The organism is Mesorhizobium sp. WSM4312, from assembly GCF_002294875.1.
Taxonomy (GTDB): Bacteria; Pseudomonadota; Alphaproteobacteria; order Rhizobiales; family Rhizobiaceae; genus Mesorhizobium.
This window is the reverse complement of record NZ_NSFU01000016.1, coordinates 1-57671: the sequence shown is the minus strand read 5'-3', so window position 1 is coordinate 57671 and position 57671 is coordinate 1. Positions and strand designations below refer to the sequence as shown.

Here is a 57671-nt window from a genome sequence, read left to right as displayed (position 1 = left end):
GAGAACTCGCCGATGCTTCCTATGAAGCCCAGCGGGAGCAAGCCGGCCGCGCGGGCGGCAAACAGAACAGAAAGGTTCGGCGTCAAAAGAAGGTCGAATCCTGGGGCGCCGCCAACAGCGGCGCTGAAGTCTTCAGGGCCAAGCGCCATTGCGACCATCCTTGGATGCGCCGACGCAATGGCCGCAAGCCTTTGCAAGGCGCCCGGGGTCTCAATCTGGGCAAGGAACCGGATGCCTCCCTGCGGAAGATTTCTTTCACGTTCTAGTTCCGAAACCGCATTCGCGATCTCTATAACCCACTCTGCCGAATCCGTCTTCGGAAGAACCAGTGCGTCAACACCCGCCATCACGGCTGCATCGAGATCGGCCGCCAAGGCGCGCAGACCATGATTCACGCGGACCAAAACAGATGCGCCTTTCCGGCCCACCTCTGCCACGCATTCAGGAAGCTGCTGCCGTGACTCTCCTTTCCGATCCTGGGGCACGGAATCCTCCAGGTCGAGAATGACGCCATCTGCGCCCCGCTCATGGGCCGTCTCTACAAAGCGCGGAACGTGAACAGGAACGAAGAGCAGGGATCTCCAGCGCGGTACAGACATCGCGCCTTCAACGGCCGCAAAGGTGTCCTTGATCATGGAGACGCCTTTGCGGCCGATTTTAGCGCGGGCGCTGCCAGTGAGCTTTCTAGGCGGCCGGTGCGCTGAAATGATCCGAGGTACACAGGCATTTTGTAAACCGCGAGCAGTCTCACCTTACTGAAACGCGCGCTCACGCTGACGCGGCTCTTTCGCGCAAAAGCGCCCGCACCTCCTCGCGGACAGCCTCGGTATGAGAGCCAAGAGCCGGGACTGGGCGAAGCGAGGGGAGCTCCGAGTTGAAAATCGCCGCCGGCGCTATCGTCTCGACGGCTCCATCGGGTGTTCCAACCTGCACCCTGCGAATGTGTGGATGCTTTGAAACATCCACCACTTCGTTCAGTCGGCCATATGCCAGGCCGGCCGCCTCGAGCTCCTGCATCGCATCGTGGCAGGATAGTTCAAAAAACCGCTGTTCAATGATCTCATCAAGTTGCGCACGATGAGCGAGGCGCTCCATATTGTCAGCAAAACCAGGTGCGCGTGTGAGCCCGGACTGCTTCAGGAATTTCTCGCAGAAATTCACCCATTCGCGGTCATTCTGAACCGAAAAGATGACCTCTTTGCCGTCGGCACAGCGATAGGCACCATACGGCGCGAGCGACGGGTGTTTCACGCCTGCGCGTACCGTCTGGTAGCCGCTGTAATCATTTTGCAAAACCGGCACGTTCATCCAGTCGGCGACGGCATCAAACAGTGACACCTGGATGCTGGTCCCTTCGCCGGTGACCTCGCGGTGGTACAGTGCCTGAAGAATGGCGCTGTGCGCTGTCATGCCCGCCGAGATATCGCAAACCGAGACCCCTACACGCGCAGGCCCCTGTTGGTTGCCGGTGATAGCGCATAGACCTGTTTCGGCCTGGACGATCAGATCGTAGGCCTTCAAATGGGAATACGGCCCTGACTCCCCGAAACCAGAAATGTCGCAGGTGATCAGCCGCGGATATCGTCGACGCAGATCAGCGGACGCGAACCCCAGTTTTTCTATGCTGCCCGGCTTTAGATTCTGGATGAAGACATCAGCACTGGCAATGAGCGTGTCGAGGACGGCGCGATCCGCCTCCAACCTCAGGTCTAGACAGACCGACTCCTTACCCCGGTTGAGCCAGACGAAGTACGCGCTCTGCCCCCGCACCAGCTTGTCGTAGTTTCGGGCAAAGTCCCCTTCGGGCCTTTCGACCTTGATCACCCGGGCGCCTGCGTCAGCAAGGCGAGACGATGCGTAGGGAGCTGCAACGGCCTGTTCGACCGCCACAACCGTGATGTCCTTGAGACTGTTTAGCATCAGGGCGCTTCCTACGCGGCTTTCAGGTTTTGTGCCCGACGCCGATCAAGCATGGCGAGCAACCGATTTTGTTCGTTGCCTACAATGGAAAGACCTTCGTCGATGCCCATGCCAGGCTTCGCGAGCATCATGTCCGCCTGTGTTGCCACCGAAATGTGAACCGTCGCTCGCGCGGAGAGATCCGTCTCGCTGCAGCTGCCTCCCACATAGGCGTCCACGTTGTTCTCTTTGCACAGAAGCACCGCACGGGCGCTGTCGGCGATCGAGCCCACGTCCGGCGTCTTGATCTGCACGAGATGGGTCGCCTTAGCCTCCGCAAACAGACGCACATCCTCTAAGGTGTTGCAGCGTTCATCGACAACGATGCGCGCACGTGACGCGCGCGCATTCAGAATGCCGACGATCTGCCCGTAATTTTCGACCTGCGCCGGCGTAGACCCGAAGTCGGCTGGCGATTCGATATTCACCGTGAACTCCGGAACCGCGTCAGCAACCTTACTGATGAAGTCGGCGATGCGCTGGACGTCGAGCCCGATCTCCATACCGATCCAGCCGTACACATCGAAATGCAGCACCGGAGAATAGTCTGGTTGGCCGATTTGCTTGACGCGGTGCGCCACCCATTTGACGAAATCCAGAAAGGTTTCTCCCCCAACGCCGAATTTGCTACGCGAGTTGATGAGGCCATGCGGGATCACATCCACCCCCTTCAGGATCATTTTATCGACATTGATTTCGCGCGCATCACCGCTCTGGCAATAAATTGGGACACGACGATGCGGCATGGATAGGCAAAATTCCGAACAAACCACCTCCGCCATGGTACGACGCGCAGCATGGGCAGCAGCGCTTAAAAGGGCTTGGCTGACCCCATATTCGATGCATAGTGGGAGTCGTTTCCCAGTATGGAGATCGAAGACACTGGAGCAGGCTGTCAAAAAGCTGGACGCATCAATGTTTAAGAGCCGCGGGACAACAACACGTGACGTGAGATCCATGATGGCTCCGACGTCAAACAGGGGGTCACGCCCGCCAGCCCCTGAGTATTGCACTCCCATCATATCGCCCCAGGCGACCATATCGTCTTCCAGGACAAGCCCGACGCTTAAGCAAGCTGCCGGAACACGGATATCACGGAAGCCGGGCGTCAATGGCTCGCCGACGTAAACAAAACCGTCCTGGCCAACCCCTGCCCTAATGGCAGCTTGATCGTCATAAAAGAAGGCGCCGTTGCCGGGCGTGAGAATGACGTCTTTGATCTGCACTGAATTATACTCGAGTTTGGCCAAGCTATGAGCTGCGGCCGGATTTGCGCGCTCTGTCCTAAGTTATGCCCCGTTCGGAATCGGTTTTGCCAATATAAAGCCCCGAACGTGCCCATCTCGTTTTAAGATACGATAAAGTTGTTTTACGGGCGTCAGCGGGGACGGCACCGTCCGCCTCCCCTCTTGGTCGCGGTGCGCCGGATCGTCGCCCCTGCTTCCATAACAGAAGCTAGGCGATCAATCCGTCCGGCCAGCTCCCATCTCGGACCGCCACTTTCAACCATGGTTAGTATAAACCAAGCGATCAAGGATCAAGCAATCTTTTTGGCATGATTTTGGAAGACAGGATCAGCCGCTGATCGATCCGAGGAGCTGGCCTATAAGCTCCAGTCGAGGCCAGTGCCTTCATACCGGAGTTACTACAGCTGGCCAAGGCGCGGCTAATCTGTACCTCTAGTTATGCAGCGGCCGCGCAAGGATGGCTACCCCTTCATTGCGGTCGACATGCGCGCCCGATCCTATGGCTAGGACGATTGATGGCCCAGGCGCTCGGATGTCAATGGACGGAGCGGAAACAGAATCCATAGAGTGTAGGATACCTATAAGATCTCCCGACCTCACTTCATCCAACACAGAGCAGCGAGGTTCGAAGATACCCTGCGCGGGCGATTTCAACTCGTCTGATATCAGCGTCTCAAGGGTCTGACTGGACCTTTTGTTACGGAAAGACACGTCCTCGACTTTTCCTTCGACGAGTCCAAGCATAACGAGCGCGTTGCGAACTCCAGCTTCATAAATCGCTAGAGCTTCTGCGCTAACCGTACCACCGCCGAATTCCGCGCAAACGAATACCTTCCCTAGGCTATGTGCCCAACTGTCGAACATCCCAGCCGTGTCGTCATGTTGCCAGAGCAATGTTACGGGCAGCTTAAATGCCGCTGCCATTGCGAGCGTCTTAGCCATGAGATCCGCATCAGCAATTGGATGCGTGATGACCGCCGGGGGAAAATCCCACGTTGGGCCGAAGCTGTGCAGATCGAAAACGATGTCGGCATTTGGCAACAATACGCGTGAAACCGCATCCGCGATTCGTTCCGTAACAGACCCGTCGGCACGGCCCGGAAACACGCGGTTCAGATTCAAACCATCAAGCGGAGTATTGCGGCTCCATGCTTGAACTGCCAATGGATTAAGCACTGGCAGCACGATGATCCTACCACTGGTTTGCGCTTGTGGCAGCCACTCGATAAGCCGCCGCGCGACTAATGGCCCCTCCATTTCATTGCCATGATTCCCACCGGTGATAAGAAGGCGCGGTCCATCGCCCTTATTAAGACTAAAAACCGGAAGCGAGAACTCTTCATGGTCGGCGCCTCCCGGCACAACGAGGTGTCCTCTGCTCACGCCATGCGCATCGAGATCAAACGTAAGATGTGGTGCTTCGTTCATTGCTTAACCTATTGCGGGTGATCTGGCGACTTTGACCGGGCATATGGTCTTGTACACGGCTATTTTTTTCGCCTGGAACTATGCACACGCGGTCACCACTTCGCCAATATAATGTCCGAGACGGCACCATCGCGTTTTCAGATGACCAGGGCTCGCTCTGCTGACCTGTCCCTTGGTTCGTCACCTTGATCCCGGTGCACTAAGGGAGGAGGAAGGTCAAAGTCGCGGTGGGTAGCCGATTTCAGAAATCGCGCGATCAGCCGGTTGACGTTGGCTAGCTGTTCGTTGTTCAGACGGGCGAAGGATCTGTGCGATCCGGTCAGCGCCGTTGACCTCGAATTCCATCCTGGCGCGCAGCAAGAGGATCGGCAGGTCTGAGCTTGCTGGCGAGCAAGGCCGGCCGATCCCAGACATAGTCCGAATCCTTGATCCGCATGTGCCAGATGATAATTGCAAGAGCTTTACTGGTTTCCGTTTTGGACCAGGTGGCCATTTTATCCGCCCGTTGAAGCCCCGAACAGATGCTTGTCGCCAGTCCGTAGGAATAGGTCGGACGCATCATCAGGAAGTGGATCTGCCACGCCAGTTAGGCAGCGGCTTCCTGTAATGTTCGCTGCATGCTCGGTCGAGAACGCCACCAGACGGCATAGAGGACAAGCATCCAGATTAAAGGCAGAAGCATCAAAAGAGAAGCGACTGCAGCAATCGTCGGGTCGATTTGGTGGCGGATATTCTCCAGCATCTTCAAGGGCAACGTCCGCACCGACAGACCGCCGACCAAAGACGTTATGACCGCTTCATCGAATGACTGGAGGAATGCGAACATGGCGCCGCCGATCACTCCCGGCCTGATTAACGGCAGTGTTACGCGAAAAAACGTTTGCAGTGGTCCGGCACGCATACTCTTGGCCGCCTGCTCTAACGTCCGATCGAAGTTGGCCAACGTCGCAGAAACGATCACCACCACAATTCCAACAGCGCCGATACTGTGAGCGAGGGCGATACCACCCTTTGTGCCGATTAGACCAATCTGGATGAGACCCAGATAAGTCGCGATACCGACCACGATAACTGGAAAGGTGATAGGCGTGATTATGATCATTGTCAGCACGCCGCGAAGTCTTGCGCTTATTCGGCTCAATCCGAAAGCAGCAAGTGTTCCCAATAGAGTAGAAATAACAGCTACCTCGACACCAATCTCGACGCTGGTCCAAGCTGCTCCGCTCCAAGATGCATCGCCGAAAAACGAGCGATACCATTGAAGCGACAGGCCCGAAGGCGGAAATTGCAAAAATGCCCCGGAACTGAACGACATGATGACAACGATTATCCCTGGGAATAAAAGAAAGGCCATCACCAAAACGATAAAAACGATCGCGACGACTTTAGGCCATCGCCTTTCCGCCCCAGGCACGTAGCGCCGTCCCGTCCACCGTTTGACACGATAGGGACGCAGAATTTCGCTGAAGTTTCGTTTGATAACAAGAACAATGGGTAGTCGGGACATCGAGCCCTTCGGAGCTCGAGTTTGGCTTTGCTCTTGTTTGCCGGAGAGGTCAAGCCCGACCATGGAAAGCACCACAATGGCAAACCCGAGAAGGATGAAGGACGCAGCGGCAATGCGCGGAATATCGAACGAGCTATTCACCTCGGCCGCAATGAAGGTTGAAAGCATGGCATCGCGCAATCCCCCAAGTGCCGCCGGCGTGATATAGAATCCTAGGCAGAACACAAAAACTAGGAGCGAGCCACTCCGTGCGCCTGGAATGCTAAGGGGGAGAAATACACGCCTGAAAGCGGTGAAAGGTCCCGCTCCCATACTGCGTGCAGCAGCCATCAAGGACCGATCGATCCCCATCATCGCACTAACCAAGGGAAGTATCATCATCGGCAGCATGATGTGGACCATGCCAATATAGACCGCGGTTCGGTTATAGATGAGTTGCAGAGGTCGATCGATCAATCCGACGTCCAGCAAGATGTTGTTGATGACCCCGCGATCCCCAAGAATAACAATCCATGCGTAGGTACGCGCCAGCCCACTGGTCAAATAGGGGATGATCACGAGAGCGATGAGCGTCATGCGCAGAGTCTTGGATGCCGTGACGATCAGATACGCGGTTGGATAGCCTACGATTAAGCAGATGGCAGTTGCGACCAGACTTATTTCTATCGTTTGAAAGAGCACCCGCACATTAGCTGGCTGGGCGAAAAACGCTCCGTAGTATTGGAACGAGAAATCGGGGGCATTGACACTGCTTAGGAAAAGCAAGGTTATAGGGGCACCGAAAACCACAAGCAAAAGCGCGAACGCGGGCGCGGTTAACCCAAGTGGCACCTTGGCCATTCTGCGCAAAAGCTTCATGGATATCCCTTATCAATCGCTTATGGCGAAACGAAGCGAATGTCTGACCGCAGCCACGTGAGGCAAACCTCCTCGCCTGGCTGGAAAACAGGTTGGTCTGCCGCGACATGTTCCCGGACGATGAGAACATTGTTGCCAACGCGAACATGGTATTTTCGCAGAGGGCCGGCAAAAATCATATCGTCGACCGCACCGGCAACATATTGCCGCTGGTCCGTTTGAGCCCACTCCGCAGTCTTCGGAAGTACACTGATGCGCTCTGGCCTTATCATCGCAACGGTGCCGATTTGCGGCGCGTTGCCCCCTCTGGCCAGCAACAAGGCATCCTCGAGAATGTTCGCCTCACCCAGAAATTTAGCGACAAAGCACGATGATGGCCGATCATAGAGGGCCTCTGGTGTATCGATTTGCTCGACACGTCCTGCGCGCATTACAACAATCCGGTCTGACAGAGTAAGCGCCTCCTCCTGGTCATGCGTAACGCACACCGTCGTGATACCGAACTCCTTGTGCAAGCTCTTCATCTCGATCTGCATCTGCTCACGCAGGTTACGGTCGAGTGCGCCAAGCGGTTCATCAAGTAATAGGAAGGGTGGATCGGCAATCAGCGCGCGGGCTAGCGCCACGCGCTGCTGCTGACCGCCACTCAATTGGGATGGCATGCGACCGCCGAATTCCCCTAGATGCACGCGCTCAAGCATACGGGCTACCCGAACCTTCCTCTGATCGGGAGCCATGCCCCGCATTTCGAGAGGGAATTCCAGGTTTCGAGCCACTGTGAGATGCGGGAACAGCGCATAGCTCTGGAACACAATTCCTTGATCGCGCCGGTAGGACGGGACCGAAGCCACTGAATGGCCGGCGATCATAATATCACCCGAACTCGGGGCCTCAAAGCCGGCCAAGAGCATCAGGGTAGTGGTCTTACCCGAGCCGCTCGGGCCGAGAATCGTCAAGAACTCGCCGCGACGCACGGTCAGCGACAGATCCCTGACCGCCGGAACACTCCCGTACATCTTGGTAACACTGCTGAACTGAATTTGTGGCACCGATTGGTTCACATCTGCAGCGTCAACTTCCGAACGGGGGGCGGTATTCATTGCGTGCATGTTCACTGTGGCTCCTCCACCATCGCTGGCGTGCATTAGCAGGCATTTGCCGTACCTTCTGCCGTCGTACCCGATGCCGTGAGCGGAGAGGCTAGTGGGCTACCCCGCTCCCCGTCACATTTTCAGCATCAGTTTCGACTTTAGCCCGGTATGGAGTTACCCCGACCGGACTTTCGCACTTCAACCAACCCTACTGCAGGATCCACTCATTCCACCGCTGGATAAGCATCTCAGTGTTGGAAACACCGCTGGGGCCTACCTCATTGTACCATTTGCCGTTGATGGAAACGCTGCTCTTGATGTAATCTGGGTGGGTAGGGAGCTTGCGCGCAACTTTCTCGGGAAGAAGTTTGAACGCATTGCCGTTGCTTGGTCCCTCAGGAAACAATTGGCAAAATGCTGCCTGACGTTCCGCGCGAGTGGCGAATTCGATAAACTTCTGCGCAGCCTTCGCGTTGGGTGAACCCTTTGGAATGACCCAATAATCCCACTGCAGCTTCGCCTGGTTTCGATTGATCTCCGTCGCGGCGCCCTGATCGATCAACAGTAGAGCTCTTCCGTCATACGATTGAGCGATGTCAACGACCTTATCATGCAACATCTGTTGAATCTCTGATCCGCTGCTCCACCACTTACGGATGTGCGGCTTTATTTTGTCCAAACTGGCAAACACCCGGTCGATATCCATCGGGTAGAGCTTATCGGGAGATACACCGTCCGCTAACAGGGCCTCTTCCCAGGGTCCTTCTGAACCAAACTGGCCGGACACCAAGGTGCGAACGCCGGGAAACTTATCAGCATCCCAGAATTCAGCCCAGTTTGTCGGCCGGGGTTTATCAGCTGGGAATACGTCTGTGCTATATACCATATTATATGAGTAAATCAAATTTGCCACGCCAAACGGTTGCTTGGCAAATTCATAAATTCCGTCTAGCTCTTCTTTCCTGAACAAGGAGTAATCAATTTCTTCAAGAATTCCTTTCTTAGCTGCGACCAAGCCGGACCCTTGCGTAAGCGCCCCGACATCTACCGTGACATTGCCCGATTTTACCATCAACTCGACCTGTCCCATACCCATGTCGTCGGTGATTGGGTTGACCTTGATACCGGTCTCAGCTTCAAATGGCTTAGCGTAAGCCTCAATGTTAGCCTTTCCCCAATCGCCGCCGCCTAGCACTACGTTGATCTGGTTGGGTGTTTGGGCCGCAACGCGGCCCGCAATTGAAGACAGAGCGCCAGCCGCCATGGCGGTCGATGTCGCCTGCAGCAATCGTCGGCGATTTATTTCGTATTTCATGTCGTTACCCTCTTCTTGTGATCTCAGCCTTGATTAGCCAAGGTTGTTTTGCTTGGACAATGTCATGGTGCTAGAGCAGCCTCGGCCAAGTTGACCCAGTATCCAATGCCGTATGGCAGTGCTTCATCGTTAAAGTCGTAGGTTGGATTATGGAGAGCAGCAGTCGATCCATTTCCAAGCAGTATACATGCCCCCGGCCGCGCCTCTAGCATGTACGCGAAGTCCTCTGACCCCAAACTAGGTTTGACTTTGGGGTTCACCGATGAATGGCCGACCAGAGCACGCGCCACCTCTGTTGCCCGACGCGTTTGATCGGGATGATTGACAGTGAGGGGCTCCAGGCGGCGATGCTGAAACTCGACCTTCGCCCCGGAAGCGCGTGCAATATTTTCCGCGCACGCCTCAATCTGTTTTTCAGCGAAGTCGCGCAAAATCGGTGACAGTGTCCTGACTGTTCCGGCAATCTCCGCGCGTTCGGGAATGATGTTGTAAGCTTGTCCGGCGTTCAGCTTTGTGACGGAGATCACCAGGGACTCGGTGGGGTCCGTGTTGCGTGAGACTAGTGTCTGCAAGCCTAAAATGATCTGAGCTGCAACAACGACGGGGTCAATTGTCAGATGGGGAGCGGCCGCGTGACCCCCTCTGCCTTTGACCACAATATCGAACTCGTCGAGCGCGGCAAAAATCGAACCTTCGCAAATGCCGAACGCACCAACCTCCATGCCTGGCCAATTGTGCATGCCAAAGACCTGAGATATCCCGAAACGGTCCATGATCCCCTCCTGGACCATTCTTTGGCCGCCGCGGCCATCTTCCTCGGCAGGTTGGAAGATCAGGGCAACGGACCCTTTGAAGTTCCGGGTCGCGGCGAGGTATTTCGCGGCGCCAAGGAGCATTGCAGTATGCCCGTCGTGACCACACGCGTGCATCTGTCCGGACCTTTTCGACGTCCAAGGTTTGCCTGAAGCTTCGAGTATAGGCAGAGCGTCCATGTCGGCCCGCAACCCGATAGTGGGCCCATCTCCGAGTTGACCTTGGATCAACGCAACCACGCCGGTTTCAGCTATCCTGCACTCGATGTGGTTAATCCCGAAGGAAGCCAGCTTTTCCGCCACAAATGCCGCTGTGTCATTCACCCGATAGTCAAGCTCCGGATTCTCGTGCAGGTACCGGCGCCAAGTCATCGCTTCGATCTCGATCTCCTTGAACCTGTCAACGCCAACCATAGGCACGTTCCCGCATTTGAGTAATTTGGATCAGGCGCCGGTGCGTAATTAATGATCGATGCCACCGGTGTTTTCGTCAAATGCAGTTTGGATATCGTAACCATCTAGAACCGAGATAGCCCCGCGTTCAGGCCTCGGTGTTGGCGCCGGCGACTGCGACCCGATAACAAGCCGTTTGCCCTCAAATGGATAAGCTTCGGCCTTAGAGGACCAGCTGCGAAGTGCTGGCAATCATAAACTCTGGCTCTGCTGGCAACGGCCAATGGCAAAGGTCTGAGTAGGAAGAGCTGTCACCATCGCGACACTCCTCCCCCTCCCACGACCTACTTTCCAGGACTGCATGCGCTTTGCCACTCAATCCGCAAACCGCAGACCCTAGGCGGCGTGGACAAATTCGATGTTAGCAGGGTCGCTTTCCTGCGATCGGGTTGTTAGCATTGGGAATGACACTGGAAGAAGAGAGCGAACGAGCTACGTCGATGCTGATTGGCAAGGTTGTTCGCCGTGTCATGCGCCACCGCGATGGAGAGGTGGTGATCGAGTTTGAGGATGGCAGCCGATTTTTCGCGGATAGCGACAGCCCTCTCGAACTGTCCATCACCTTGGCGGAATAGTATATCCGCCTTACGGAATTTCGGACGTCGATGCGATTGACGTAGCCCAAGAGGATTGATTCAAGGCTGCTTTTTGGAGGCAGGTTTGAGCAGGGGCGATCTCACCGAAGCAGAATGGCGTGTTCTCAAGGGCTTGCTGCCCATCGACCCTGACAAACGCGGCCGAGGTAGACCTCCCAAGCAGAATCGTTCGATCATCAACGGCATTCTCTGGCGGCTCCGCTGCGGCGCTCCATGGCGGGATGTCCCGCCCAAATACGGCAGTTGGAACACCATCTATCGTCGGTTCCGACGCTGGAGCGAGGCCGGGGTCTGGGAGACCGTGGCGGTAATGCTCGCCGAGGTCATGGCGGACAGCGGCCACTACAGCATCGACAGCACCACAGTTCGCGCCCATGTCTCGGCAGCGGGCGGAAAAGGGGGACTCGTGCACCGGACGCCTTCCTTGCGGACAAGGGCTACGATGCCGATACCATTCGCGCCGATCTCGCCGAGCGGAAGATTAAACCCGTCATACCCGGCCGATCAAACCGCCGCGTGAAGATCGAGTATGACCGGGCGCTCTACAAGCAGCGGAACCGAATCGAGCGCATGTTCGGCCACCTCAAAATCAACCGGGCCATTGCCACCCGCTACGATCAATTGGCCAATAGCTTCCTCGGAATGGTCTACCTAGCCACCGCCAGATACTGGCTCAAATTTGTCCACGCCGCCTAGCATCACGCCCGATAAAGTGTTGGCGGGATTTCGCTCAGGAGTTCCGCGCCGCGCTCTGTCACGAGCACGTGTGCGCCGGCACCAAATAGGTAGCCACTTTCGCTGCACAAAATGTTTGGCATGTGCAGGGTCATGCCAGCTCGGAGTGGTTCATTTACATCGGGCTCCAGGCTTAGGTCGCCGCGCTCAGTCCAATTGATGCCAGTTTGGTATCCTGTTCGTTGGCGGAAGACGCCCTTGCGTCCAGATCGCTTCAACACCTCGCCCCCAGCAGCGTGAACGTCCGCCGGCGTAGCACCTGGTCGAATCGAGGAGACAAGGGCCGCAATGACCTCTTCAGCCAAGCCGTGCAAAGATTCGGTTTCGGGATGTTTGCCAAGGACTGCGCATCGAACCATTCCCACTGTATACCCGTGTTTCGAAGCCCCTATCTCCAGAAAGGCAGGTTCGTTGTTGCTGAGAGGATGATGGGTCGCTGGCGCATGGGGCAACTTCACTCGCTCTCCAAACAAAATGGTACCCGGCGCAAGCCCGATATCCCCAGCGGCGTTGCTGGGGTCGTTTGTTACCGCCGCAGCTAGGGCCGCTGCCATTTCGATCTCCGTAATGCCGGGACGAAGCGATTGCTGAAAGGTTCGAATTGCCACGTCAGTGAGTCGAACAGCATCGCGCATACACGCCAACTCAAGTTCTCCTTTCACTGCTGACACTGACGAGACCAGTCGGGTGACGTCAGTAATCTTCAGATCCGGGAGCTGGTCTTGGACTGCGCGCACGTCGGCGGGCGCGAGATTCCAGCAGCCAAGCTCGAAACCGACTCGCTTATTGTCCAGTCCGAGTCGACGCAATACATCGGCGCAGACCCTGCCAAAATCAGGCTGATGTGTATAGGTTTCAATTTCCTCGATGCAGCTATATGAACGTACTGCCTGCTCGTCATATTCTCGGACAACAAATATCGGGACCCGACCCGGCATCAGAATAAGAGGGAAAGGCGCGAAATATCCACCGCTCCCATCGTAGCCGCTGAGATACTTCAAGTGGCCGTGCGCCGTTACTACGATTGCGTCCAAGCCTGCCGTAGCAACCGCATCCAGCACATTGTTTTGCCGGCGCTCATACTCTGATATCGGAAACGGTACACCAGTCAGAGGAATTGCGGAGCGTGTCGTCGCCATATCTCACCTCAATCAGTGTGTCGTGGTTTGGTTGCGCAAAACGCGCGATCGCGTCCATGTTCGAAATTGAACAAAAGCTTCGCCGGCTCATGCGGGGTGACAATCCCCTTTCCTGGCGGCTAGCGTCAAATGCTGTTTTTATATCGGCTGCATCTCGCAGCGAGATGCGCATAGTGCCTTCATCGGCCGCTCAATGCAGGCAACGCTGGTCTCCGACAGCTTTGTTCTCGCCAGAGGATCGCCGACAAAGGCGCCGAGTTGCTCGGCAAGCTCGTCAGCCTCGGCCAGAAGAACCATGCTGACGACCTTGAGCTTGGCAGCGAGTCGGCGCGCCTTCGCATTCTTGCCGGCGAAGCCGCCGACGCCGGGGGAACTGTGCCGGCGCCACGCAACAGCATGTTTGCACTGATGTAAGGCCGCTGCGACACCAGCGACGGCTCTCCGCCGCCACCTCCGCATCTCGCTACCAGATGACACTAATACAAAGACTGCATTTGGCGCATCCGACGTGTAAGAGGATCGTGTCGCGCGAAGTGGTTAAGCTTGGCGGAACCGAATCGGTCGGAGCAATGAGCAAAGCGGCGGGCGCAGATGCGGATGTAGTTTCGCCGAAGACGTTTGCGCCGCTCAGGAATACGACATTTCGCTCAATCTGGTTTAGCCTCTCAAGTCTCTTCCCTTGGCTGGCTGATGCAGACCGTTGCTATCAGCTGGCTAATGGCAACGGTTCCGACCTCCGATCTGATGGTTGCGCTCGAGCAGGCTTCGTCTAACCTGCCCGCTTTCATTTTGTCCATTTTCGCTAGGGGTTCTCGCCGACAACTTCAGCCGTCGAAGAGTCATGTTCGCCGGCCGATGCCTAATGGTAATAGCATCCGCGATGCTACGGCTTCAGTGGTGCTGGGCTTTATCGCCCCGTGGATGATCTTCGGCTTCAGCTTCTTGATCGCAAGTGGTGCCGCGCTCAACGATACCGCCTGGCAGGCTTCTGTTGGCGATATTGTGGACCGACGCGAAGTTCCCGCTGCCGTCACCCTCCTCTCCATTGGCTTCAACACTGCACGGACCGTGGGACCGGCGCTCGCGGCATCATGATTGCGTCGTTCGGACTTATGACGGCTTTCGCTATGTTTACACTCACCTATATGATCCCTTTGGTCACCATATGGCGATGCAAATGGAAGGTTCGCTCCTCACTTCTCCCACGTGAGTCAATGAGGACGGCCATCTATGACAGGCTGCGCTTCACAGCGATGTCATCGGAAATCAAGACGGCGATCGCCCGCGGAACCTTCTTTGGCCTGTCGGGCATCGCCATACTCGCACTGCTGCCATTGGTTGTCCGCGATCAGCTGGGCGAAGGACCGCTCGCCTATGGCACCATCATCGCCGGCTTCGGCACAGGCGCCGTCATGGCTGGCGTCGCCAACAGCCTATTAAGACGGAGCTTGTCAGAAGAGCAACTAATGACGCTGGCATGCGTCGCCTGTGCGGCGTGCTCCCTTTTTCTGGCACTGCCTCTTCCATTGCGAGCGGCGTCCTGTTTCCCCTTCGCGAGGGTCGCGAGGCCGAGCCCGACCCTTTGGAGGAATTCGACGCGCCGGCAGTCGCCCTCAGTCTCAAGCCGAGAAGCGGCCCCATCGTGGTCAAAGTCGAGTACCTCATACTCGTGGAAAATCTAGAAGAATTCCTCGCCATGCGCGGGTGCCGGCATGTACAGAGTCGCGTTGGTGCTCGGCACTGGACTCTCCAGCGCAACCTTCAGGAGCCTGTGCTATGGACGGAGACATTCCGTACGCCGACCTGGACCGACTACCTTCGCCTGAATCATCGCCTTACCGAGGCCGACAAGGAACTGGACGAGAGAATCATCCTCCTCCACAAAGGAAAGCATTCTCCACGAATAACATTGTCAATCGAGCGCCCCACGAGTGCTCCACGCAAGCCTGAGTCATCAACGCCTTTTTTCCCCCGCCATTCAACGAAACGGCCAGCGTGCCACCGCAGGCTGAATGAAGATACATAAGAAGGCACGTCAACTGCTAACCACATCGGGCGGGCAACAAGCATCGCCGCCTTCGGGTATATGACAGACAGAATGTAGCGGACTTGAAAAATGAAAGGCGCTCACCCACCGCCAACATTTCTCGGCTGGTTCCCGGCATTCAAGGTCCTGCGGCTATACGCGAAGGCGGCAAGCCGCGTTGAAGTCGTCGATATTCAGTCGCATCGAAGGACAATGACGTGTTGCCCTGATGCCACTCTCTGCGAGGTTAGCTTGTTTCTCGGATGAGGAGACAGACAATGGTCTGCCCCCTGAAAGGTCCTCCCTGAGGTATGTGTCCATTCTTGAACTCGGCTCGACAATGATAGCGAACCCTGTTGACCGTCGCACTGTCAGTCTCGAATCAAGTGCTCTCCTACAGCAGATGCGATTATCGCCAATGCGTACTGGTAGCGCCCGAAGCGCGCGTTATCGGCAGCCGCCGAGGGCCGTGATGCGGCCGCGATCGAGCCTTGTAGTAACAGACGCGCTCTCCGGTGGTCGGGCCAGCACCTTACCCCTCTTCCCTATGGCCCCAAGGCAGAGCAATTGCCAATGCGGGACATCCCGCTTCTAAGTCTCCTGCAACATTATTGGAGGCCGCGACGGCCCTGCTCGTGACGATCAGGGGTGGTCGCCGCACACCAGCGGGATCATTGCCCCACAAGCGCATCCAGATTCCGGCCGGGCGTTCCGCTGTCAATATCAAAGTCGGCCGGCGGGCGCTAAAGTGTCGATCCTCACCTTGCCGCCAGGTGAGTTCGACCGATATGTTCCTGCTACAATGGTAAGCGGCCTATACTGTCGCATCCTCAACAGTCAGCGGGAGACAGGACGACCCTATGTTCGAGCTCCCTCCGTATGGACTCCTCTGAATATAACAAGGGCTTGTATTCGCCCCGTTGCCAATCGTGATTGAGGTCACGATAATGACTTGAGATCGGAACACCCGACTGACCTGGATTGTTAATAAAGAGACTGTCATCCCATGACCCAACGTCCATGATTATCCGCACTGACGGTCCTTCTGAAACAGAGAATTGGCCGCTTCGGTAACTCGAAAAATTGAGCGTTGAGCTACTTCCGCCGAGGGCTATGGCGCCCAACGACCATTGTTCAGACGTCAGTGCCTGCAGAGGGTGGCGCAAATCAAGCTTATGTATACTGCCCCATGCCCATGAGGCAGAATCGTCGCCAAATCGACATATGCATTCACTCCAGGCAGAAGTTAGGGATTCCATTATGGAATGCTTCAACTTTTCACTAGGCTCTGCCTGTTCGAGCCAAGAGGCTATGGCCGAAGGCTGTAAAGGCACGAGCAGTGCCAACACTTCATCGTCAGCGCTTTCTAAGCGAGCTACTGTCGGGCCAAGGTGTTTGCTAAGCCAAATCTCAAAGAACGCGGCGGCTGGCGAACTCGCATCCAAATGCCGGTCCCAGTTAGAAAATAAGTGCAACGCAGGCATGTTTGCAACCGAACCGAGAAGAGTGTCTAGTTTCGCAAGAATACGAACTGCTATCGGCGAATACACCGAACATTGCAGCGACATGCAGTCCCGCAACGAGATCTTCTCTGATCGTGAGAGAGTTGTATGAAGGGTATCATGTCTGCTGCTGTCAGACCACTCGTAGCCAAAAGCAGGATGCGATCTACTCCATTCCTCCGGAACATTCATTGCGTTGGCAGTGGCGACAAAACCTTTGGCGGGGTTCATCTCGAACGGCCCATCGTCCGGTGACAAATACCCTTCCCATTCGAACCGACCGTCTCCTGGAACCGGAAGCAGGCCGTCCCAATTTCTTCGGACCGGAGCCGCACCTGACGGTTTCCACGCAATTACATTCGACGTGTCCGCATAGATGTGATTAACTGAAGGACAACCCCAGTTTGCTAGACTGGAGGTGTATTCTGAAAATGTCTTAGAGCGCATTACGGCCAAGCTGGCCATGTAAGGTGCCATGCCGGGATCCATCCATACGGTTCTCAGTGCGAAGGCGCGGTCTTTTTCAGCATTTTGGTTTAAAATGGGTCCATGGCGTGTGAACTGAAGCTTTACCTCCTGGTCGGTGTGGGCGCGAACTGGAATTTTCTCGTGTATAGTCTTCACCTGCTCCCAGGCCCCTTTATATAAGTATTTATTTCCCTCACTCTTGGTTTCGTAAACATAAATATCTTCTTGGTCAGCGCCGAAAATAGTCAGACCAAAGGCGGCTGTCCCGTTGTGACCCATGGAGATTCCTGGGATCATAGGCTCTCCAGCGCCAATTACATCGAGCCCGGGCATACTCAGGTGTACAAGATACCTGATGGACGGAAGGACGTGCTTGCGATGCGGGTCTAGAGCAAGGATTGGTCGCTCCGTTGTGGTTTTTGTTGCGGATATGGCCCAGTTGTTTGAGCCCTCTTGGAACACCGTCTGCATGATCTCATCACTCGGTGTTACGCGGGTCCAACGGTCAGCTTCCTGAAGACTTGCTGCAAGTCTTTCCCTCGAGAATGAGACGGGACAGATTGCCAAGCGAAAATCCTGCAGTACTCGATCTGTCATAAAGGCGAGGTCAAGGCCCTCCGCTGGTCGTGGCGCTATCGGAGGTGACAATTCTTGTCTCAACCTGTCGAGGCGGGTACCTCGTTCCACACCTGCCAATGCCATCACCCTGCAGCGCAGAAGCTCCGAAATCGCATTTCGGGTTAGTGAGTGCGTTCGCACGCGAACGACGTCTTCGGGTTTCCAATAGTCGGGAGTGTGACCGAGGAGGCCAAACTCGGGTGGCAAGGCAATCAAACCGTCATGGCAACTGTCTACGTAGGAATTGATCCCCTCGGCAAACGCTGAGCATATCTCTTCGGAATCCGGGCCGTACGCCTGCCATTCTGCACTCATGGCTCCGCGAAATAAAAAGAGACGCGCCGCCCGATCCTGCTCCAAATATCCGGGGCCAAAGTCTCGTGACAGGAGACCGAGACCTCGTTTGCGCGCAATATCAATTTGCCAGAGGCGGTCTCGAGCTGCATTCCAACCCTGCGCGAAAAATAGGTCGTGCAAGTTCTGAGCCTTGATATGAGGAACCCCCCATTTATCAATGTCGATCGTGACCTCACTCTTAAGCTTGTCGGAGCTGTGGCGGTCGAAGGTTATGTTCTTTAACATGTGTTGATCCGTTTGGTTCACCCAAAGATGGTCGGGAATCTGCCAGAGGACGACGTCTGCAGATTGTGGTCGGTTGCGGGCAGAGGGTTGAGGCCGCACTCTTGCAACCTGATCATGTGTGGCGAGCCAATCCTCAGCGCGCCTGGACGCGAACTGGCACGGTGGGCTGCGCACAAGCTCAGCGGGATCCTACTCTCGCGCTTCCGGGAACGAGGCGCTTGCCGAGAACGCTCTGATGTATGTCAGCCAATACGTACGAATACAATATCCGCACATGTTGTCTCGCTGGCCTGAGGCAACGCATTCGATACACAGTAACTCGGTCGAACGGCCTCGTTGAAGGATGGCTCCCTCAATGCGACAAGATCTGGCTGAGAAACAATTTCGTTCTTTCGTGCTGCGGGTTTCTGAAGAAGTCGTGCGGTGTACCCTCTTCGACGATCTCACCTCGATCCATGAAGATTACTCGATCGGCCACGGCGCGCGCAAAGCCCATCTCGTGGGTGACGCATACCATGGTCATGCCGTCGCGTGCGAGTCCGGTCACAGTCTCGAGCACTTCAGCGACCATCTCTGGATCGAGCGAGGAGGTCGGCTCATCGAAGAGCATGACTGCAGGCTCCATACAGAGGGACCGGGCAATTGCGACGCGCTGCTGCTGTCCCCCGGAGAGCTGAGCCGGATATTTGTTCGCCTGTTCGGGAATGCGCACGCGCTCTAGGAATTTAAGCGCGATCTTTCTAGCCTCACCCTCTGGAACGCCCTTTATCCACATCGGCGCCGCCATACAGTTCATCAGCACGGTCATGTGCGGGAAAAGATTAAAGTGCTGAAAAACCATGCCGACGCTTTTGCGAACTTCAGCTACGTTGCGCATTTTGTTATGTAACCTAATCCCAGTGACGGTAATCTCGCCATCCTGGTGCGCTTCGAGCCGATTGACGCAACGGATCAGCGTCGACTTTCCCGAGCCTGAGGGCCCACAGATGACGATACGTTCGCCCTTGCGGACGGTTAGGTTGATGTCAGTTAGTGCTCTGAAGGCACCATACCATTTGGATACATTCTTAGCTTCGATGACTTCGTCGCTCAATATTGCATCTCTCTTGTTCATTGGCGCATCTGTAAGTGCCTTGAAAATGGCCGAACCAACTTAGACGTCTTTTTTAGCTTGACCAATGAATTCACGATCATCGCTTCTTACTTCTGGCAAAATGGTCCTCGATCCGGGATTGGACCAGTTCCAGGCAGGCGGATAAAATCCAATAAATCATTGCCGCTGTTACTAGCATCTCCATAGTATGGAAGGTTGGCTGGCCGAGTGAGTGAGCTAGATACGTCAGCTCCCAAACGCCAAGAACCGAAACGAGAGAGCTGTCTTTGAGCATTGAGATGAACGTGTTTCCCATCGGGGGAATGATAACCGGAAGCGCTTGCGGCAGAATGATTCTGCGCATTGTGAGCGCAAAGCCGAAACCTAATGACCGGGATGCCTCCCACTGGCCGCGATCGATGCTGGCTATGCCCGAACGGAAGATCTCCGTCATGTAGGCACCACTGCATAGCGAAAGCGCCAACACGCCTGCAGGCACGGCATTAATAACGTAACCTACCTGGGGCAAGCCCATGTAGATCAGATAAACCTGCATGAGAAGCGGCAGACCCCGGAAGCATGAAGTGTAGAAGCTGACTATCGCGTAAGCCATGCCGTTGCTTGACAGTTTCGCAATCGCGCCGATTATTGCGATAGCCGACGCAAATAGCAGTGACATCGCTGATACGTAAACTGTAGTAACTACCCCCTGCGTAATTAGAAATGGCAGGTTTGCCCAAATAAATGGCATGCTTAAGTCAAATGCCGCGAAGAGCGAAAGGAACAGTAGCACCAACTCAAACCATACGATCCCGATTTGGATTTTGAGCGGGACAAAACCAATCAGCACGAGGTTGAGGCAGAACATTGCGGCAATTACAAAAGCGATCGCAATGCGACTGTAAAACTTCACTTGTGCGTGATCGCCAATCACGGGCCGTAGGAGTTCGCCCATCGTGGTGCCCGCTACGTTGAAGATAAGAAAAACCGCGAGCACAATTGCAAATATGCAGCCGATAAACCATGGCTTGTGGACGAGCACCTCAGATTCAACTGTATCGTGGTAAAGCATAAGCATTTTCTTCCTAAGAAGAGGCGCCCCCGGGAAGGGGACGCCCACGATTGTGTCATGTTATTTATCGACGCTGAAATCCCCCCCGAACCACTTGACCGAGAGTTTAGCAAGAGTGCCGTCATCCTTCATCTTCTTGACCGCGGCAGCGACCTTGTCGATAAACTCCTTATCGCCACGCTCGATTGTGACAGCGCCCGGGGCGTAGAATAAGGGATCGCCAATAACCTTCAATGGATAGCCAGATTTGATTGCCGCAGCCGCCGTCGTTCCTTCAGTAATGACGCCATCGAGACGAACACCATCGCCGAGGCGCAGGTCGTCAAGCGTAAGAGAGTTAGCACTTGGATAAGCCTTCACTTGGCCCGCTGTAAATTGATATTGTATTGGCTTAGCGCCGATCCATGCCGGTGTGAGCTTGTGATTGGCATACAAATCGCCAAGAGTTCCCGCTCGGACGCCGACGATCTTGCCCTCCAGGTCGGAAGGCTTCGTCGCTTTGCTATCCTTGTGAACGACAGCGACTTCGCCTTCGTAGAAGTACATGGCCGGGAAGGCGAATTTTTTGGCGCGATCGTTGGTCGGCGTCATTTGACCCATGGCCATGTCCCAACGCCCCCCCCACTGGCCTGCCTGAATGATATCCCAGCCCGGGGTCACGAATTTGATCTTCACGCCCAAGTAGTCCGCAATGCCCTTCGCGACCTCTACATCATCACCGTCGAGTTCATGTTGGTCGTTCAAGTGAGACAAGGCTCCCCAGTCGGACCCGACCGCTACCGTCAATGTCTGTGCCGCGAGCACACGATCAAGGACTTCGCCGGCGCAAGCCTTGGCTGACAAAGACATCGACGCAACCGCCATGGAGACTGCAACTACGACCGTCGTTACATGATTGTTCATCTATAGTTCCCTTTTTTCTCGTTCTTATTTTCTTGAAAGCTACCTTCGTCGCCACCGAGAGGAGTGTCTTAGCGGTGCGCCATTGCTCCCTGCTGATTGGACCCATCCCGGTCCGTCATTTAACGAACGACACCTTATCGCTCTGCATTGTTGGCATTCAGCGAAATCGAGTTCGATGATGCAGGTTTCCTGCGAACTACCCTTGGCTTTCGCCGGATCGCTCTGGCGATTTCACAAAGCACGGATACCCTGGCCTCAGAGAGGTCGGCGAACTCGCCAACTCGCTGGACTCCGAAGGCTGCAGATTGCATCGCCACAAGACGTCTTGTTTGGAAGGATCTAAACTGGACTGGCGCGTTGAATTACACCTTGCAGGGCTGACTCTGGTCACGTGGGAACTGCGGTCCAAGCCCCTCTCTCTCCCTAATCTCGACCTCCCTAATCTCGACCTCCCTAATCTCGACGACCTCTTCGCCGGCCGTGTGCGCACCCGCTACTCAACCGTCGGGGCGCTCGAGGAAGAATGCTTCTCTGCCGACATCGTGGTCGGGGCCGTGCTGATCGCCGGTGCTGCCGCGCCAAAGCTCGTCACCCGCGAAATGATGTCCGGCATGAAGAAGGGCTCGGAGCTGGTCGACGTCGCTATTGACCAGGGCGGTTGCTTCGAGACGTCGCATGCGACGACTCAAGCCGAGCCCACCTACGAAGGCGACGGCGTTATCCACTATCGCGTCGCCAACATGCAGAGTCGCCCATGCCATTTCGCGATTTCTTGCCTTGCGAGTTCGCACGTATCCCTCTGGGTCAACATCGTTGATAGACCAGAGAATTTTTGACTCATCGTAGCTCGGACAGCGGAGACGCGTTACAATTGTCAACCCGTTCGGACCCGGTTTAATCGAGATGTACTCGGCATACTGCGCATGATGGCTCATGCCTCTTGTAGCTGGAAGCGTTCGGCAAGTTAGGTCCTACTTGCCACGCGAGAGCGGGGCCGCAAGTATGCGCCGGCCGCAATACAACGCTGATTTGCTGCGTTGTCGAGGACATTTCGCATAGAATGCGCGCCTGCCGCTGCTATGATCATAACATGTTGTGATTTAGTCCAGTCCGAACTCCCGAGGTTGGGTCGCAACTCTCGATAGCCAGCTGGCGCCGGGGGCGCCTAGGCATGAAATTGGATCCCATGTATGACAGAATTCAAACAACGGCAAACCGTCGGTAACGCGTCGGAGAGCGTACTCGAATTCGACGGACAGCAATACCTGGACGGCCGTGCATCGGATCCTCGCGAATTTGGCTGGATGCGCGGTGCGCCGCCGCCGCCAGACAAGCGTGTAACATTCGAGAATGAAACTGTTTGGACCTTTCCTCAGCTTCGCTGGTCGCTATCGCATATGCGTGAGCTGCGGCCCACAGTCCAAGTGTGGCGAGGGCGGGGCGGACCGTCGCAGCTTGAGTGCAGCAACAGGTCTACCGAAATCGATGGGCTCACGTTCGTCGACATGGACGACCGCACCAACCGGTTCGAGGAGGCGCTATTCGACACCTACACCGACGGCATTTTGGTCCTGCATCGGGGGCGGATCATATACGAACGATACTTCGGCGCACTCGCGCCGCACGTACAACATTCGTGTCAGTCAATCACCAAATCGTATGCGGGCACCCTAGCCGCGGCGTTGGTGCATGAGGGCATTCTCGACGACAGGAAGACAATATCGCAGTTTGTGCCGGAATTACGAGGTACAGGGTGGGAAGATGCAACGCTCCGCCAAGTCATGGACATGCAAACTAACGTTGCTTTTACTGAAGATTACACAAGTGTAGACAAGTCATATAGATGCGAATACCTGCGTACCATACGAAAGGAAGGGGCGCACGGCAAATTTGTCTACAAAGGCGTCGATACCAATGTTATGGCTTGGGTTATGTCGCGCGCAACGGGCCGGTCGTTCGCACAACTGTTGGAGGAGCGCTTATGGTTGCCACTGGGCTGCGAAGAAGACGCCTATGTCGAGATCGACCCGACAAACGGTATGCCGAGGGCGCATAGCGGACTCAATGTGACGTTGCGCGACTTGGCGCGTTTCGGCGAGCTGATGCGATGTGAAGGCTCGTGTAATGGCAAGCAACTGGTTCCCGCGAGTGTTGTCTACGACCTTCAAGATCTCGACCACCCCGCCAAGCCGGACCTCCCATTCGGCTATACATACCGAAGCCAATGGTGGGTATCACACGACGAGCTTGATGCTATTGAAGGTCGGGGCCTTTACGGCCAGAACCTGTACATAGCGCCAAAGGCGGAGATGGTGATTGCGCGCTTCGGGTCGCACCCCGCTTGCGACCACATTGATCGGATTAGAAGGCCGCAGATGCAGGCATTGGGGAGGATGCTCCGCGCGTAACTTGATGCACTAGACGGTCACCGCGCTTGTTTAGGAATTTCCTGCAAATTCGCGGTTGAAGAACTGGGGCGCCTACGCCGAATTCCTGCGTTCGGCTAGGGGGCAATTGGCGCAAAAGGCCTGTAGACGCTGCTACGCTTATGAAGTAAATACCAGAAGCCTCGCTTCCCATATGCATAATGCAGACCGATCTGGCTCGCTTTTGCTGAGGAAACAATGATCACCGAACATTGCATATTGATTGGGGCCGTCGCGACTTTGTATTGCGAGAATGGAACCGGTGGACCTATTGTATTCTTGCATGGTGCCGCTTTCGGGCTTATCCGTCAGCTTGACCTGAAACAAAACCCAACCCAAACATCAACGAGACCCAGGATCAGACCGAAAAATGGCCGCCTTCAAATCGGAATGCTGGCCGGAATGAAATCGGAATGACTGGCCGGCTTCAAATCGGAATCGGTGGCCGGCTTCATCGGAATACGCAGGCAATGGTATCGGCATCAGTGGCAGCGCTCTTGCGCTGCTTCTGGACGGTGAGATCGGCGGTTACCTGGGAAAGCCGGGCGACCAGCGCCTTGAGCCGCTGCTGGGCCGCGCTCGGCGGCAGCGTCGGCTGCAGCCGTTTGACCTCGCTATAGCGGGCGATGACGGCGGCGTCGATCCTGTCGGTCTTCTCCAGGAAGCCCATCGCCTCGGCGAATCAGCGTACGCTCCTCGCATTGGCCATGCCGCAGGCTACTCCCAACTCCCACGACAGCAGGAAGGGAAGCCGTTCGTAGCCGCCACTGGCCTCCATGACGACGAGCTCGACACCATTGACCTAACACCAGGCAGCAAGCTCGGCTATGCCTGCCGCATCGTTGCGAAAGCGGCCCGCCGCTCCGCTCGGCACGACATGGGTATCGAGCCAGTCTTTCGAAACATCCACTCCACAGATAGTCTTGTTCACGGTAACCTGCCTTGTGCGTGCGATTGGAGCCAAGCGACTATTCGGTCGTACGTGACGAAGGCGAAGATCCCAGGCTCACCCACGGTTGTGGCCGGAGGGGTGTCGGGCGACTTCGCCTTGCTTCGAACCGGATGGCCATCCGGTTCGAGGCTCAGTCGCTTCCATCGCACAAAGTCCTCTGCGTGCAGATACAAGGGGTTAACCTCGAAGAGTCAGTGTCGGAGAAAATAACGTGCTGATTCATCGGACTTTAGGGCCGAGCTTGTTGGTCGCTCGATAAAAAGCATGATTTTAGGCGGAAGCTGTCCTGCATGCAATTTCAGCACTTGTTTACCCAATTCCTTGTCTGCTTCCGTGAGACGATGGTTCAGGCGAAGGTAGTCGGTCCAGGTCGGCGTGCGGAATGTCTCTATCCATTGCATAGGCTCCTGAAGGTTGCGCTGGAGAGTCCAATGACGAGCGCCGACGCGACTGTGCACATGCCGGCGCGCCCGCATGAGTTCCAGGAATGCTTCGCGATTTTCCTCGGGCACTAGGTACTCGACTTTGACCACGATGGGACCGCTTCTTGGCTTGAGATTGAGGGCGACTGCCGGTGCGTCGAAGTCCTCCAAAGCATCTGGATCGGATTCGCGGCGCTCGCGAAGGGGAAACAGGAGGCCCGTGGCGGCGACCAGCAGAAGGGCTCCAGCGGAGCCCTCCAGTGCCAAGGTCAGTGAATGGTTCTGGGCCACCGTGCCCCACACCCAACTGCCCGCTGCGATGCCGCCATCGATCAATGCATAGTAAATCGAGATGGTGCGCCCCACGACCCAGCGCGGGCTTGCCAGTTGCACGGTCACGCCGACCCCGGACCAGGCGGTGACCCAGCCCGCGCCACCCATGGCGAGTGCAATTGCCGCCACTGCAATCGAAGAAGTCAGCGCAAGCGAAAGGGAGCATGCCGCGCAGGCGACGCATGCGAGCGTCATCAGCCGCTCTTGTGACAAGCTCCGTCTGAACACGCTGTTCGAGATGCCGGCGAAGACGGCGCCTGTCCCGAATCCGGCCATGAGCGTGCCATAGGCGAGCGGTCCGCCTCCCAGCTGGTCGCGGACAACCAGCGGCAGCAGCGCGAGAATGGCGATGCTCGCCAGACCAAAGAGGGTTCCGCGAGTGATCGCCGTCTTAATCTCCGACGACATCGCCGTGAAGCGTAGCCCGTCATAGATCGCCGTCCTCATCGACTCACGTGGGAGAGGTGATGAGCGAACCATCCACTTGCAGCGCCATATGGTTACCAAAGGGACCAGATAGGTAAGACTGGTTACGGCGAAAGCCGTCATCAGCCCAAAAGAGGCAACTACTATGCCACCGAGCGCCGGGCCTACGGTCCGAACAGTGTTGAAGCCAACGGAGAGGAGCGTGACGGCGGCGGGAACGTCGCGTCGGTTCACCATATCGCCAACCGAGGCCTGCCAGGCTGGATCGTGGAGAGCGCCGCCGCATGCGATCAAGAAGCTGAAGCCGAGGATCATCCACGGATCGACAAAGCCCAGCACCACAAAAGCCGTCAGCATCGCAGATGCCAATACCATAAGGCACCGGCCGGCGAACATGACCCGGCGCCGGCTGAAATTATCAGCCAAGGCCCCGGCGAAGACGGATAAGATGAACGCTGGCAGGTTTGAAGAAGCCTGAACCAGCGCGACCATCAGATCGGAAGTCGAAATCGTAGCCATCAGCCAGCTGATGGCAACAGTCTGCATCAACCAGCCGAGCGAGCTGACCTGCGTGGCGAACCAGATTGAACGAAAGCTCGGATTTCTGAGGGGCGCAAATGCTCCTGGCGAATTTGGATCGGCGACTTGGTCCGCAAGACTGCTCATCAATCTAACTCTTGCCTATGAGCCAGTTTTACATTGCTCCGACAGCCAGCAGCCGCCCAACCCGTTGAAGGTCCGAATCGGCCAATGTGCGCAAATAGTTACAACGCCCGGCAGGAGATTGAACTCGCTGCCGGGCCGATGCGCCTTGGGAGGAGGCGTAGTTGGAACCTTTGTGAAGACTTGGAACCAGCCGCATCAGGCCAGCCTACACTTACAATATGAGGATCAGACCACTCCAGGATTTTAGTGCATTGAATGGGTACTCTTCCAGCAATCCTCGCCAACAAATGCAGGAGATCGGCGTCGAGCTCCTAAATCTGCATAATATCGGTGATTCGCGGGCGAGCAGTGCAGTGGGCACATTCTCCAAGCTAAACGCTGAACGGGCTTTTTGCTTCTCAAATCGCCATAACAGGGAGAGATGGGCAAATACTACTTCAATATGCTCCCAAGGACGCTGAGTTGACTGCAGCCTCAGCAGAGCTCTCCGCGTGCCTTTTTGCGGCTCCCCGCGGTGCTCGCGCCCGCCGCGCCTGCAAAGGCTTTCCTCAACAGTCGTTCAGTTCGAGCAGCCTTTGCCAACTCTGACTCAAAAGCTGCCCGACTGGATTGACGGCCTCAGCTTCTTCGGCGGGTCACTGAGGCGATCCGTCTGCTACAACCTGGTGTGGCCAAGGCGCTGTGGTTCGCGCCGACGCTGAACGCGACCGTTGCGACAATGACCGAGCAGTACGACACTGCCATATTGATCGCTGGGAAGCGCGCGAAGGGTAAATTCAACTTGCCCACCACCGCGATCAAATGTGCGCCGGGTAATGGCGCCGCTAACAGGATCGACCACCGGAACCGGTTACCGGCAGAGTCGGTCTGCATCCGGGAATTGCAGGGCCATCCTGTGTATAGGCTTAAATTGCGCTATTCTTCTCTACTGTGACAGGCGGGAGCCGCCGTCGACGGGGATCACTGCGCCCGAGACGTAGAACGCGTCGTCCGAAGCAGGAAGGCGATCACCGCCGCCTGCTCCTCCGGCGAGGAGACGCGCTCGAGCGGATTGGCGCGACCATCAGGCGTTGGTAGCTGCGTACGTGCAGCGCTCGAGTCATGTCGGTGGGGACCACGCCGGGCGCCACCGCATTCACGGTTATACCCTACAGGCCCTGCTCGCCGGCCTGCTGGAGCGTGAGATACGCGATCCCGGCCTTGGCCACCGAATAGCCTACCGTTCCGGGATAGCCCGTAAGCCCGAGGATCGAGCTGACATTAATGATCCGCCCGCCCGGCTGGCGCATCCGCGGCCGCAACTCGCGGGTCAGGCTGATGACTGCACGCAAGTTGATATCGATCAGCGGGAACAAAAGGCATCGTCAGTATCGGCGAGCGACTTCGAACCGCCAATGCCGGCATTGTTCACGAGGACGTCGAGCGTCTCGATCCTTGCGGCATCCAAGGCGGCCAGAACCCGCCCTGCGGCGTCGGGCATGGCCAGATCGCAGACGAGCGCCGTCTGGCCAAGGCCCGCAGCTGTGTCGTGCACTTTATCCAGAACATCCACTAGCAACACCCACGCCTCTTCCGAGCCAAGCCACGCCGCTGTTGCGGCACCGATCCCGCGCGCCGCGCCGGTGACGACGACAGTGTTTCTGACCGGAGCTTAGGCAAGGCTGCCTCCGTCGACCGTAAGCGCGGCGCCGATGGTGAAGCCCGCCGCATCGTCCAGCAGATAGCCGACAGCTGTCGCCACCTCGGACGGCAACCCCATTCGGCCCATCGGATGCGCAGCGATGATCTTCGTCCGGCGCTCGACCTGTGCCGCTTCTCCCCGGGCGAAGGCGACGCCGGCCTCGGCCAACGGCTGGCGATGGTTCCGGGGCAGACACAGTTTGCGCGGATATTTCTGCCGCGTGGTTCAGCGCCAGCGTGCGAGTCATCATCACAACCGCCGCCTTGGTCACCGAATAGATCGGCACGTCCTTCGAGGCCTGCAGACCAGCAGTCGAGCTGAAGAGCACCACCGATCCGCGGCCAAGCTCGCGCATCTGCGGGATGCAGCTTGCAGATTCGCCAAATGGCCCCGACGTTGAAGCTGAACATGGCTTCGTACCCTTCACGTCTATCAGCCGCTTCATCGCACCGTAATGCCAGCGGCCGCGACCAAGCCCTCAACCGGCCGGCCAAAGCTCTCGCGGGCGAGGTCGACCAGCCCTTCCAGCATCGCCGGATCGGTCACGTCGCAGACAACTCAACGGGCACCAGGACAGGCGGCCAGAGTTTGGTCCAGAGCCTCTTGCGACAGGTCAGCCAACACCAAATCCGCTCCACCCGCCGCCAGCAGTTTGGCACTGGCCGGGCCAAGCGCGCCACCCGCCGGTAATCAGCACCGTTTTTCCGGCAAAGGTCGTGTCAATCAAGATTGTAGTCCTCCTCCAAGATAAGAACTCCCACTGTACCCGCTCTGAAAGCGAATACCGGACAGCGGATGATCCGCGTCATTCCAAATCCATTGGTGACCGCCGCAACGGTCGAGGCGCAGGACGGCTTGCGCCGCCCCAAGAACACCGCACTCTACCGGCGTTCCTGTCTGAGAGTTTTCAGAGACATGAGGACGCACGCTCGGCGACCTGATGATGTGTGGCGAACCAAACGTCACCCTTTGCTTTGGCGCGTCGAATTAATTCTTCTACGATCCAGATCCGTGAGCGATATCCAATGACGTGTGGATGCAGAGTCAGCTGAAATAAATCGGCATCTTGATAGGCCCCTTCGAACTCCCGAATAAATACAGAAAGCACGTCGTCGACTGATAAATCTGGCCGTGAAGACCCATCGGGACTCATCCAAAGATAAGTGGCATCGTCTCGAATCCATTCGACCGGTATTTCAATCACTCCCGTGGGTTCCTCGTCTTCCAGCAGCTCATAGCAACTATCATCGGCCATAAGGGATGAGTCGTATGTCAATCCGGTTTCACGTATGATCCGTAGAGTTGCGTCGGAAAAATCCCAGGAAGGCGTTCGAATTCCCGTCGGGCGTTTGGAAGTGATTTTTTCAAGAGTGTCGGCACTCCTCATCATTAAAGAGCGCTCGCTCTCTGCGCTCAGTTCCGAGTTTAGCTCGTGTATCCAGCCGTGCATGCCAATTTCATGGCCTTCATCGACAACTGCGCGTTGCTCGTCTGGATACAACTGAGCGATCACAGCGGGAACGAAAAAACTCGCCGGAACGTCGTACTTTCTCAAGAGTTCCAAAGCCCGAGGCATCCCTCGTCGGCTCCCGTACTGACCCCAGGATAATCTGCTTAGCGATCGCCCTCCCCTGCGCAATTCGTTCGACTCATGATCGACGTCGAACGAGATGGCGAAGGCACAGCGTTTACCGCCGGGCCACATTGGTCTTAGTGCCTTGCCCGCTCTGACTTTGTTGATGCGCCGCCGCCAATGGCTTTCAGGCCATTCCCAGGGATTGAGTGCGGTCGAATTGGCCACCAGTTCCTCCTGAGCAGTGTCTGCATTGAATTCCGCCGAAAACTCAATGAGCGGAACGCGGCACCAGCTCAGCTGGCAGCCCCGCAAGCCGATCAGGCCGTCGCTTGAGTTTGCGCCTTGATTACGACAAGATGGCCCAACTCATTCAGATTTTCTCACTCTCGCGAACAAGCTCATCCATAACCGAGCGCACGGCGCTTTCTGCGATTGCAACAATCTCCTCCGCCTCAGCTTTGGTTGTAACCAGCGGCGGAGCAAAGCCCAAAATGTCCCCGTGCGGCATGGCCCGAGCGATAAGACCACGGTCACGGGCGGCCTTCGAGATTCGCGCACCTACCTTGAGCGCCGGATCGAAACGCTTCCGATTGTCGCGATCGGCAACGAACTCGATTGCGCCCATAAGACCGACGCCCCGCACTTCGCCGACGATCGGCAACTGCGCGAACCTCTCCTGCAACTGCGCCTGGAAAAACGCGCCGACGTCACGCGCATTGCCGGGGAGGTCTTCTTTCTCGACAATATCGAGGACCGCGTTGGCCGCGGCGGCGCCGATCGGATGACCAGAGTAGGTGTAGCCGTGCGAGAATGCCCCGACCTTGTCGGCTCCATCCTCCAGGACTTTATACACCTTCTCACCGACGATTGCCGCTGAAAGCGGGAAGTAGGCCGACGTCAAACCTTTAGCGATCGTGATGAGGTCTGGCTCGATGCCATAGTGCTGTGAGCCGAACATGGAACCGGTGCGGCCGAACCCTGTGATCACTTCATCGGCAATCAGCAGCACATCATGTTTTTTGAGGACCGTCTGTACCGCTTCCCAATAGCCTTCCGGCGGAGGCGTGATACCACCTGTGCCGAGGACGGGCTCGCCAATGAAGGCGCCGACGTTGTCCGGGCCGAGCCGCTCGATCAACTGATCAAGCTCGGCGGCGCGGCGAGCGGAGAATTCGCGCTCGGTTTCGCCCGGGGTTGCGCCCCAGTAATGATGTGGAACACCCGTGTGAACAATCTGCGGAAGTGGCAGGTCCATGTGGTCGTGATAAAAGCTCATGCCCGTCATCGAGCCCGACACGACGCTGCAGCCGTGATAGCCGCGTTCACGGGAGATGATCTTCTTTTTGGTCGGCTTGCCACGCAGGTTGTTGTAGTACCAAACAAGCTTGGCCTGGGTCTCGTTCGCATCCGAGCCGGACATGCCATAGAACACCTTGCTCATCTTGCCCGGCGCCATCTTCACAAGGCGATCGGAGAGGATCGCAAGCTCGTCGGTCGTGTGCGCCGCATAGGAGTGGTAATACGCCAAGCGATAGGCCTGACGCGAGATCGCATCGGCGACTTCCGTGCGGCCATACCCGACATTGACGCAGTATAGGCCGGCAAAGCCATCGATAAATTGGTTGCCATGCGCGTCCTGGATGCGGATCCCCTTCCCTGTCACCACGATCGTTGGGTCGCCGAGCTTGCCAGTGGCGAAATCTTTAAGCTGAGTGAAAGGATGCAAGACCGAGTTGCGGTCCTTTTCGGTGATCTCTTTGATGTTGATGGTCATTGAATGCTTCCTTTCAGGCCGCGATGTTGCCGATGCAGAGGTATTTGGGTTCGAGATATTCGATAAGACCGTGCCTTGAGCCCTCGCGACCAAGGCCGGATTGTTTCCAGCCGCCGAACGGAATGCCCGGCCCCGTAAATTTTGGAGTATTCACGGCAACCATGCCATATTCGAGCCGGTCGGAGAGCCGCATGGCTCGGTTGAGATCTTGGGTATAGACGTAGGCCGCAAGTCCCATCTCGGAATTGTTGGCTCGCGCGACCACCTCCCGTTCGTCGTCGAAGGGCAGGATTGCAGCGACAGGTCCAAACGTTTCGTCCTTCGCAATCACCATGTCATCGGTCACATTAGCAAGCACGGCCGGCGTGACGAAGTTCCCGCCAAGCGAATTGTGCTGTGCGCCTGCTACCATTCGAGCCCCGGCTGCTAGAGCCTCAGAAACCTGGTGCCTGCATTTGTCAGCACCAGACGTCTTTGTCATCGGACCGATGTCGACACCTGGCTCCAATCCGTGCCCGACCTTTAGTTTACTGGTGGCCTCGGCAAATTTTTCCGTAAAATGCTCGTAAATCTCTCGCTGCACATAAATCCGGTTTGCCGCGAGACAGTCCTGACCGGATGTCGCGAACTTGGCTGCCATGCAACCGGCGACCGCAGCGTTGATCGGCGCATCGCCGAAAAGGATGAAAGGAGCATTGCCGCCAAGTTCGAGCGAGACTTTCTTCACTGTCTTCGCGGATTGCTCGAGAAGGATTCTGCCGACCTCGGTGGAGCCCGTAAAAGAGAACGCACGCACGTGGGTATGCAACAACAGCCGTTTGGCAAGTGGCGGAGCTTCGCCCGTGATCACCTGAAACACGCCGGGCGGAATGCCAGCATCCCCGGCAAGGCGGGCAAGCGCGAGGGCCGACAGTGGCGTTTCGGGTGCCGGCTTTACAATCATTGTGCAGCCAGCGGCCAGTGCAGCTCCAGCCTTTCTGGTGATCATTGCCGCTGGGAAGTTCCATGGCGTAATGGCGACAGTCACCCCGATCGGCTGCAAATGCACGGCCAGCCTGCTTGCGGGGAGATGGCTGGGAATCGTTTCGCCGTAAGCCCGCTCCCCTTCCCCTGCAAACCAATCTAAAAAGCCGGCAGCGTATGAAACTTCGCCGCGGGCTTCAGCAATCGGTTTTCCTTGCTCGGCCGTTATGATGACAGCCAGGTCTTCGGCGCTCTCCCGCATGCCTGCCGCCCATTTCCGCAGATATGCACCACGCTGTAACGGAAGCATGTCGCGCCACTTGAGGAACGCTGCTCTTGCGCAATGGACCGCGTCGTCAACGTCGGCGTCTGCGCAAGCCGCAACTTGAGCGATCTCGTCACCGCTGGCAGGATCAAACACGGCAAGAGTATCTGATTTGGAGAGCCAGGCGCCGTTCAGATACGCATCACCACGCAAAAGGTCTGGCCGTTTGAGCCTGCGTAATGCCGTGATTGACGTACCCCTCATCTAAGACTCCAATGGTATGCTGATGCCTTTAGGTTATTGCTGCCACAGCGCCGATCGGCAGCGCAGTTGATGCCCCTTTAGCTGCATTCCTGCAAACAGCAGCCAATTCGCGTAGAATTGGACACGGCTCACAACTTCACTTGCCAGGAGGCTTAGCGACCGCGAGCGAAGGTCGCGCTGGTCGCCGGCGGCGCGGAAAGTAGTTGGTTCCAGCGCCGATCTCCCGATCCCGAGTTCCCGATCTGGCCTCGTGGCATTAAGTTCTCGACCGACACCGATCAGGCGCACTGACGCAGGCGCAACCGCCTCGAATCTTAGACGGAACTCGCCGCAAGGCTACTTTCGTCCGGCACTGTGCAGGGTGACCGCGACCGCTTCAGACACGATGGCATCGCGGACGACTTCATTCGGAAGGAGGTCTTGGGGTCCCGAAATTGAGGTCCCCGCGATAACCCAGACATTCACTTGGTGAAGTGGTGAAGTCGCACGAAACAGCAGAAAAGGATGAAGCGAGCCCCGGGCAAAAGGCGAGCTTCGCTGCCGAGCCATCTATCGGGAACAACGTGTGCTGATGTCGCGACGTGTTGCACGGACGGGGCGGACCATACTCGCGTTCCCACCGGCGCGCAGGGTTGGCAAGAGCCCGCTTCAGGCGCGCGTAAACTCGTCCTCAATGCTCCTCAAAAGCTAAGTCCTCTTGCGTCATCCGCGCATTTGTAGAATGGGGCAACGTTCACGCCGCGCTCGCGTCACAGGTGGCTCATTTCGGCCTACGGATCTTAATCTCCGCTGATGCAGAGAACTCATGTGCTAGGCGAGATTCTCCTGTCCCAGAGGTTGGGCATGCCGCACCTCTCAGACAGCGCCGTCCTTAAGCTAGATCCGTTCATCCGCTCGCCGCAGAAACAAATTTCAACCGGCTTCGAACGGACCCAGTGAGATCGCAAAACGATTTGGGTCACATCCAAATCACCTAGTCCACGACGATCAAGCGGCGATCAACATCTGCCAATCGCTCACCGCCCCTTTCGGTTACAATAAATGATTCAGAGATGGCGGCGCCGAACCCTTCGAGCCTAACCCCCGACTGAAAATGGAAGCACATTCCTGGTTGTAGGATGGTCTTGTCGCCCGCGCGAATACTAACCGTGCGTTCGCCCCATTCCGGCGGGAAGTTGAGTCCGATTGAATAGCCGGAGCGGCCTATCTTGATATACCCGTTCCGCTTGAGGATATCTTGCCACACCGCATTAAGCTCCTCAACGACGGTACCAGGCTTTGCCATCTCGAGCACAGCATCCCCGCCTTCCACTATAACCTCAGCAAGACGCGAGACCTCTGCGGGTGGCTTTCCGATGTGGACGGTGCGGCACAGCGGCGCACAGTAGCGGCGTCGGGTGGCGCCGAACTCCATGAGAACCAGGCCAGAGGTCGGCAAGGGCTCCTCGGTCCAACTGAGGTGCGGAGCGTTCGTTTGTTCGCTAGTCTGGATAAGAGGAGGACCGCTAGAGTCGCCATATTTACCGTCCACCCCTCGTGTCTGGGCCCGGTACACCTCCGCGACGACCTCATGTTGCGGCACTCCAGGCCTTAGGTTAGCGATTGCCGTCTGCATCGTATGCGTTGCAAGGTGGCCCGCTTCTCTCATGTAGACTAGTTCAAGGTCAGATTTTATAAGCCGTGCCCAATTGACTAATTCGCGGCTATCAGAGAATTTTGCATTCGGAAGGCCTTTGACGAGATGTTGATGTGCTCGGGCAGTATAGAAGTGGGCGTTAAGCTCGACACCGATTCGATCAGATCCCCAGCCGCGCGAATTGATAAGCTCGCAAAGATCGTCAAATGGATGTAATTCTGGATGTTGAAGTCTATGATCGGAAAATGAGCTTATATTTTCTCTAGGCAGATCCGTCGTTATATAAGCGGAATTTACATCGACGAAACGTCCGAACCAGAGGGGCATGTCCGACTGGAGATGCACTAAGACCACCTGAGGCACGTAGAACGAATAGCCGTCAAAGCCGGTAAGCCAATACATATTCGCGGGATCCTGGCAGATCAGCAAGTCCAGCCCCGCTCGCTCCATCCGCTGCTTCACGTCATGAACACGACGCCGAAACTCCTCGGGCGGAAATGGCTTCTCATATTTCATCTCGTCGAGTCCTTCAAAACAGGCATTCCTCGAACGGATCAGGCATTCGTCCTGTCCGCATACTTTCTCTTCGTATCACGTCACAAGAGGCTGTTTTCCCCGAGGATTTCTTCTTGTCGCGGAAAATCTGCATTTCCTAGGCACTTGCCGTACGTTATCCGCATATGAGCGCCAAATTTTCGGTGGCTCTGCGTCTCCGGTGGAAGATCATGCCCTCCCTATGGTGAAGACGCACTCTGCCTGTCGCAACAGAATTTCAAGCACGGGCGGCAAGATCTACGTGGGAAGCGCCGACGAGACCAGCGAAGATCGGGACGTTGCGGCCGCCACGCTCATGCAGCATCCGGGGCGTCCGCGGCCCAATGGACGGGGTTTGAGCACCCCCATCAGGCCGGCCACTCCTAATATGTGAGCATGATTCTCTGGTACAAATCAGCAGCCTTGGTCAGTTGATCGATTTCAACGAACTCGTTGTTCGTATGGGCTTGGGCAGTACGCCCGGGTCCGATAATCACACACGGGATCCCAGCCAATGACAGCTGATTTGCATCCGAGCCGCCGGTGGCTCCCTTCTGCTCTCCGGTCCCCGCGACGTGGGCACAAGCCGCTCCTGCGACTGCTGCAATTTTGCTCGACCCGGAACTGATTGGAGGCGGGTCTTCCAATGCGGGAAGCAATGACCGAACATTGATCTTGTCTTCGCCCTGGCGAAGGCCTTCCAGTATGCTTTCTACCTCCGCCAACGCGTCCTGCGGCCGCTCCCCGGGTATGAGACGCCGATCGACCCAGATACGGCATACCGGCGGTACAGTGGTAAGTTCCAAACCTCCTTCGATGAGGCTCACGGTCAGCTGTGATGACCCTACCAATGGGTGCTGCGCCCGAGACACAAGGGATCGATGGTGCTCATCAAGTGCCAATACCACCTTGGCCATGCCCGTGATCGCGTTCACTCCGAGATGAGGCTTCGACGTATGAGCCGGTACACCCTGAACCTCGATTTGCCAGCGGACAGAACCCATGTGAGCTACAACGAGCTCTAATTCGGTGGGTTCACCGACTACCGCACCCTCATAAGCGACACCGGAATCGGCTATAGCGCGGGCGCCAAGTTTGCGGTACTCTTCGTCAATGCTGGCTGCCACAACAACCGTGGCCCGGGGCTGCCGTTCACCAAGTGAGCTAAGCGCAATCAACATAGCTGCAAGTGAGCCTTTTGTGTCGCAGCTACCTCGCCCATATATTCGCCCGTCCCGTTGCTCACCCGAGAATGGATCTGATTCCCACCTATCGATAGGAACGGTATCCATATGAGCAATGAATAGAATACGCCTATCGGGTTCTTTCCCAGGTACCCAGGTCAGGAAATTCGAGCGACCATCGGCCACCTCCTGTATCCCGTAAGCCAGCTTCCGCTCCTTGCAAAAACCCTCGAGGAACTTGGCTACACCTTGCTCTCCACTACCTTTTGGCGACAGCGATGGATTGATGCTCTCGATCTTTATAAGATCTTGGAGAAGTCCGATAGTCTCGGCGCTCTGGGTCGACATGTACTCTCCTGTGTGCATGAACTAGCCGTGTCGCTCTTACTTCGACCAGCTCTTGGCCAGATTGATTACGCGATCGACTTCATCGGCGGTGTTGTAAAGATGCAGGGAAAACCGGAGCATGCCTCTGCGTATTGAGACGATTACCCCGTTCTTCGTGAAATGCTCGTGAAGCGACCGAATGCGGGCGTCGACTGGGCGCCCTTCAACAAGATCGCTGGAATCGCCAACGGCTACGATACTTCCAGTGTGAGCGCCTGGTGGCCCGCCGCAGACCGGAAGCCCGATATCTAAGAGACCAGTGGCCATACGTTTTGCGAGTGAGGTAACGCTCTGGTCGATCGCCTCGGTTCCGATATCAAGTAGCTGGCCCATTGATGCATATGCAGCCAACATGCCAGGGAAGTTGTAATGCCCGATATCAAAGCGGGGCGCGCCAGAGCGCAACTTTACAAAACTAGGTACCGGAGCTGATTCTGGCGCGTTTCCGAAATCTACGCTGAAGCGCGCAAGATAGGCCGGGCTCAGCCGATCGGCCCATTCTTTACGGCAATATAAAAAACCCGATCCATAAAGACCCATCAAACCCTTCACAGTGGACACTGCTACACCGTCTACGCCAAGTCGATTGACGTCGGTGTGGAGTATCCCAACAGATTGCGTCGCGTCCGCCAAAAGAAATGCACCGTAGTGCCTACAGGCTTCGGATATCTGCTCCATGACGGTCCGAAACCCCGGAACCATCGTCACCGTCGCCAAGGCAACAACGCGGGTATGAGAATCAATCGCCTTTACGAATGCATCAGGGGGAATTGAGCCGTTATCCGGCTCTACGACTCGCAACTCGACATTGTAGCGGTCTCTGATCTGAATCCATGGCAAGATATTATTTGCGTGTTCCAATTTTGGGCATAGAACGACGTTGTCTCCATCTCTCCAATCGATCGCATTAGCGATGATGTTGATGCCTTCCGATGCATTCTTGGTAATTGCAATTTCATCGTGATCTGAATTGATAAATTGTGCGAACCTAGCGCGAGTACGCTCGACGTGTTCGAGCATTCTTTCTTCGTCGTTTAGGCCATGCAGCCGATTGTTCAAATGAGGCTCGATTGAAGCCAATGTTGTGCTTGATATGAGGCCCTGGTTCGCGACATCCATGTAGATGGCGTTTGCTGTGGCTGGAAACTCCTTTCGGAGGATGTCCAAGGGAAGCATATGGCTTTCTCTCCTGGGAGTGCGGACGGCGGTTGAGCTACCTTGTTCAGGCGATCGTTCCGGCAAGGGTAAGAATGCCGCCAGACTGGTCTGCGCTGACCTGCCCATTTTACACGGTGCTCGTGCCGACTTTGGTCTAACATTCGGTCTCCCACGCCGCATTCCTGCGCCAAACCGCGATTCACGCAGAGATCGCGAGCCATTCTCGCGGATCACTGAAGCGTCTCGACGGAATGCAGCTGCAACAACTGCCTCACGAGAGATCAATTTGGGTAATTCTCAGACCGCGGATAGGGCTTCTTACCAGTGCTTGGAGCGACGTTAGCCTGACTGAGCCGACGACCTTCTCCTCCAGCCCCACACCCATGCGGATCATAGTTCACTCGCGGCCGACGCGCGAGGGCCGTAAGGCATCCGAAAGCCGGGGCCGGTTCATAGCCTGACTCTCATGGTCTCCGATTTATGCTGCAACGCCGACACCCTTGGTGATGTCGCTCCCTAACACGCTTGCCTCGAACTGATGCGAGCGTGCTGCAACTCATGTTTTCTGCGCCTGAGCAACGAGATCGGTAGGATCTTTTCGACCGGGGATCGCCCCCACCCGATCGAATCTGCCGTTCTTGCGCTGGCCCGCAACTGCTCACCAGCAACGCCCATCGATTCAGCGGCACCCCTCAGATAGTTATACTATGCCGGTATTGTGCGCAGATGGCGAAAGAAACGCCGATTTTCTGCGACTTGGACCGACTTTAGCGCCGAGAGGGCGTTTGGCACTTGCTACATTTTGGACGTACGGACTGGCGGCCTTGGCATTGGCCGATATCATCATGAGCAGAGATTGTGAATGGATCTGGATCGAATTGACCGGAAGATTCTCAACGTCGTGCAGCGCAACAATCGCCTTACGACAGAGGAATTGGGCGAACTTGCCGGACTATCGGCTACCGCTTGTCAGCGGAGATTAAAGCGACTTCGAGACGCTGGCGTCATCGAAGCGGACGTTGCCATAGTTTCACCGGAAGCCGTCGGTCGGCCCCTGCTCCTGCTGGTATCCATCACTCTCGAGCGCGATCGCGCCGATATCATCGATCGTTTCAAGCAGGCAATTCGGCGGACGCCTGAGATCATGAACGCTTACTACGTTACGGGTGAAGCGGATTTTATTATTACGGTCTCTGCTCAGGACATGGCCGAGTACGAGGCGTTTACCCGTCGTTTTTTTTACGAACATCTTGAAGTAAAGGGGTTCAAGACAATCGTTGTAATGGATCGGATCAAGGCGTCGTTTGCTCTGCCAATTGCTGAAGAGTAGCCTTCAAAAGAGCCCGCCCAGGCAACCACCACGCGCCTTCCGCGGGTCGCAGTTGTCCCGCACTTCTGAATGTCGGCTGTCCTATTTTGAATGGTCCCGCATATATACCAGGGCACCTCCTCTCAGCCTGCAGGTGTTATGCGCCAATGACCAAAAAACGATGATATTCTGCGGGACCAAGGCGCCCTTCGCGCAACCAAGCTCTTTGGCACTTGCTACATTCTGGGCGGAGCGGAATTCAGGATTGTCGGTCCCCGGCTAATTGGAGCGGCTTCAGTCGGCGGAATAGCTGGGGTGCCTACGTCGCACAGAGGATGCTGTGCTCCCGGCAGCGCGGAAACGGGTCTCCCGGCTCTCGCAAGGACAAAGCGTGAAATTCGCCTGCAACCGGCAAGAAAGGAAAGTCCCCGTGGCAATTCTCAATAGCGTCGCAGAGTTTCTCCCCGAGATAGTGGCTTGGCGCCGGGACATCCATGCACATCCCGAACTGGGCTTCGACATCCCCCGTACTTCGGCATTTGTCGCCGAGCGCCTGCGCGAATTCGGCTGCGACGCCGTCGCGACCGGCATCGGCAAAACCGGCGTCGTTGGCGTCATCAAGGGCAACGGCGTCGTGAGCGACGGTAACCCAAAGGTTATCGGATTGCGCGCTGACATGGATGCGCTGCCGATCAACGAAGCGACCGATCTGCCCTATGCGTCCAAGAACAAGGGCTTGATGCATGCGTGTGGGCATGACGGCCACACCGCGATGCTGTTGGGTGCCGCGCGCTATCTTGCCGATACTCGGAATTTCGCTGGAACGGCGGTCATGATCTTCCAACCTGCCGAGGAGATCGGTACCGGCGCCGTTGCCATGCTAGATGACGGTTTGATGGAGCGGTTCGGCATCGAGCACATCTACGGAATGCACAATCGTCCGGGCTTGCCGGTAGGTGTCTTCGGAATCCGGCAAGGTCCAGTGATGGCGGCAACTGATAGCATAGAAATTAGCATTGAAGGGCGAGGGGGGCACCCTGGAAGGCCTCATGAATGCATCGATCCGATTCTGGTCGGCGCTCAGCTTGTGACGGCCCTGCAGCATATCCTGGCTCAGAACATTGACCCTGTCGACTCGGCAGGAATTTCGTTCCACCAGTTCCAGTCCGGGCAGAGACTAGTCCCCGTCGTTCCGCAAACAGCGGAGTTGGTGGGCACCATGCGGACGCTAAAGCCGGAGGTGCGCAAGTTCGTGAAGGAGCGGGTGGGCGAAGTGGTCGCCGGCATCGCCCAGATAACCGGCGCGAAGATAGATATTAAATTTCAGAGCTTCGACGCAATTCTCTTCAATGAGGTCCAGCAGACCGACCTTGCGAGAAGCGCGGCCAAGGGCGTGGCCGGTGAAAACAATGTGCTCGAGACGCCACCGGTAATGGGGGGGGAAGATTTCTCCTTCCTGGCGCAGGCGCGGCCGGGTGCTTTCGTCTGGTGCGGGAACGGTGACAGCGCCGGCCTGCATCACCCTGCCTACAATTTCAACGACGAGGCGATTCCTTATGGAACATCGTACTGGATCAAGCTCGTAGAGAACACGTTGGGATCCCGTCCGACGTCTTGATGATCGGTCTGACAAGGGCCGCAGAACGAATGAATAACTGCCGTCTTATGCCAGGCTTGAATGTAGCGGACCTCGTAAAATGAAAACTCGTTCATCCGTGCCAACATCTCTTGAGGGTCTGTCGGCGTGCGAATGCCTGGAACTCTACCGAAGGCGGCAGCTCTCGCCTGTTGAAGTCGTCGATGACTGTCTCAGCCGCATCGACGCCAACAACCCGGCGCTGAACGCATTTTGCCTCGTCGACCACGAAGGGGCCAGGTCTGCTGCCCGGGCCTCGGAGGGTCGATGGATGAAGGGGGAACCAGCCGGAGTACTAGATGGCATTCCGGCCACCATCAAAGACCTCACCTTGACACGAGGCTGGCCGACAAGACGTGGCTCATTGTCCGGCAGCACCGAGGGACCCTGGACTGAAGACGCCCCTGTTCCAGCCCGTATCCGTGAGACCGGTGGCGTTATCCTGGGCAAGACAACCACTCCAGAATTTGGCTGGAAAGGGGTAACAGACAGCCCGGTCTACGGGATCACCCGCAATCCCTGGAATCCTGACCTGACACCAGGCGGGTCGTCGGGAGGGGCGGCAGTTGCGGCTGCGCTCAACCTTGGCTTTCTTCATCAGGGTAGCGACGGCGGGGGATCAATCCGGATACCGGCGAGCTTCACGGGGACCTTCGGCTTCAAGCCAACCTTCGGCATCGTTCCGCAATGGCCAGCTAGCGCCATGACAACGCTGTCTCATTTGGGGCCGGTGACCCGCACCGTTGCGGATGCGATCCTGATGATGAATGTGATTGCACGAAAGGACGCTCGCGATGGCTATGCGGGTCCGGCGTACCTAGGTCTCGACCCCGATCCAGCAAAGACCACCATCAGGGGCCTGCGGATCGGCTACAGTCGGAACCTCGGCTATGTCAAGGTGGCGCGAGATATCCAAAACGTTACCGATAATGCGATCGACCAGCTTCGAGCTCTTGGGGCCGAGGTGGCCGAAGTCAATCCGGGATTTGCGGATCCGGTGGAGGTGTTTTCTACATTCTGGTTCGCTGGCGCCGCCCGTATTGTGTCACGAATGAACAAACAGCAAAGACAATTACTAGATCCTGGCTTTCTGGAAGGTGCCGAACGCGGGCTGAAGATCACCCTTACCGAATTTCAGGAAGCTGAGGCGATGCGGTTCGAGCTCTCCGCTCTGATGGCGAAGTTCCACGAAAATTACGATCTCTTGGTCACACCGACGATGCCTATCGCGCCGTTCCCCGTCGGGCGAAATGTGCCGGATGATAGTTACAAGGGGTGGGTGGACTGGACGCCCTTCACCTACCCTTTCAACTTGACCCAGCAACCAGCAGCATCGATTCCATCGGGCCTGGATGATCAAGGGCTGCCCGTCGGGCTACAACTGGTCGGCGCGCGCTATTCCGACACCTCCGTCCTAGCCGCGGCATATACGATCGAAAGTCGCCTGGGGCTTCCTTCTTTCGCGAGGAGCAGATTCCACGCTGCCACCCCTTAAAACTTGAGACTGCCGCGCTCAAGCACCTGACGGCCTCCAAGCGGTCAAGCCACGGACGCGAATGTCATTCGATAAAGGGGCGCGGCGTCATAGATGGGCAGTCCTGTCCTACGACGGATTGCTGACGTCACCATCGGGGACAATGTACATTCAAATAGGAGTGCGTCAATCTTGGGATGTGCGGCGCGAAGTCGCGACACAGACTGCAACCCGGGGACTCCATTTCGGTAACACTAGCCGGCCGCGTATTACCTTCGATGCCGCCGATGGCTACTCTTGCCCCTGCGGATGAATCCATGCCCAGCAGCTCTTCGCCGCAGTGTCTTGAGTCTGCGGCCAGACGGCGAGCTTTGCGCCGGCCGGAAGCTGCCGGAGGAGCGTGGGCGCCAGTAGCAGGCTCGACATGGCCACGGGAAGTTTGACAGACGTGGCCAGTGCAGCCTGGCACCAGATACTGAAGCCGCAGTCCCTGGTTATCGCGACGGCTCCGCGCTCAACCAACCGCCTGGCAGCTGCAATGTAGGCCGGCTCGAGAGAGGCATCGCCAGGACTGACCCTCTCCGCCAAAGCCCCGGCCGCGGTCTCTATTATAATTGGGAAGTCGAAGTTGCCGGGTTGAAGACCGACCCCGATGCGGTGGCGGAAATTCACCAGGGCGCAAGTCCGATCTCCAGCCTGTGATTTTTGCAACACTGGCCATCCAATGAGGATCCAACTGCCGTCTGATCGTGACAATTCAGCTGCGTCAAATGCCTTTGCCGCCAAGATGGCGCGTATCGTCAGGTTGTGCTGACCAAGCTGGGACGCTCTACGAGCGCAGGAATCCTGCATTCGCCTGACGCTTCCGGCTCGGTTGCAAGGCTCGGGAATAGTAATGACGAAACAGTGGATCAGCACGCCGTAAGCCCAGTGCAAAAAATGCGGGCTTCGTGCCGAACCTTTTTTTGGAACGGCGGGCGCGGATCTCATCATTGAGATTACCGGAAAGCCTGTCCGGACTTTTCCGAAGCCGCACTGTTATCCTGTTCGAGAGCGACGCATCGATGGTTCCTTTCCCCGCCTCATCGACAAGCTCACCCGTGTCCACTTGGCTCATCCACGACGACTTCGGCAACCATGCTCTCTCCGATCAGCAGCGCTTCCACCTCTTCGAAAATCGTCGAGGAGCGCTATCAGAGAAAATCCACCCTGATCACCGCCCAGGTCCCCGTGGCAAGCTGGCACGACCTTATTAACGACAGCACGGTCGCCGACGCTATACACGACCGCTCGTGCACAATGCACACCGCATCGCCCTTCAGGGCGAGAGCATCCGAAGAAAAAAGCCTCGGCCCTCTTGACCGACTCCGAGAACACCGAAATCAATCAGCCCTACAGCAACCAGGCTGCCGAGGACCAACCTCGACGAACTGTCGGACTTTTGTGAAAACGCTGTCCGGGAATTAGCGGAATCGCTGTCCAGCTTTTGAAGCGCGCAATAACACTATGGCCGTCATCGAAATGAGCAAGGCGAAGTGCTGATTGCCGCGTTTGTTCCGGGATTAAGCGCCAGCCTCTCAAGAAGATTTATGCCGACTCGCCATCATTGTTGAAACTGCTGCAGCGCTCGCACGTTGAAGCCGGCCAGGCCGGGCATACGATTATGCGGATCGCCTTCGCCCAACTTCAATTCTGGACGCCAGGGCTCGATGTAAGGGACCGGCGAGCGTCAAAAGACTGCGGATGGGTCGCCGCTCGTCCCCTGGGATACGATCTCTGTCGGATTTTGTCGCGCCTGCGACATAGTGGTTGTGCGGGCCAGTTTAGTACCTGATATGACCGTAAGTTTGATATCAAACTCAAAGCACTGGCCGACGTGCATTTTGCGAGGTTGGCACGGTTTTTGAAGCGATCATTTCGCGTCGGAGCGCTCTCATCCGCCGGTTATCATCTGTTTTGGCATAAACCCTGCATAAGGCTTTATTGATGGTACCGCAACCCAACTCGCCGTCTTTCGAGCTACTTGGGCAAAAAGAGCACCGCCAGCGGAAAGGGTCGGGAACCGGAGAGGGAACCGGGTGGTGGACCTATGTTTGTGGAGGGGGTTGTGAAAAGGGTCAGCCATGGTGCTTCGAGCCTCTTGTACTCGTGCAGGTCGTCAATGTTGATATAGCGGTTGGCCTCCATCCAGTTTTCATTGGTTTCGTGACAGCAGACAAACGTCAAAGGAGATAGCTCATGCGAGTAGCCATCGTAACGAACAGTGATTTCAACGGTGTGATTAACCGGTTCGGTCAGCCTTGTCCGCAGCCGCCGCAGCCTTGGCCGCATAGCGGCACGTTGGAAGATGTGGTGGCGGCACTTCAAGAGGGCGGCCACGAGACGGTAGTGTGTGAAGGCGATAAAGGACTGCTCGCCAGTCTCGAGCGGTTCATGCCACCTGATCCGCAAGGTCGCCCCTCGGGAATGGTCTTCAACTTGGCGGAGGGAATTCAGGGCGAAAAGCGTTACACTCATGTTCCTGCCATGCTTGAGATGGCCGGTGTTCCATACACTGGATGTAGCCCCTTCGGGATTGGGCTGACGGGAGACAAAGTCATTACCAAAATGCTCATCCGCGATCAGGGCGTGCCGACTCCGAACTTTCGCGTGATGCGTCGCGGCACCGAGAACACCGGCGACCTGAGATTCCCAGTGGTAGTGAAGCCGCGGGAGGAGGACTGCAGCTTCGGATTGCAGATCATACATGAACACTCTAAGTTGCGGCAGGCCGTCGAAGTGATCGTCACGCAGCATGCTCAGGATGCGCTAGTGGAGGAATACATCGAGGGGCGGGAAATCTGCGTTGCGTTGCTCGGAAACGGGGAGCCCGAAGTTTTGCCTCTAGTGGAGCAGGACTTCGGTGACCGCGAAACGCGTGTTATGAATTGGGATGCGAAGTACGTGGCGGCCGCAGCGGTGCCCAAGATTTGCCCGGCGAAAATCGAGAGCGGGCTTGAGACGATGTTACGGGATATTTCGGTTGCGACCTTCCGTGCCTGCCACTGCCGGGACTATGCCCGCGTCGATTTCCGGATCGATCGCTCAGGCCAACCGTTTGTCCTAGAGATGAACTCGGTGCCGGCCCTTGGTATACACTCCAGTTATGGCACAGCTGCAACGGCCGGCGGACACAGCTTCGTAAGCTTGATCAATCGCATCCTCAATGTCGCCCACACCCGCTATTTCGGAATCGGCGTCTCATAGTGGATTGATCGGATCAAAAGAGTCCGATTTCGGGATTCCGTTTTGCGGTTTGGCGTGCGAGTTAGATGCATGCGCAATAGCATCCCCCTTCACCGTTTTGGCCAGCGACCGTCAGCGCCTGCAAGCGCTCGTCGCGGCGCCAGGAAGCCCGCAAGCACGTTCGGGGGCCGCATCGTCGCGCTGTGCTTCGAACCACGAAGCCAAAGCATACTTGGACCACCGGCTAGGTCGAGCGAATGAACCGCACCATCAAGGACGCGACGGGCAAGCGTTTCCACTACGACGATCATGACCAACTGCGTCGGCATCTTGCCGACTTTGTTGCGGCCTACAAATTTCGGCCGCAGGCTGAAGGCCCTCAAAGGTCTCACCCTACGAGTTCATCTGCAAGGCATGGGCTTCCCAGCCCGAGCGCTTCACTCTCAATCCGCTCCACCAAATGCCTGGACTTGTCTATTCGGCGTGTTGAAGTCAATCCCATTCAAGCTTCCTAGGCTGACCTGCCGACGCGATTATCCTAGCCTGATTGATGTAACCGCGGCGTCAAACCGAGATACGGCCCCACGTCCTTCGAATTCCTGAAGGGGGCAGGAATATCGACCGTGGCGTTGAAACCCAGTGCAACGATAGGGCCGACGCCCAGCACGGTCATCAACCGCCTGCAAACCGTGTCACCCCTCACGATCGACAACAGTCTTTCGTGTAGCACCGTGAACTGCTCGCAAAGTTTCCGACGGGCGGTGAGCAACGTCTCCATGATGTCTCGAGTTCCGGAATGTCACCGGAAGGGTCCCGGATGCGATCCGCGAATTTGCCGGCCGTCGACAATGCCAACTTTGAGACCGAAGTTACGAAACAGGCCACGGATGTCGTTCTCGATGGCGATGGCCTTTTCCTGAAGCGACTTGAGGGCCGTCAGCAGCGCCCGGCGATTCTGGGTCGTCAGCGTCTTGACAGTAAGACCGTATGTCCGCCTCTGCCGATGAGGTGGCTCGCCCTACACTGCGCGTCCGAGGGTTGCTCGGACGGGCCGAGCCGATCCTCACCACAGGAGGACGAGCCGTGGCGGATTATAGAGAAGCATTTGTCGGAATCGATGTTGCGAAGCTTAAGAACGCTATTGCGATTGCGGAGGCAGGCCGGGAAGGAGAGGTTCGGTTCTTCGGTGAGGTCGACGCGTCGGCGACCAGCATGCGGCGGGTCATAGGCCGGATCGCCAGCCGCTTTGATTACGTGCATTTCTGCTATGAGGCTGGGCCGACCGGGTACGGCCTTTATCGCCTGATCCGGTCGCTCGGGCACGAGTGCACCGTGGTTGCACCATCATTGATACCAAGGAAGCCCGGCGATCGGGTGAAGACGAACCGTCGAGACGCCATTTCCCTTGCCCGACTATTGCGCGCCGGCGAGCTGACCGCGGTGTGGGTTCCCGATGAAGGGCACGAGTCCATACGGGATCTTGTTCGCGCGCGGGCGGGCGCGGTCGAGACGCTGCGGGTCCATCGCCAGCAGGTGAGCGCATTCATGCTCAAGCACGGCCGTAGCTATCCGCGAAAGAAGAGCTGGACGATGCGCTATCTACGCTGGCTTCAGGAACAAGGTTCGATCATCCCGCGCATCAGATCGCACTCCAGGAGATGGTCGAGGCGGTGCGCGTCTCGAAAGAGCGGGTCGAGCGGCTGGAGCGTGTGATCGAAGAGTTCGTCCCGGCCTGGTCGCTGGCACCGATCGTGTGGGCGCTTCAGACATTGCGTGGGGTAGACCTAATTGTCGCCGTGACGTTCGTCACCGAAGTCGGCGACGCCAGCCGGTTCGAAAGCCCACGCCAGCTCATGGGATATCTCGGTCGGGTCCCCGGCGAGCGCTCAACCGGGGAGACAGTCCGGCGCGGCGGCATCACAAAGGCAGGCAACGGTCGGGTTCGCCACATGTTGGTCGAGAGCGCCTGGACCTATCGACATCCGCCCAAGGTCGGGAAGGCGAAGCTATACCGGTTGGAGCAGGCGTCACCGAAGGTGCGTGAGATCGCCTGGAAGGCGCAGTCCCGCCTGACAGCCCGCTACCGCATGCTGAGCGCTCGGGGCAAACGGACAACGGTCGTCTGCACCGCGATCGCCCGTGAACTGGTCGGCTTTATGTGGGCAGTCGCAAGGGAGGCGCGCGTCACCTGATCGCTCGCCGCGATGGCGCACATATCGCGCATGGGCGGAGGCGGGACCACGGCAGGGGAATGCCCGTCAGACGCTTTGTGGCCGGCAAATCGACCGACGCCCGCAGTAAGATAGGAACAGCCCCGGACGCACAATCGGGAATGCGGTAGCCAACCCGCGCATCAGAGCTTGATCACCGACGTCCTTCAGTTCCGCCTCCCCACCCATGCGCGATCATCAGAATGAGCAGCCGTTCCTCGGATCGGGCGACCTCATGCGTTCCAAACCTTGACAGCGGACATCAGAGCGGTGTTTCCGGACCACCTTTCGGGAGTGGTCGCGATCTGTGAGGTTGCCGATCCTGTATTGGGATCGGAGATCGGCTTGTGTCTGGACTTGACCTTACGCTTGACCCGGAGCGGCAGCTTCGGCGTTTCGAGGTGATCAACGGTGCCGGCGGTCGGCGTCACTGGTCGGTGGATGACAAGGCGCGGATCATCGCAGAGACGCTGGAGCCGAATGCGATCATTTCCGAGGTCGCCCGCCGTTATGGTCTCAGGCCGCAGCAGGTCTTCGCCTGGCGCCGCGAAGCGCGCAAACAGGCCGCTTCGGTGCAGCAAGATTCTCCTGCCTTTGTGCCGGCGGTTGTGGCGGCGGCGGAACCTGCAGCCAGCCGTTCACCGAAGCAGCGGAAACGGCAAGCCACCCGAGATGCCGGCATGATCGAGCTTGAGATCGACGGCATCGCGATGCGCGTCGGCCGGGGCGCCGATACCAAGACGGTGGCCGCAGTGATCCGCGCGCTGAAGGCGACGTCGTGATCGGGCCGACGGGTGCGGTCAAGGTCATGGTGGCGACGAAGCCCGTCGACTTCCGCAAGGGTGCGGAGGGATTGGCGGCGCTGGTGCGAGAGACAATGGGGGCCGATCCGTTCAGCGGGGCCGTCTACGTCTTCCGGGCGAAGCGGACTGACCGGATCAAGCTGATCTTCTGGGATGGCACCGGGGTTTGCCTGCTAAGCGTTTGGAGGATGGGGAGTTCCGCTGGCCGAAAGTGCATGACGGCATGATGCGGCTGACGGCCGCGCAGCTCTCGGCGCTACTCGAAGGTCTCGACTGGCGGCGAGTCCATGAGGCGCGCCGGACCCGCGTGCCAGCCCAGGCGGGCTGACCCGCGACGAAGTGAATCAGCCTAGATTCCGCTGTCGCGGGCTGTCGGCGAATATGGTCTGATCCGTTCATGGCGATGACGGCTGACCAGCTTCCCGACGATCCGGACGCGCTGAAGGCGATGGTCCTGGCGCACGACGTCGAGAATGCCCGTCTGATTCAGATCATCAAGGAATTGCAGCGTCACCGCTTCGGCCGGCGTGCCGAGACGCTCCCCGAGGATCAATTGCTGCTGGGGCTCGAAGAGGCGGAGCAGATCGAGGCCGCCGGTGAGGAAGAGAAGGAGCAATCTGCTCCCGCCGAGCGGCAAGCAAAGGCCACGAGGCGCCGGGCCAACCGGGGCGCGCTGCCACCCCATCTGCCGCGCGTGGAGATGGTCGTCGACATCGAGGACCATGCCTGCCCATGCTGCCGCAATGGCTTGCATCGGATCGGCGAGGACGTGAGCGAGCGGCTCGACATCGTTCCGGCGCAGCTGCGTGTAATCGTCGTGCGCCGGCCCAAATATGCCTGCCGCGCCTGCGAGGACGTCGTGGTTCAGGCTTCCGGCGCCGGCCCGGCTGATCGAGGGTGGTCTTCCGACCGAGGCAACGGTCGCCCAGGTGCTGGTCTCAAAATATGCCGATCACCTTCCGCTCTATCGTCAGGCGCAAATCTACGCCCGGCAGGGTATCAATCTCGATCGCTCTACGCTCGCCGACTGGGTCGGCCGCGCCGCCTGGCACCTGCGTCCGGTGCATGAGCGGCTGCTTGGCAAGCTGAAGTCCTCGGCAAAACTCTTCGCCGACGAGACGACCGCGCCGGTGCTCGATCCCGGCCGCGGCAAGACTAAGACAGGTCAACTCTGGGCCTATGCCCGCGATGACCGACGATGGGAGGGGAGCGACCCGCCGGGCGTCGCCTATGTCTATGCGCCGGACCGAAAGGCCGAGCGTCCGATCGCTCATCTCGCAGGCTTCACCGGAATCTTGCAGGTCGACGGCTATGGCGGCTATCGCGTGCTGGCCGACAAAAGCGGCGTCACGCTCGCCTTCTGCTGGGCGCATGTCCGTCGGCGCTTTTATGAACTGGCAGCAGCCGGTCCCGCGCCGATCGCCAGTGACGCGCTGAGACGGATCGCCGAACTCTACAAGATCGAGGATGACATCCGTGGCCGATCGGCCAACGAGCGCCGCGCGATGCGTCAGGACAAAAGCCGCGCCATCGTCGCCGATCTCGAACCCTGGCTGCGTGAGAAGCTCGGCCTGATCAGTCAGAAGACCAAGCTCGCAGAGGCAATCCGCTACACGCTCTCACGCTGGGAAGGCCTCTCGCACTTCCTTGACGACGGCCGCATCGAGATCGACAGCAACACCGTCGAACGCTCGATCCGTCCGATCGCAATCTCGGGGTCATTCTGCCCATGTTGGGCAGGAGGTCGAAGTCCCGTGCGCAGCAATGGATCTGGGCTCCCCGCGCGCGTCGCTTGCTGCACTGCTTGAACTGAACAAGCTCTTGATCCAGCGCCGTTTCCGGCGAGGCTCTCCGGATGGTTTCATCATCGGGGAGACTCAAAATGAGAACCTTGCCGCCACCGACACGATCTCTCGTGATCGTTCGCCAGCTCAGCATGCGCTCGACTCGCACAAGCTAGTCGGGCTGAGCGCAGCGCAACGAACGATCGTGATCGCCCGGCTCGCCAATGTGCTGATGGCCGCCGCCGGTATCGTGACGGAGGAGAGCCGCGATGACGAGCCGTAATCTGATTCCGGCCACCATCCTCAAGCGCAAGGCCGTTGTCTATGTACGTCAGTCCACGCAGGCGCAAGTGCAGCTCAATCTTGAGAGCCAGCGTCGGCAATATGAGCTGGTCGACGTCGCGCGGCGCTGGGGATTCCGCAAGGTTGAGGTGATCGACGAGGACTTGGGACGCACCGCAAGTGGAGCTGTGGAACGTCCCGGTTTCGAACGCCTGGTCGACGATCTGTGCACCGGTCATGTGGGCGCTGTGCTTTGCCTGGAGGCGTCCCGCCTGTCTCGCAACGGACCGGACTGGCATCGGCTGCTCGAGTTGTGCGGCGAAGTCGATGCACGGGTGATCGATCTGGACGGAGTCTACGATCCGGGACTGCCGAACGATCGCCTGCTGCTCGGCATGAAGGGGAGCATAAGCGAGTTCGAACTCGGGGTGCTGCGTGCTCGCATGTACGAAGCTGACCGCGCCAAGGCACAGCGCGGCGAACTGCGCATCTCTGTGCCCTTCGGCTACGTCTGGCACCGGGATTACGGTCTCGGGTTCGATCCCGATATACGCCTGCAGGAGACCATTCGCCTGATATTCGCGCGTTTCCGCGAACTCGGCAGTGCCCGCCAGGTCCTGATCTCGATGATCGACGATGGCGTGCATTTCCCCAGACCCTCCGACGGCAAGAAGATGGTGTCCTTCGCCTGGGTTCCGGTCCGCTACCGCAACGTGATCTCCGTCCTGAAGAACCCGTTCTACGCCGGCGCTTATGTCTATGGTAAGAGCGAGAAGCGCACCGAGATCGTGGATGGCCGCGTCCGCAAGAGCTATGGTCATTACAAGCCGGCCAGCGATTGGGCGGTGGTGCTCAAGGAGCATCACGAAGGCTATATCGGATGGAGCGAGTACGAACGGAACCAGGAACTTCTCGCCGCCAACGCCTATGGCAAAGCCGGCGGCGTCAAGTCGGGCCGCGGCGGTCGCGCGTTGCTCCCGGGTCTTCTCTCCTGTGGTCGATGCGGGCGAAGACTGGTTGTCACGTATGCCGGACGTGGCCAAGGTTACCCGGTCTATCGTTGCGAGAACACCATGATGGCGCAGGCGCGATGCATGTCGTTCAACGGCTTTCGCACCGATGCGGCGGTGGCCCGCGAAGCCTTGGAGGCGGTTGCGCCGATGGCGATCGAGGCGGCGTTGGAGGCTGAACAGATGCAGCTGGAGAGCGAAGCCAGGCGGCGGCAGATGATCGAGATGGACCTGCAGCAGGCACGCTATGAGGCATCGCTCGCCGAGCGCCGCTACGCCGCCTGCGACCCGGAGAACCGGCTTATAGCGGCCCAGCTCGAGAGGAACTGGGAAGCTAGGCTCAGGCGCGTGGAGACCTGCGAGGCCCGGCTCAGTGAAGTCCAGCGTATGGAGCCTGTCGACGCGATCCCTGACTTCACCGGCCTCGCCCAGGATCTCGAAGCCGCCTGGAATGCGCCGGGTGTCGATATGCGGTTCCGTCAGCAACTGCTGCGCGCGCTCATCAAGGACATTGTGGCGGACGTCGATGACGACGCGCGCGATGTGATCCTGACCATCCATTGGCATGGGGGCCAGCATTCCCAGGTAAGGGTTCGCAAGTCCAAATCCGGAGAGCATGGCCAGAGTACGCCTGAGGAGGCTCTGGCGGTCATGCGATCCATGGCAACGCGATGGTCGGATGCCGAAATCGCCGCCACACTCAACCGCATGGGCATGAAGACGGGTCAGGGAAAGACCTGGACGGCGCGACGCGTCCAATCCCTGCGCACGGTGCACAAGATCAGCGGCTATCGGTCTTCCGACAAGAACGGCGAGTGGCTTACCATGTCGGACGCGGCCGCGAAGCTTGGCGTGTCGCACGTCAAAATCCGCCGGTTCGTCAGGGACGGCATATTACCAGCCGAGCAGGTCATGCGCGGCGCGCCCTACCAGATCCGCGCCAGCGACCTTGAAGATGAACGGATCAAGGCCGATTTGGCGCGCAAATCTCCGCGTATCATCAACGACGATAATCAGAAATCGCTGTTTCCCGCCATTTGAAGAGGGGGTGCATAATGAATCAGTCTTCGCGCTCAACCGCAAGAACGCGCTCTTCGCAGGCTCTGACGGCGGCGCCGAACACTGGGCAGTCATCGCCTCGCTGATCGAAACCTGCAAGCTCAATGGTGTCGAACCGCTCGGCTTATCTCGCCGATGTCCTCACCAGGATCGTCAACGGCCACCCCAACAGCCAGATCGACGATCTCCTGCCTTGGGTCTACATCAACAAGCTCGAGCTCAAGGCCGTGGCCCGAGAATACCGCTTACTCTTGACATGCACGGGCCGGAACAGGTTAACCCGCATATCTGCGCGATGCCGCGAGCATGGTTGCGGTCGGTCTTGTTGACCTGTGCCTTGAGAACGCCTTGGAATGACGGGGCTCGATACAGGTCACGTAGTCCGGCTGCCGCCAGACCAACCATTGGGATAAGGGGCCGGCTTCAAGCCTGATCCGGGCGAGATTCCATGCGGGGTTCTTCAATGCGTCAGCAAGATCGTCCGGATGACTAGCAACCTTCATCTCTCGGCAAATTCGGCGCCCTTCTCACGATGCAAACGGTGGTCTCTTTCACGGAGACGTCCAGTCCGGCATAATTTTTCATGCTGCGCTTCCTTTCCTGATGCTTGTGGCTGTTCACACAGACCACGTTTTGTCATCATCTCGAAGCGCAGCACTTCAAAACAACCCGTTCAAGGCGGGGGGCAAAGCCGAATACCACAATCTAAACACCTAGCGATGCTGTTCAAATTCGCCTTGCCGGCATGGGACCCCATCGCTGTCATCACAGGAAGCAGTACGTGGGAGGGGAACTGCTCGCAGTGATGAATCGTGTTCCGAGCCACTACCCATTCAGTTTCGTCCCAGTTGTTACCTCCCGTATTCAGGTTGCGGTCGAACCGCGGGAAGGCCGAACTAGTGATTTCCAGGCGAATTTGATGGCCGGCCGGAAACCAATTACTTGTGGCGTCGAGATCAATCTCGATTTTGCATATAACGCTCGGTTCCATGAAAACAGCCCGATCAAAGCCCTCGCGATAGCGGACGCGCAGTATCCCGTCCACCACGTCAATCGCACGGCCATCGGGATGTACGTCCAACAGTCTGGCCACGAAGTCCGTGTCCGGGGCCGAAGAAGAGACGAAGAGGACCGCCCGGACAAATCCGGTAACCTCCATGCCCTCTGTGAGGGGCGGTGAAGTGAAGCAGAGGACGTCTGGACGAAGCTGGACGTCCTGGTAATCGCGGGGTCCTATAGTAGTTCCACTTGACTTCCCGCCGTCCATCCCCAAGAACGGCGCCGGATCCCCAGGGTCGTAGGTAAACGTGTCAGCCGGCTCGTCGGCGCTCGGAGCCTCTACATAAAGAGACCCGTCGCCTAGACGGGTCGCGGCATTCCCGCCGCTGCGGAGGAACCAGTGCTGCAGTTCCACACCAAGAGGGGGCCATTCTGACGCGGCACGCCACTCGTTGCGACCCATCACGTAGTACTGGACGCGGGGCATTCCCTCGATCCGGTCGGGCTTGTCGTTCAGCCAGCAGTCGAACCAGTCCAGGTAGATCTGCCAGCAATCCAGGCGCGCGTCGCCCAGCTCGCGCTCGCCGATAACCGTCGGGGCTTTGAGACTCTCGGTGCCACAATGCGTGGCTGGCGACAGAATGATATGTTGGTGATCGCGTGCCGCCGGGCTCAATCCGCGAGCACTAAAAACGCGCTGCTGGTGAAGCGCGTCGGCAGCCCCCACGTCGTACCACGAGTTCACGAACAGGGCTGGGACGTCGATGGTCGAGTCCTCGCTAAGCATCCCATTCCGATCCCCCCAGGGATCGCCTGGGTCACGCGAGACCCAGTCCTCCCAGTCAGTCGGCGGTCCCCCAAGGCTCTTAAGCATGTTGACGAGCGGCAGCGACGCGAAAGCCCGCTGATACTCCTCATCGCTTTTCGGTTGCACTCGGGACCGGTCCTTCGCTGCGGTTTGGTGGAACCAGGGGACAAACGCGGCAACCTCCACCGCACCGCCGAGACGGAGATCCCCGTTGCGATATCGCCCTCCGGCAGAGCCGTTCGCGCCGCCCGATCCCTGCGCAATTGCGCATCGGTGGGCTGGATGGCACAACTGCGCCAGCAAAACCTGCGCGATACCAAGCGCCGAGCACCCATATGTGCCCACGCGTCCATTCGACCATGGCTGCTGCGAAATCCAGGACAGCGTGTCATAACCGTCGTCCCTTTCATTCTCCATAGGGTATACGCCGCCGGAATCGAAGACTCCACGAAGCTCCTGCACAAGTACGGCGAAGCCTTGTCCAGCAAACATTCTTGCCACTTTGTGGCGAGGCTCAACCGGACAGCGATAGGGCGTCTTACCGTATTGAGTTCGGATAAGGATTGACCCGAGTTCCCCAGTGTAACCAATAGGCCGATACAGGTCCGTGGCGAGCTCAACGCCGTCCCGCATTGGAACGCGCAAGCCGGTCTGCAAAACCACTTCGTATCGCGGCGTTGGCGGTTTAATCGGGCCTAGTTCATTACACACTTCAGAGTGCCTCCCAGACATTGAGACTGATTCAAGATGGAGTGGCCAATTTCGACGGGTCTCAGCATTCTATCTGCACGGTGGTGTGTTCGTCGCATTCACAGTACAACGATGAACTCTGTGCCGTTGCTAAGTTGTTTGAAAAGAAACTCAACCGTGCTTCTCTAGCAGGTCCGGCACTCAATGATGGCGCGTTGCCACCCCAATTTCCCTATTGCTTAAATCAATGTGACAGCGCGCCTACGCCGCTGTGCAAAACATCAATTGTGAGTCTCACCGCCATTATGTGCCGATCCATGGACCCCCATTCCATGCTGATTGACGCGGGCCGATGGGGCAAGCTGCTTGATGTGAGAAGCGACGGGCTCCCCGACCGATCGCAGCTTGTTATCACCGTTTGTTTGAAATAGTGGAGGTAGGCTAGCCAGGCGGCAAGCTGTTCAAATTCGCCTTGCCGGCATGGGACCCCATCGCTGTCATCACAGGAAGCAGTACGTGGGAGGGGAACTGCTCGCAGTGATGAATCGTGTTCCGAGCCACTACCCATTCAGTTTCGTCCCAGTTGTTACCTCCCGTATTCAGGTTGCGGTCGAACCGCGGGAAGGCCGAACTAGTGATTTCCAGGCGAATTTGATGGCCGGCCGGAAACCAATTACTTGTGGCGTCGAGATCAATCTCGATTTTGCATATAACGCTCGGTTCCATGAAAACAGCCCGATCAAAGCCCTCGCGATAGCGGACGCGCAGTATCCCGTCCACCACGTCAATCGCACGGCCATCGGGATGTACGTCCAACAGTCTGGCCACGAAGTCCGTGTCCGGGGCCGAAGAAGAGACGAAGAGGACCGCCCGGACAAATCCGGTAACCTCCATGCCCTCTGTGAGGGGCGGTGAAGTGAAGCAGAGGACGTCTGGACGAAGCTGGACGTCCTGGTAATCGCGGGGTCCTATAGTAGTTCCACTTGACTTCCCGCCGTCCATCCCCAAGAACGGCGCCGGATCCCCAGGGTCGTAGGTAAACGTGTCAGCCGGCTCGTCGGCACTCGGAGGCTCTACATCAAGAGTCCCGTCGCCTAGACGGGTCGCGGCATTCCCGCCGCTGCGGAGGAACCAGTGCTGCAGTTCCACACCAAGAGGGGGCCATTCTGACGCGGCACGCCACTCGTTGCGACCCATCACGTAGTACTGGACGCGGGGCATTCCCTCGATCCGGTCGGGCTTGTCGTTCAGCCAGCAGTCGAACCAGTCCAGGTAGATCTGCCAGCAATCCAGGCGCGCGTCGCCCAGCTCGCGCTCGCCGATAACCGTCGGGGCTTTGAGACTCTCGGTGCCACAATGCGTGGCTGGCGACAGAATGATATGTTGGTGATCGCGTGCCGCCGGGCTCAATCCGCGAGCACTAAAAACGCGCTGCTGGTGAAGCGCGTCGGCAGCCCCCACGTCGTACCACGAGTTCACGAACAGGGCTGGGACGTCGATGGTCGAGTCCTCGCTAAGCATCCCATTCCGATCCCCCCAGGGATCGCCTGGGTCACGCGAGACCCAGTCCTCCCAGTCAGTCGGCGGTCCCCCAAGGCTCTTAAGCATGTTGACGAGCGGCAGCGACGCGAAAGCCCGCTGATACTCCTCATCGCTTTTCGGTTGCACTCGGGACCGGTCCTTCGCTGCGGTTTGGTGGAACCAGGGGACAAACGCGGCAACCTCCACCGCACCGCCGAGACGGAGATCCCCGTTGCGATATCGCCCTCCGGCAGAGCCGTTCGCGCCGCCCGATCCCTGCGCAATTGCGCATCGGTGGGCTGGATGGCACAACTGCGCCAGCAAAACCTGCGCGATACCAAGCGCCGAGCACCCATATGTGCCCACGCGTCCATTCGACCATGGCTGCTGCGAAATCCAGGACAGCGTGTCATAACCGTCGTCCCCTATATGTTCCCTAGCGTATACGCCGCCGGAATCGAAGACGCCACGACGCTCCTGCACAAGTACAGCGAACCCTTGTCCAGCAAACATTCTTGCCACTTTGTGGCGAGGCTCAACCGGACAGCGATAGGGCGTCTTACCGTATGGAGTTCGGATAAGGATTGACCCGAGTTCCCCAGTGTAACCAATAGGCCGATACAGGTCCGTGGCGAGCTCAACGCCGTCCCGCATTGGAACGCGCAAGCCGGTCTGCAAAACCACTTCGTATCGCGGCGTTGGCGGTTTAATCGGGCCTAGTTCATTACACACTTCAGAGTGCCTCCCAGACATTGAGACTGATTCAAGATGGAGTGGCCAATTTCGACGGGTCTCAGCATTCTATCTGCA

General features: G+C 57.6%; 38 protein-coding genes and 12 pseudogenes (1 of these 50 running past the window's edge). 20 read left to right on the top strand and 30 right to left on the bottom strand.

Going from position 1 to position 57671, the window contains the following annotated elements; all coding sequences use genetic code 11:
- The 9 genes from CK228_RS25610 to CK228_RS25575 all read right to left on the bottom strand — a co-directional run.
- Positions 1-635: the 5' portion of a CoA ester lyase gene (locus CK228_RS25610; RefSeq protein ID WP_210326668.1), read on the bottom strand. 268 nt of this gene lie to the left of the window's left edge; 635 of the gene's 903 nt are visible here — the first part of the coding sequence; its start codon is at positions 633-635; its stop codon lies beyond the left edge, outside the window.
- Positions 636-768: 133 nt separating this feature from the next.
- Positions 769-1920: a CaiB/BaiF CoA-transferase family protein gene (locus CK228_RS25605; RefSeq protein ID WP_063169312.1), complete on the bottom strand. Its 1152-nt coding sequence runs from the start codon at positions 1918-1920 to the stop codon at positions 769-771.
- 11 nt (positions 1921-1931) lie between these two features.
- The gene (locus tag CK228_RS25600) at positions 1932-3185 is read right to left on the bottom strand and encodes a methylaspartate ammonia-lyase (RefSeq protein WP_063170371.1); all 1254 of its coding nucleotides are present in this window, start codon (positions 3183-3185) and stop codon (positions 1932-1934) included.
- Positions 3186-3638: 453 nt separating this feature from the next.
- Complete coding sequence (locus CK228_RS25595) at positions 3639-4634, bottom strand: succinylglutamate desuccinylase/aspartoacylase family protein (RefSeq protein WP_063169313.1); 996 nt, start codon at positions 4632-4634, stop codon at positions 3639-3641.
- A gap of 319 nt (positions 4635-4953) precedes the next feature.
- The gene (locus CK228_RS34960) at positions 4954-5196 is read right to left on the bottom strand and encodes a hypothetical protein (protein WP_127273917.1); all 243 of its coding nucleotides are present in this window, start codon (positions 5194-5196) and stop codon (positions 4954-4956) included.
- A gap of 24 nt (positions 5197-5220) precedes the next feature.
- Positions 5221-6999: an ABC transporter permease subunit gene (locus CK228_RS25590; protein WP_063169314.1), complete on the bottom strand. Its 1779-nt coding sequence runs from the start codon at positions 6997-6999 to the stop codon at positions 5221-5223.
- Between the two features lie 20 nt (positions 7000-7019).
- Positions 7020-8108, bottom strand: coding sequence for an ABC transporter ATP-binding protein (locus CK228_RS25585; protein ID WP_224570037.1), 1089 nt, complete (start codon positions 8106-8108; stop codon positions 7020-7022).
- Positions 8109-8298: 190 nt separating this feature from the next.
- Positions 8299-9405, bottom strand: coding sequence for an ABC transporter substrate-binding protein (locus CK228_RS25580; RefSeq protein ID WP_063169315.1), 1107 nt, complete (start codon positions 9403-9405; stop codon positions 8299-8301).
- 62 nt (positions 9406-9467) lie between these two features.
- Positions 9468-10631: a M20 aminoacylase family protein gene (locus CK228_RS25575; RefSeq protein ID WP_063169316.1), complete on the bottom strand. Its 1164-nt coding sequence runs from the start codon at positions 10629-10631 to the stop codon at positions 9468-9470.
- A gap of 443 nt (positions 10632-11074) precedes the next feature.
- On the opposite strand from CK228_RS25575, the gene CK228_RS35445 reads away from it, so the two are divergent.
- Together CK228_RS35445 and CK228_RS25570 are read left to right on the top strand one after the other, a co-directional pair.
- Positions 11075-11245 carry a hypothetical protein gene (locus tag CK228_RS35445; RefSeq protein ID WP_164548526.1) on the top strand — a complete coding sequence of 57 codons (171 nt, stop codon included), beginning with the start codon at positions 11075-11077 and terminating at the stop codon, positions 11243-11245.
- A gap of 85 nt (positions 11246-11330) precedes the next feature.
- Positions 11331-11962 (top strand): annotated as a pseudogene (locus tag CK228_RS25570) (IS5 family transposase).
- Positions 11963-11964: 2 nt separating this feature from the next.
- Here the strand turns inward: CK228_RS25570 and CK228_RS25565 are convergent.
- Entirely contained in the window at positions 11965-13140 is a 1176-nt protein-coding gene (locus tag CK228_RS25565; RefSeq protein ID WP_063169317.1) for a Xaa-Pro peptidase family protein, read from the bottom strand.
- Between the two features lie 258 nt (positions 13141-13398).
- Here CK228_RS25565 and CK228_RS35440 point away from each other — a divergent pair, with 258 nt between their 5' ends.
- Both CK228_RS35440 and CK228_RS25555 read left to right on the top strand, forming a co-directional pair.
- Complete coding sequence (locus tag CK228_RS35440; RefSeq protein ID WP_164548527.1) at positions 13399-13554, top strand: hypothetical protein; 156 nt, start codon at positions 13399-13401, stop codon at positions 13552-13554.
- Between the two features lie 155 nt (positions 13555-13709).
- Positions 13710-15166 (top strand): annotated as a pseudogene (locus CK228_RS25555) (MFS transporter).
- Between the two features lie 830 nt (positions 15167-15996).
- On the opposite strand, the gene CK228_RS25550 reads toward CK228_RS25555, so the two are convergent.
- The 4 genes from CK228_RS25550 to CK228_RS25535 form a co-directional block, all read right to left on the bottom strand.
- Positions 15997-18336: a penicillin acylase family protein gene (locus tag CK228_RS25550; RefSeq protein ID WP_063170375.1), complete on the bottom strand. Its 2340-nt coding sequence runs from the start codon at positions 18334-18336 to the stop codon at positions 15997-15999.
- A 352-nt stretch (positions 18337-18688) separates the two neighbouring features.
- Positions 18689-19432, bottom strand: coding sequence for an amino acid ABC transporter ATP-binding protein (locus CK228_RS25545; RefSeq protein WP_135921822.1), 744 nt, complete (start codon positions 19430-19432; stop codon positions 18689-18691).
- Positions 19433-19526: 94 nt separating this feature from the next.
- Complete coding sequence (locus CK228_RS25540) at positions 19527-20501, bottom strand: amino acid ABC transporter permease (protein ID WP_063170377.1); 975 nt, start codon at positions 20499-20501, stop codon at positions 19527-19529.
- Between the two features lie 60 nt (positions 20502-20561).
- A complete protein-coding gene (locus tag CK228_RS25535) occupies positions 20562-21404 on the bottom strand; it encodes a transporter substrate-binding domain-containing protein (protein ID WP_063169318.1) in 843 nt (280 codons plus the stop codon).
- A 458-nt stretch (positions 21405-21862) separates the two neighbouring features.
- On the opposite strand from CK228_RS25535, the pseudogene CK228_RS25530 reads away from it, so the two are divergent.
- Positions 21863-22240: pseudogene (locus CK228_RS25530) on the top strand (alanine dehydrogenase); the annotation flags it as partial.
- Positions 22241-22594: 354 nt separating this feature from the next.
- Positions 22595-23812 (top strand): serine hydrolase, encoded by a 1218-nt coding sequence (locus CK228_RS25525; protein WP_063169320.1) that lies wholly within the window; start codon positions 22595-22597, stop codon positions 23810-23812.
- 505 nt (positions 23813-24317) lie between these two features.
- On the opposite strand, the pseudogene CK228_RS25520 reads toward CK228_RS25525, so the two are convergent.
- Positions 24318-24704: pseudogene (locus CK228_RS25520) on the bottom strand (transposase); the annotation flags it as partial.
- A 269-nt stretch (positions 24705-24973) separates the two neighbouring features.
- On the bottom strand, positions 24974-26629 hold the full coding sequence (locus CK228_RS25515; RefSeq protein WP_063169321.1) for an MFS transporter: 1656 nt from the start codon (positions 26627-26629) through the stop codon (positions 24974-24976).
- A 581-nt stretch (positions 26630-27210) separates the two neighbouring features.
- Between CK228_RS25515 and CK228_RS35975 the strand changes: the two are divergent.
- Positions 27211-27377, top strand: a pseudogene (locus CK228_RS35975) (IS21 family transposase); the annotation flags it as partial.
- Positions 27378-27777: 400 nt separating this feature from the next.
- On the opposite strand, the gene CK228_RS36380 reads toward CK228_RS35975, so the two are convergent.
- The 9 genes and pseudogenes from CK228_RS36380 to CK228_RS25465 all read right to left on the bottom strand — a co-directional run bounded on the left by CK228_RS36380 (position 27778) and on the right by CK228_RS25465 (position 38069).
- On the bottom strand, positions 27778-27984 hold the full coding sequence (locus CK228_RS36380) for an SDR family oxidoreductase (protein WP_199489648.1): 207 nt from the start codon (positions 27982-27984) through the stop codon (positions 27778-27780).
- Positions 27972-28253, bottom strand: a pseudogene (locus CK228_RS36375) (SDR family NAD(P)-dependent oxidoreductase); the annotation flags it as partial. The gene CK228_RS36380 and the pseudogene CK228_RS36375, both read right to left, overlap by 13 nt.
- 27 nt (positions 28254-28280) lie before the next feature.
- Positions 28281-28478 (bottom strand): SDR family oxidoreductase, encoded by a 198-nt coding sequence (locus CK228_RS36370; protein ID WP_063169323.1) that lies wholly within the window; start codon positions 28476-28478, stop codon positions 28281-28283.
- Positions 28479-29217: 739 nt separating this feature from the next.
- Positions 29218-30111: a polysaccharide deacetylase gene (locus CK228_RS25490; protein ID WP_224570030.1), complete on the bottom strand. Its 894-nt coding sequence runs from the start codon at positions 30109-30111 to the stop codon at positions 29218-29220.
- A gap of 145 nt (positions 30112-30256) precedes the next feature.
- Entirely contained in the window at positions 30257-31660 is a 1404-nt protein-coding gene (locus CK228_RS25485; protein WP_063169325.1) for an aspartate aminotransferase family protein, read from the bottom strand.
- 13 nt (positions 31661-31673) lie between these two features.
- Positions 31674-33152, bottom strand: coding sequence for an NAD-dependent succinate-semialdehyde dehydrogenase (locus tag CK228_RS25480; protein WP_063169326.1), 1479 nt, complete (start codon positions 33150-33152; stop codon positions 31674-31676).
- Positions 33153-34125: 973 nt separating this feature from the next.
- Positions 34126-35304 (bottom strand): Xaa-Pro peptidase family protein, encoded by a 1179-nt coding sequence (locus CK228_RS25475; RefSeq protein ID WP_063169327.1) that lies wholly within the window; start codon positions 35302-35304, stop codon positions 34126-34128.
- Positions 35305-35705: 401 nt separating this feature from the next.
- Positions 35706-36854 (bottom strand): M20 family metallopeptidase, encoded by a 1149-nt coding sequence (locus CK228_RS25470; protein ID WP_063169328.1) that lies wholly within the window; start codon positions 36852-36854, stop codon positions 35706-35708.
- Positions 36855-36890: 36 nt separating this feature from the next.
- Positions 36891-38069 carry an aminotransferase class V-fold PLP-dependent enzyme gene (locus tag CK228_RS25465; RefSeq protein ID WP_063169329.1) on the bottom strand — a complete coding sequence of 393 codons (1179 nt, stop codon included), beginning with the start codon at positions 38067-38069 and terminating at the stop codon, positions 36891-36893.
- An 844-nt stretch (positions 38070-38913) separates the two neighbouring features.
- On the opposite strand from CK228_RS25465, the gene CK228_RS25460 reads away from it, so the two are divergent.
- From CK228_RS25460 to CK228_RS25450, 3 genes are all read left to right on the top strand, one after another.
- Entirely contained in the window at positions 38914-39381 is a 468-nt protein-coding gene (locus CK228_RS25460; RefSeq protein WP_063169330.1) for an Lrp/AsnC family transcriptional regulator, read from the top strand.
- A 409-nt stretch (positions 39382-39790) separates the two neighbouring features.
- A complete protein-coding gene (locus CK228_RS25455) occupies positions 39791-40978 on the top strand; it encodes a M20 aminoacylase family protein (protein ID WP_063169331.1) in 1188 nt (395 codons plus the stop codon).
- 79 nt (positions 40979-41057) lie between these two features.
- Entirely contained in the window at positions 41058-42491 is a 1434-nt protein-coding gene (locus CK228_RS25450; protein WP_063169332.1) for an amidase, read from the top strand.
- Positions 42492-43299: 808 nt separating this feature from the next.
- Here CK228_RS25450 and CK228_RS36365 read toward each other — a convergent pair.
- Positions 43300-43605 carry a hypothetical protein gene (locus CK228_RS36365; RefSeq protein ID WP_164548505.1) on the bottom strand — a complete coding sequence of 102 codons (306 nt, stop codon included), beginning with the start codon at positions 43603-43605 and terminating at the stop codon, positions 43300-43302.
- A 2-nt stretch (positions 43606-43607) separates the two neighbouring features.
- Between CK228_RS36365 and CK228_RS25440 the strand changes: the two genes are divergently transcribed.
- The 3 genes and pseudogenes from CK228_RS25440 to CK228_RS25430 all read left to right on the top strand — a co-directional run.
- Positions 43608-43937, top strand: a complete 330-nt coding sequence (locus CK228_RS25440; protein ID WP_272482847.1) for an ATP-binding protein — start codon at positions 43608-43610, stop codon at positions 43935-43937.
- Positions 43938-44708: 771 nt separating this feature from the next.
- Complete coding sequence (locus tag CK228_RS25435) at positions 44709-45716, top strand: ATP-grasp domain-containing protein (protein ID WP_063169333.1); 1008 nt, start codon at positions 44709-44711, stop codon at positions 45714-45716.
- A gap of 188 nt (positions 45717-45904) precedes the next feature.
- Positions 45905-46185, top strand: a pseudogene (locus CK228_RS25430) (integrase core domain-containing protein); the annotation flags it as partial.
- A gap of 48 nt (positions 46186-46233) precedes the next feature.
- Here the strand turns inward: CK228_RS25430 and CK228_RS35960 are convergent.
- A complete protein-coding gene (locus CK228_RS35960; protein WP_063169335.1) occupies positions 46234-46473 on the bottom strand; it encodes an IS110 family transposase in 240 nt (79 codons plus the stop codon).
- 209 nt (positions 46474-46682) lie between these two features.
- Between CK228_RS35960 and CK228_RS25420 the strand changes: the two are divergent.
- The 7 genes and pseudogenes from CK228_RS25420 to CK228_RS25390 all read left to right on the top strand — a co-directional run.
- Positions 46683-47887, top strand: a pseudogene (locus CK228_RS25420) (IS110 family transposase).
- A gap of 419 nt (positions 47888-48306) precedes the next feature.
- Positions 48307-48687, top strand: a complete 381-nt coding sequence (locus CK228_RS25415) for a transposase (RefSeq protein WP_199489649.1) — start codon at positions 48307-48309, stop codon at positions 48685-48687.
- A pseudogene (tnpB, locus tag CK228_RS25410) lies at positions 48684-49036 on the top strand (IS66 family insertion sequence element accessory protein TnpB). Before CK228_RS25415 ends, tnpB begins: the two are co-directional and overlap by 4 nt.
- A 69-nt stretch (positions 49037-49105) precedes the next feature.
- Positions 49106-50423, top strand: a pseudogene (locus CK228_RS25405) (IS66 family transposase); the annotation flags it as partial.
- Between the two features lie 49 nt (positions 50424-50472).
- Entirely contained in the window at positions 50473-50775 is a 303-nt protein-coding gene (locus CK228_RS35435) for a hypothetical protein (protein WP_063169337.1), read from the top strand.
- Positions 50762-52825, top strand: coding sequence for a recombinase family protein (locus CK228_RS25395; RefSeq protein WP_063169338.1), 2064 nt, complete (start codon positions 50762-50764; stop codon positions 52823-52825). Before CK228_RS35435 ends, CK228_RS25395 begins: the two co-directional genes overlap by 14 nt.
- Before the next feature lie 28 nt (positions 52826-52853).
- Positions 52854-53046 (top strand): annotated as a pseudogene (locus CK228_RS25390) (transposase domain-containing protein); the annotation flags it as partial.
- Positions 53047-53090: 44 nt separating this feature from the next.
- On the opposite strand, the pseudogene CK228_RS35955 reads toward CK228_RS25390, so the two are convergent.
- The 3 genes and pseudogenes from CK228_RS35955 to CK228_RS25375 form a co-directional block, all read right to left on the bottom strand.
- A pseudogene (locus CK228_RS35955) lies at positions 53091-53428 on the bottom strand (IS110 family transposase); the annotation flags it as partial.
- 88 nt (positions 53429-53516) lie between these two features.
- Complete coding sequence (locus CK228_RS25380; RefSeq protein ID WP_245438113.1) at positions 53517-55283, bottom strand: CocE/NonD family hydrolase; 1767 nt, start codon at positions 55281-55283, stop codon at positions 53517-53519.
- 498 nt (positions 55284-55781) lie between these two features.
- Positions 55782-57515 carry a CocE/NonD family hydrolase gene (locus tag CK228_RS25375; protein ID WP_244514363.1) on the bottom strand — a complete coding sequence of 578 codons (1734 nt, stop codon included), beginning with the start codon at positions 57513-57515 and terminating at the stop codon, positions 55782-55784.
- Positions 57516-57671 lie beyond the last annotated feature (156 nt).

Excerpts from the sequence above, each read along its gene's own strand:
- CK228_RS25605 (WP_063169312.1), bottom strand. The coding sequence starts at position 1,920 with ATGCTAAACAGTCTCAAGGACATCACGGTTGTGGCGGTCGAACAGGCC.
- CK228_RS25595 (WP_063169313.1), bottom strand. The coding sequence starts at position 4,634 with ATGAACGAAGCACCACATCTTACGTTTGATCTCGATGCGCATGGCGTG.
- CK228_RS34960 (WP_127273917.1), bottom strand. The coding sequence starts at position 5,196 with ATGATGCGTCCGACCTATTCCTACGGACTGGCGACAAGCATCTGTTCG.
- CK228_RS25590 (WP_063169314.1), bottom strand. The coding sequence starts at position 6,999 with ATGAAGCTTTTGCGCAGAATGGCCAAGGTGCCACTTGGGTTAACCGCG.
- CK228_RS25585 (WP_224570037.1), bottom strand. The coding sequence starts at position 8,108 with ATGCACGCAATGAATACCGCCCCCCGTTCGGAAGTTGACGCTGCAGAT.
- CK228_RS25580 (WP_063169315.1), bottom strand. The coding sequence starts at position 9,405 with ATGAAATACGAAATAAATCGCCGACGATTGCTGCAGGCGACATCGACC.
- CK228_RS25575 (WP_063169316.1), bottom strand. The coding sequence starts at position 10,631 with ATGGTTGGCGTTGACAGGTTCAAGGAGATCGAGATCGAAGCGATGACT.
- CK228_RS35445 (WP_164548526.1), top strand. The coding sequence starts at position 11,075 with ATGACACTGGAAGAAGAGAGCGAACGAGCTACGTCGATGCTGATTGGC.
- CK228_RS25565 (WP_063169317.1), bottom strand. The coding sequence starts at position 13,140 with ATGGCGACGACACGCTCCGCAATTCCTCTGACTGGTGTACCGTTTCCG.
- CK228_RS25550 (WP_063170375.1), bottom strand. The coding sequence starts at position 18,336 with ATGTTAAAGAACATAACCTTCGACCGCCACAGCTCCGACAAGCTTAAG.
- CK228_RS25540 (WP_063170377.1), bottom strand. The coding sequence starts at position 20,501 with ATGCTTTACCACGATACAGTTGAATCTGAGGTGCTCGTCCACAAGCCA.
- CK228_RS25535 (WP_063169318.1), bottom strand. The coding sequence starts at position 21,404 with ATGAACAATCATGTAACGACGGTCGTAGTTGCAGTCTCCATGGCGGTT.
- CK228_RS25525 (WP_063169320.1), top strand. The coding sequence starts at position 22,595 with ATGACAGAATTCAAACAACGGCAAACCGTCGGTAACGCGTCGGAGAGC.
- CK228_RS25515 (WP_063169321.1), bottom strand. The coding sequence starts at position 26,629 with ATGAGCAGTCTTGCGGACCAAGTCGCCGATCCAAATTCGCCAGGAGCA.
- CK228_RS25485 (WP_063169325.1), bottom strand. The coding sequence starts at position 31,660 with ATGACCATCAACATCAAAGAGATCACCGAAAAGGACCGCAACTCGGTC.
- CK228_RS25480 (WP_063169326.1), bottom strand. The coding sequence starts at position 33,152 with ATGAGGGGTACGTCAATCACGGCATTACGCAGGCTCAAACGGCCAGAC.
- CK228_RS25475 (WP_063169327.1), bottom strand. The coding sequence starts at position 35,304 with ATGAAATATGAGAAGCCATTTCCGCCCGAGGAGTTTCGGCGTCGTGTT.
- CK228_RS25470 (WP_063169328.1), bottom strand. The coding sequence starts at position 36,854 with ATGTCGACCCAGAGCGCCGAGACTATCGGACTTCTCCAAGATCTTATA.
- CK228_RS25465 (WP_063169329.1), bottom strand. The coding sequence starts at position 38,069 with ATGCTTCCCTTGGACATCCTCCGAAAGGAGTTTCCAGCCACAGCAAAC.
- CK228_RS25460 (WP_063169330.1), top strand. The coding sequence starts at position 38,914 with ATGGATCTGGATCGAATTGACCGGAAGATTCTCAACGTCGTGCAGCGC.
- CK228_RS25450 (WP_063169332.1), top strand. The coding sequence starts at position 41,058 with ATGAAAACTCGTTCATCCGTGCCAACATCTCTTGAGGGTCTGTCGGCG.
- CK228_RS25440 (WP_272482847.1), top strand. The coding sequence starts at position 43,608 with ATGCTCTCTCCGATCAGCAGCGCTTCCACCTCTTCGAAAATCGTCGAG.
- CK228_RS25435 (WP_063169333.1), top strand. The coding sequence starts at position 44,709 with ATGCGAGTAGCCATCGTAACGAACAGTGATTTCAACGGTGTGATTAAC.
- CK228_RS35960 (WP_063169335.1), bottom strand. The coding sequence starts at position 46,473 with ATGGAGACGTTGCTCACCGCCCGTCGGAAACTTTGCGAGCAGTTCACG.
- CK228_RS35435 (WP_063169337.1), top strand. The coding sequence starts at position 50,473 with ATGGATCTGGGCTCCCCGCGCGCGTCGCTTGCTGCACTGCTTGAACTG.
- CK228_RS25395 (WP_063169338.1), top strand. The coding sequence starts at position 50,762 with ATGACGAGCCGTAATCTGATTCCGGCCACCATCCTCAAGCGCAAGGCC.
- CK228_RS25380 (WP_245438113.1), bottom strand. The coding sequence starts at position 55,283 with ATGCGGGACGGCGTTGAGCTCGCCACGGACCTGTATCGGCCTATTGGT.
- CK228_RS25375 (WP_244514363.1), bottom strand. The coding sequence starts at position 57,515 with ATGCGGGACGGCGTTGAGCTCGCCACGGACCTGTATCGGCCTATTGGT.